This is a genomic window from Pseudokineococcus basanitobsidens (genome assembly GCF_037482545.1).
Classification (GTDB): domain Bacteria; phylum Actinomycetota; class Actinomycetes; order Actinomycetales; family Quadrisphaeraceae; genus Pseudokineococcus; species Pseudokineococcus basanitobsidens.
Genome location: NZ_JBBIAA010000017.1, coordinates 17,713 through 58,701, shown reverse-complemented (window position 1 = coordinate 58,701; position 40,989 = coordinate 17,713). Strand labels below are relative to the sequence as shown.

The 40,989-nt window shown below is 77.3% G+C and carries 33 protein-coding genes; 15 read left to right on the top strand and 18 right to left on the bottom strand.

What is annotated here, in order from left to right; all coding sequences use genetic code 11:
• Positions 1–335: 335 nt before the first annotated feature.
• From WDZ17_RS12905 to WDZ17_RS12885, 5 genes are all read left to right on the top strand, one after another.
• Positions 336–1,706, top strand: a complete 1,371-nt coding sequence (locus WDZ17_RS12905) for an AAA family ATPase (RefSeq protein ID WP_339575571.1) — start codon at positions 336–338, stop codon at positions 1,704–1,706.
• 10 nt (positions 1,707–1,716) lie between these two features.
• Positions 1,717–1,980: a hypothetical protein gene (locus WDZ17_RS12900; protein WP_339575570.1), complete on the top strand. Its 264-nt coding sequence runs from the start codon at positions 1,717–1,719 to the stop codon at positions 1,978–1,980.
• Positions 1,977–2,105, top strand: coding sequence for a hypothetical protein (locus tag WDZ17_RS12895; RefSeq protein WP_339575569.1), 129 nt, complete (start codon positions 1,977–1,979; stop codon positions 2,103–2,105). The genes WDZ17_RS12900 and WDZ17_RS12895 overlap by 4 nt, the downstream gene beginning before the upstream one ends.
• A 180-nt stretch (positions 2,106–2,285) precedes the next feature.
• Positions 2,286–2,687 (top strand): hypothetical protein, encoded by a 402-nt coding sequence (locus WDZ17_RS12890; protein ID WP_339575568.1) that lies wholly within the window; start codon positions 2,286–2,288, stop codon positions 2,685–2,687.
• Between the two features lie 46 nt (positions 2,688–2,733).
• Positions 2,734–3,543: a hypothetical protein gene (locus WDZ17_RS12885; RefSeq protein WP_339575567.1), complete on the top strand. Its 810-nt coding sequence runs from the start codon at positions 2,734–2,736 to the stop codon at positions 3,541–3,543.
• 600 nt (positions 3,544–4,143) lie between these two features.
• On the opposite strand, the gene WDZ17_RS12880 is transcribed toward WDZ17_RS12885, so the two are convergent.
• Together WDZ17_RS12880 and WDZ17_RS12875 are read right to left on the bottom strand one after the other, a co-directional pair.
• Positions 4,144–4,287, bottom strand: coding sequence for a hypothetical protein (locus tag WDZ17_RS12880; protein WP_339575566.1), 144 nt, complete (start codon positions 4,285–4,287; stop codon positions 4,144–4,146).
• Positions 4,284–4,553, bottom strand: a complete 270-nt coding sequence (locus tag WDZ17_RS12875) for a hypothetical protein (protein WP_339575565.1) — start codon at positions 4,551–4,553, stop codon at positions 4,284–4,286. Before WDZ17_RS12875 ends, WDZ17_RS12880 begins: the two co-directional genes overlap by 4 nt.
• 191 nt (positions 4,554–4,744) lie before the next feature.
• On the opposite strand from WDZ17_RS12875, the gene WDZ17_RS12870 reads away from it, so the two are divergent.
• On the top strand, positions 4,745–7,489 hold the full coding sequence (locus WDZ17_RS12870; RefSeq protein WP_339575564.1) for a peptidoglycan DD-metalloendopeptidase family protein: 2,745 nt from the start codon (positions 4,745–4,747) through the stop codon (positions 7,487–7,489).
• A gap of 61 nt (positions 7,490–7,550) precedes the next feature.
• Here the strand turns inward: WDZ17_RS12870 and WDZ17_RS12865 are convergent, their stop codons facing one another.
• From WDZ17_RS12865 to WDZ17_RS12850, 4 genes are read right to left on the bottom strand one after another with little or no spacing between them, the layout of a single operon-like run.
• On the bottom strand, positions 7,551–7,943 hold the full coding sequence (locus WDZ17_RS12865; protein ID WP_339575563.1) for a hypothetical protein: 393 nt from the start codon (positions 7,941–7,943) through the stop codon (positions 7,551–7,553).
• 23 nt (positions 7,944–7,966) lie between these two features.
• Positions 7,967–8,770: a type II secretion system F family protein gene (locus tag WDZ17_RS12860; RefSeq protein WP_339575562.1), complete on the bottom strand. Its 804-nt coding sequence runs from the start codon at positions 8,768–8,770 to the stop codon at positions 7,967–7,969.
• Positions 8,767–9,633: a type II secretion system F family protein gene (locus tag WDZ17_RS12855; protein WP_339575561.1), complete on the bottom strand. Its 867-nt coding sequence runs from the start codon at positions 9,631–9,633 to the stop codon at positions 8,767–8,769. The genes WDZ17_RS12860 and WDZ17_RS12855 overlap by 4 nt, the downstream gene beginning before the upstream one ends.
• Positions 9,633–10,859: a TadA family conjugal transfer-associated ATPase gene (locus WDZ17_RS12850; RefSeq protein WP_339575560.1), complete on the bottom strand. Its 1,227-nt coding sequence runs from the start codon at positions 10,857–10,859 to the stop codon at positions 9,633–9,635. Before WDZ17_RS12850 ends, WDZ17_RS12855 begins: the two co-directional genes overlap by 1 nt.
• A 277-nt stretch (positions 10,860–11,136) precedes the next feature.
• On the opposite strand from WDZ17_RS12850, the gene WDZ17_RS12845 reads away from it, so the two are divergent.
• The 3 genes from WDZ17_RS12845 to WDZ17_RS12835 are packed head-to-tail and all read left to right on the top strand — an operon-like array spanning position 11,137 to position 17,401.
• Positions 11,137–15,762, top strand: a complete 4,626-nt coding sequence (locus WDZ17_RS12845) for an FtsK/SpoIIIE domain-containing protein (RefSeq protein WP_339575559.1) — start codon at positions 11,137–11,139, stop codon at positions 15,760–15,762.
• A gap of 56 nt (positions 15,763–15,818) precedes the next feature.
• The gene (locus WDZ17_RS12840) at positions 15,819–16,307 is read left to right on the top strand and encodes an ATP-binding protein (RefSeq protein WP_339575558.1); all 489 of its coding nucleotides are present in this window, start codon (positions 15,819–15,821) and stop codon (positions 16,305–16,307) included.
• Positions 16,304–17,401, top strand: coding sequence for a SigB/SigF/SigG family RNA polymerase sigma factor (locus tag WDZ17_RS12835; RefSeq protein ID WP_339575557.1), 1,098 nt, complete (start codon positions 16,304–16,306; stop codon positions 17,399–17,401). The genes WDZ17_RS12840 and WDZ17_RS12835 overlap by 4 nt, the downstream gene beginning before the upstream one ends.
• Here WDZ17_RS12835 and WDZ17_RS12830 read toward each other — a convergent pair.
• Positions 17,398–17,898 carry a hypothetical protein gene (locus tag WDZ17_RS12830; RefSeq protein WP_339575556.1) on the bottom strand — a complete coding sequence of 167 codons (501 nt, stop codon included), beginning with the start codon at positions 17,896–17,898 and terminating at the stop codon, positions 17,398–17,400. The two genes, WDZ17_RS12835 and WDZ17_RS12830, sit on opposite strands and share 4 nt — an antisense overlap.
• A 383-nt stretch (positions 17,899–18,281) precedes the next feature.
• On the opposite strand from WDZ17_RS12830, the gene WDZ17_RS12825 reads away from it, so the two are divergent.
• Positions 18,282–18,530 carry a WhiB family transcriptional regulator gene (locus tag WDZ17_RS12825; RefSeq protein ID WP_339575555.1) on the top strand — a complete coding sequence of 83 codons (249 nt, stop codon included), beginning with the start codon at positions 18,282–18,284 and terminating at the stop codon, positions 18,528–18,530.
• Between the two features lie 106 nt (positions 18,531–18,636).
• Here WDZ17_RS12825 and WDZ17_RS12820 read toward each other — a convergent pair whose 3' ends face one another.
• Both WDZ17_RS12820 and WDZ17_RS12815 read right to left on the bottom strand, forming a co-directional pair.
• The gene (locus WDZ17_RS12820) at positions 18,637–20,121 is read right to left on the bottom strand and encodes a sensor histidine kinase (protein ID WP_339575579.1); all 1,485 of its coding nucleotides are present in this window, start codon (positions 20,119–20,121) and stop codon (positions 18,637–18,639) included.
• Positions 20,122–20,167: 46 nt separating this feature from the next.
• Complete coding sequence (locus tag WDZ17_RS12815) at positions 20,168–25,300, bottom strand: NAD-glutamate dehydrogenase (RefSeq protein WP_339575554.1); 5,133 nt, start codon at positions 25,298–25,300, stop codon at positions 20,168–20,170.
• Positions 25,301–25,422: 122 nt separating this feature from the next.
• Between WDZ17_RS12815 and WDZ17_RS12810 the strand changes: the two genes are divergently transcribed.
• On the top strand, positions 25,423–25,929 hold the full coding sequence (locus tag WDZ17_RS12810; protein WP_339575553.1) for a DUF2505 domain-containing protein: 507 nt from the start codon (positions 25,423–25,425) through the stop codon (positions 25,927–25,929).
• A 79-nt stretch (positions 25,930–26,008) separates the two neighbouring features.
• Here the strand turns inward: WDZ17_RS12810 and WDZ17_RS12805 are convergent, their stop codons facing one another.
• The 4 genes from WDZ17_RS12805 to WDZ17_RS12790 form a co-directional block, all read right to left on the bottom strand.
• Positions 26,009–26,515 carry a DUF6912 family protein gene (locus tag WDZ17_RS12805; RefSeq protein WP_339575552.1) on the bottom strand — a complete coding sequence of 169 codons (507 nt, stop codon included), beginning with the start codon at positions 26,513–26,515 and terminating at the stop codon, positions 26,009–26,011.
• A gap of 37 nt (positions 26,516–26,552) precedes the next feature.
• A complete protein-coding gene (locus WDZ17_RS12800) occupies positions 26,553–28,073 on the bottom strand; it encodes a wax ester/triacylglycerol synthase domain-containing protein (RefSeq protein ID WP_339575551.1) in 1,521 nt (506 codons plus the stop codon).
• A 133-nt stretch (positions 28,074–28,206) separates the two neighbouring features.
• The gene (locus WDZ17_RS12795) at positions 28,207–29,670 is read right to left on the bottom strand and encodes a CpaE/TadZ family protein (protein ID WP_339575550.1); all 1,464 of its coding nucleotides are present in this window, start codon (positions 29,668–29,670) and stop codon (positions 28,207–28,209) included.
• Positions 29,663–30,646 (bottom strand): hypothetical protein, encoded by a 984-nt coding sequence (locus tag WDZ17_RS12790; protein WP_339575549.1) that lies wholly within the window; start codon positions 30,644–30,646, stop codon positions 29,663–29,665. The genes WDZ17_RS12795 and WDZ17_RS12790 overlap by 8 nt, the downstream gene beginning before the upstream one ends.
• 293 nt (positions 30,647–30,939) lie before the next feature.
• On the opposite strand from WDZ17_RS12790, the gene WDZ17_RS12785 reads away from it, so the two are divergent.
• Positions 30,940–31,206 carry a helix-turn-helix domain-containing protein gene (locus WDZ17_RS12785; protein ID WP_339575548.1) on the top strand — a complete coding sequence of 89 codons (267 nt, stop codon included), beginning with the start codon at positions 30,940–30,942 and terminating at the stop codon, positions 31,204–31,206.
• A gap of 81 nt (positions 31,207–31,287) precedes the next feature.
• On the opposite strand, the gene WDZ17_RS12780 is transcribed toward WDZ17_RS12785, so the two are convergent.
• Positions 31,288–31,836 (bottom strand): hypothetical protein, encoded by a 549-nt coding sequence (locus WDZ17_RS12780; protein ID WP_339575547.1) that lies wholly within the window; start codon positions 31,834–31,836, stop codon positions 31,288–31,290.
• Between the two features lie 413 nt (positions 31,837–32,249).
• Here WDZ17_RS12780 and WDZ17_RS12775 point away from each other — a divergent pair, with 413 nt between their 5' ends.
• Both WDZ17_RS12775 and WDZ17_RS12770 read left to right on the top strand, forming a co-directional pair.
• Positions 32,250–33,095, top strand: coding sequence for a LysM peptidoglycan-binding domain-containing protein (locus WDZ17_RS12775; protein WP_339575546.1), 846 nt, complete (start codon positions 32,250–32,252; stop codon positions 33,093–33,095).
• Complete coding sequence (locus tag WDZ17_RS12770; protein ID WP_339575545.1) at positions 33,092–33,877, top strand: Rv3235 family protein; 786 nt, start codon at positions 33,092–33,094, stop codon at positions 33,875–33,877. The genes WDZ17_RS12775 and WDZ17_RS12770 overlap by 4 nt, the downstream gene beginning before the upstream one ends.
• A 26-nt stretch (positions 33,878–33,903) precedes the next feature.
• On the opposite strand, the gene secA is transcribed toward WDZ17_RS12770, so the two are convergent.
• Together secA and WDZ17_RS12760 are read right to left on the bottom strand one after the other, a co-directional pair.
• Positions 33,904–36,639, bottom strand: coding sequence for a preprotein translocase subunit SecA (gene secA / locus WDZ17_RS12765; RefSeq protein WP_339575578.1), 2,736 nt, complete (start codon positions 36,637–36,639; stop codon positions 33,904–33,906).
• 214 nt (positions 36,640–36,853) lie between these two features.
• Positions 36,854–37,165 (bottom strand): GNAT family N-acetyltransferase, encoded by a 312-nt coding sequence (locus WDZ17_RS12760; RefSeq protein WP_339575544.1) that lies wholly within the window; start codon positions 37,163–37,165, stop codon positions 36,854–36,856.
• Positions 37,166–37,271: 106 nt separating this feature from the next.
• On the opposite strand from WDZ17_RS12760, the gene WDZ17_RS12755 reads away from it, so the two are divergent.
• The gene (locus WDZ17_RS12755; RefSeq protein WP_339575543.1) at positions 37,272–38,435 is read left to right on the top strand and encodes a GNAT family N-acetyltransferase; all 1,164 of its coding nucleotides are present in this window, start codon (positions 37,272–37,274) and stop codon (positions 38,433–38,435) included.
• Positions 38,436–38,454: 19 nt separating this feature from the next.
• Here WDZ17_RS12755 and WDZ17_RS12750 read toward each other — a convergent pair whose 3' ends face one another.
• Together WDZ17_RS12750 and WDZ17_RS12745 are read right to left on the bottom strand one after the other, a co-directional pair.
• On the bottom strand, positions 38,455–39,726 hold the full coding sequence (locus WDZ17_RS12750) for a winged helix-turn-helix domain-containing protein (RefSeq protein ID WP_339575542.1): 1,272 nt from the start codon (positions 39,724–39,726) through the stop codon (positions 38,455–38,457).
• A gap of 245 nt (positions 39,727–39,971) precedes the next feature.
• On the bottom strand, positions 39,972–40,745 hold the full coding sequence (locus WDZ17_RS12745) for a response regulator (protein WP_339575541.1): 774 nt from the start codon (positions 40,743–40,745) through the stop codon (positions 39,972–39,974).
• Positions 40,746–40,989: the final 244 nt, after the last annotated feature.

Below are 40,989 nucleotides of genomic sequence, written 5' to 3'. Positions count from 1 at the left end.
AGCAGACGGCGCGCCACCGCCGGCCGACCTCGTGGGAAGGGGGTCGGCCGGCGCCCTCTTCCCACCGTGGGAACGCCCGTGGGAACCGCGAGACGCCAGCGCTCGCAACGCTTCTCGCCCCGAGCCACCCTCTCTCACCCTCCAGTCTGGTAGGTGGGAACCGCGTGGGTGGGAAGCCCCCTCAGACCCCCCGGCCTCGCCGGGACCTGGTGCCGTGGCGGCAGCAGATGAAGGCGCCCTCGACGCGGCACCCCAGCCGCGTCGAGGCGCCCTCGCCGCCCGCGCCCCCGTACTGCCAGCCGCCACCTGCCCCCGCACCACGAGAGGACCCCCTCGTGCCTCCCCCCGTCCCCCGCGGACGGCCGACCCTCCTCGCCCTCATCCGCGAGCACCTGCCCGACGCCGACCCCATCCCGGTCGACGACGGCTACCGGCTCGGCTGCCCCTCTTGCCGCTCCCCTCACACGATCACCCTTCGCGCAGCCCCCGGCGTCGGCGCCTACGTCATGCCCTGCCGCTGCGGAACCCCGCTCCACGAGGCCCTCGACCTCCCCGAAGAGACTCTCGACGCTCTCCTGACGTCGGTCCGCGTCCCCACTCCCGGCGATGCCGAGTCGTCCGCCTCCGCGACGTCGCTCGCCTCCGAGCTCCTCACCCTCGACGACCTGGCAGACCTGCCGGAGCCCTCGTGGGTGATTGACGGGGCGCTGCGGGCACGGTCTCTCGCCTTCATCGTCGGCCCGCCCTCGAGCGGAAAGTCCTTCCACCTCATCAACTGGCTAGCCGCGGTCGCCACCGGGACAAACTGGGCCGGCCGCGAGGTCCGCGCCGGCCGAGTCCTCTACGTCGCCGGCGAGGGCCTCGACGGCATTCACGCCCGCGTCACCGCCTGGTCGCAGCGCCACGAAGTTCCCATCCCCGGCGAGATGTTCGACGTCTTCCCACGTCCCGTCTCCCTAGCCGAGGCGAGCACCGTGGATGAGCTGGAAGAGCTCGTCAGGCAGCGTGATTACTCGCTAATCGTCTTAGATACCTGGGCGAGAATGAGCACCGGCGTGGACGAGAACAGCGCCGGCGACGTCGGTCGCATCCTCGCCGCAGCGGATCGCCTCTGGGCCGCGACAACCTCAGGAACTGTCGTTTTCGCTCATCATTCCGGCAAGGGCTCCACCGACCTCCGCGGCTCCTCTGCTCTTCGCGGCGCCGCCGAGACCGTCTTCCTCACCTCCAAGCGCGGCGACGACTACGCCCTCGAAGAGGACAAGCAGAAGAGCAAATCGTCCGACTACTTCTCCCTCTGGCGTATCGCCCTCCCCGGCGGCAACCCCGTCCTCGTCTCCAGCACCGCCGACGACCTCCTCGACGAGGTCCCTGTCCCCACCTCGGACGCACGCCTCTGGGAGGTCCTGAACGCCTCCTTCGCCCACGGCTCCCACTTCACCCGCGCCGAGGCCGTCCGTCTGACCCGCGATCCCGCCCACGGCGAGCCGCTCCCCTCGAGCACGGCCTATCGCGCCTTCGCCGTCCTCGTCGACTCCGGCGTCGTCCTCCAGGTCGCCGGCTCCCCCACCGCGTCCGACCGCTACACCCTCGACGAGCAAGCCGCCGTCTCCCGCGGCTACCGACTCACCCGCCGTGCCCCTCGTACCCGCGCTCCCGGCGAGCCCTCCCTCTACGCCGGTGAGCCCGACCTCGTCCCCTTCTAGGAGTCCCACCATGCCTGCCGCGCCCCCACTTCCCACGCCTGCCACCGCCGTCGTCAACGTCGAGCGGGTTGAGTCCCGCGCCGGGACCTGGCTCGTCACCGCACGCTGCCCGCTCTGCTCCGGGCTCGTCCGCCACGGAGGCGGCCCCGCCGACGGCCCCGTCCTCTACGGCCCGCGCGTCGCGCACCGTCGCGCCGACACCGCAGCCCGCTCCTCCCGCCGCGGCTGCGGCTGCCCTGGCGTCCTCGCCTACGTCCTCGAGCCGGCCGAGTGACCCCGCCGACCGCGACCCACCTCGCCACCGCGCCCGCCGGGCTCGACTGGCTCTCCGACGTCGCCGACCTCGAGCGCCGCGTCCGCGAGCTCCTCGACGAGGTCACCGCCCGCGCTCCCGCCTGAGGAGCTGTGCGCCCCTCTCCCGCGTCGACGACGTCGCTCGCGCTCTGACCCTCGCCGACCCCGCCGGCGGGCCTGGGGGGTGCCCCCTGGCCCGCCCTGCCGTAGGTCGGTGAGCCCTGCGCCTGTCGGTGCGGGAGGTCCCGCGCCTTCGTTTCACCATCGCCCCTGAAGGGTCCCTCAATGACCTCCCATGCTCCACCGGCCGGCCTTTGCGCCGAGGCCGAAGACCTTTGGTCCGACTACCTCGCCGAGCGCGCCGAGGCCCGCGAGGCGCCGACCGCCCGCGAGCTGACGATCCTCCGCGGCGCCGTCCGCCAGCTCACCACCGCCGAACGCCTCGAGGCCGAGCTCGCCGACCTCGAGTCCGTCCTCGTCCAGGGCAGCCGCGGGAACACCCGCGTCACCGGCCTGGTCGCCGAGGTCAACAAGGCGCGCGCCGAGGTCCGCCTCTCCATGCAGTCGCTCAAGCCGGCCTCGCCACCGCGGCGCCGGCTCGACCTCGTCCCCGCGCCCCCCGCGCCCGCGACGTCGCTCCACGAGCGCCGCTCCCGCCGCCGCGTCATCCCCGACGTCGACGACTGAGTAACGCCCCTTCCCGCCTCCCTTCCCCTCTCTCCCAGGAGTTTTGATGCCCACCATCGAAGAGCGCCAGGCCGCCCCCGCCGCAGTCGCCGCCCGCGCCGCCGCGTCCCGCCCCACCTACGGCACCCGCACCGGATACGGGCATATGCCCCCGGCCGCGCTCCAGCTCGACACCTTCGCCCGCCTCGCCGGCACCGCCGTCGACGCCGAGCACGCGACCTGGGCGCGCCTCGTCGCCGAGTACCGCTCCGCGGGCACCGCGCTGACCGCCCACGAGGCGACCGCCGAGGACGCCGAGGAGACCGACGCCCTCACCCGCCGCGACGCCGTCCTCGCCGACCCCTCGGCGTCCGTCCCAGCACCTTCCGCGGTCCCCGCCCACGAGGCCGAGGCCCGGCGCCTCACCCAGCGCCACGAGGCCGTGGGCGACGCCGTCGCCTCCGCGTTCGCCGCGCTCATCGCCGCGGTCCGCGAGCACTCCGACGAGCTCGCCGCCACCACCTCCACCGCCGAGGACGCGCGCCGCGGGCACCTCGACGACCTCCTCTCCCAGGCCGCCTCCGACGTCGCCGCGATCGACGACGCGCACGCCCTGCGAGACCTCCTCGACGACGTCCGCACCCGCGGCGTCGAGGGCCGCTACACAGCCCGCAGCGGGCGCTACACCGTTCGTCTCGTCGCTGGCCGCCAGGAGTACGCGCCCGAGCTCCTCGCCCTCCTCGAGGGCTACCGGGCGGAGCCCCCGGCGCCGTTCGACGACCCCTCCTCCCAGGTCCTGACGATCGAGGTCCCCGCCGAGCGCCGGCGCCCCTCCCGCGCCGCCCGCCTCGGCACCCTCGTGCGAGCCGCCGCGTGAGCGACGTCAACGCCGCCCTCCGCGCCGCGTTCTCCCCGACCGCCTCAGCGGACCTCGGCCTCACCCGCGGCGAGCCGATCGAGCAGCAGCCTCCGACCCCGACGGCGCCCGCCGAGCCCGAGCGCCCCTCCGTCGGCGCGGCCTTCGCCGCGTGGGCGCAGGCCGGAGGCTCCTCGACCGTCCGTACCGGAGAGCCCCGCACGGCCCCGGTCGAGCGGACGTTCTGGGACCACCTCCTAGACGACCCAAGGGTGAGGCCCCCGGCATCGGTCGCCCCGGAACCTCCCGGCCAGGCCGCGGAGCTCGCCCGGCAGGCACCGCCCCGCCGGCACTCCTCCGCGTCACGCTGGGGGTTCTGAGGTGCCGCGCCGCAACAGACGCAGGCCGACCGACGAGCCCGCCGCCACCCGCGACGGCTACGGGCGCCGGGTCGAGCCACGGCTCCACGTCGTCCCGACGCCCTCTCGCTCCTCCCGCGAGCACTCACCGGCGCCCGCGCCCCGATCGGCACCCGCGGCCCCGCGCCCGTCGTCGACGACGACCCTGACGCCGGCCGTCCTGCGAGCTCTGGCCCGCGCCGCCTGAGCCCCGACCCGCCGCTCACCTTGAGCGGCGGGCCTCCCGCAGCGCCGGGACGAGGTGCCGCTCGACCACGCGCCGCAGCTCCAGCGTGAGAGGCGGCGTCTCCCACTCCGCAGTACGAGCCCGCGCCCGCTCGAGGTCTTCGGCCGTCGGCACGCTCACGCCGCGCACCGCAGCCCCGGCGCCAGCCGGTGCCCCAGCGCCTCCCCTACGACCTTCGCCGCGACCGCTCGCGCCCGCTCGACCTCGACCCGCGCAACCGCCCTCCGCGCCGCCTCCCGAGCCTCCTCCGGCGTGCTCACGCCGCCGTCGAGCTCGTCCATGAGCTCGTCGTCCTGCTCGATGGTCAGCGCCACCCGCGCACCCCTCAGGACCTCGACCGCGGCCTCGACGACCTCGTCCCACGTCGCATCGCTGGTCTTCGTCACGTCATTCCTCCACGTTCATTGACGCCCCCGGCGGGCGCCTACCGGAACGTACTCCATAACGACGTCGAGAAACCACCGCGAGACTCCCCGTGCATCGCCACAGTGAATCTCGCGGAGGCTTCTCGCCTACGCCCCTACCGCCTCTGCGGTAGGGGGCGCTCGTCGTCCACCACACGACCTCGAGGGACTCCATGTCTACCCTCCTCGGCGACGCCCGCATTCGCATTCGCCCCGATACCGCAGGCTTTCAGCGCGAGGCAGATCGCGGCCTCGCCCCCGCCCTAAGGAAGATCGCCGCCACCGCCGGCGCCGCCGTCGCCGCGGCCGGCATCGGCACTGTCCTCAAGGACTCCATCTCCGCCGCGTCCGACCTCGGCGAATCCCTCAACGCGCTCTCCGTCACCTACGGCGACAACGCCGCCGGCGTCGAGGACCTCGGCAAGCGAGCCGCCCGCTCGCTGGGTTTGTCGAATGTTGAGTTCAACAACCTCGGCGTGCGCTTCTCCGCCTTCACAAAGACGATCGCCGGCACCGGAGGCGACGTCGTCGGCACCCTCGACGACCTCACCAAGCGCTCAGCGGATTTCGCCTCAGTAATGAATTTAGATGTCGCCGACGCCGCCGGCCTCTTCCAGTCCGGCCTAGCCGGCGAGACCGAGCCGCTGCGCGCCTACGGTCTGGACCTCTCCGCCGCCGCGGTCGAGGCCTACGCCCTCAAGGAGGGCATCTCCGCCTCCTCCAACTCCATGACCGAGGCCGAGAAGACCCAGGCCCGCTACGGCCTGCTCATGTCCCAGACGGCGAACACCGCAGGCGACTTCGCCAACACCTCGGACAGCCTCGCCAACTCTCAGCGCATCCTTGGCGCCCGCACCGACGACCTCAAGGCCCGCCTTGGCGAGGCCCTGCTCCCCGCGATGACGTCCCTCGTCAACGTCGCCGGCGACAAGCTCCTCCCCGCCGTCGAGGGCCTCATCTCCGGCTTCGAGTCCGGCACCGGCGCCGGCGGTCGCATCCGCGAGGTCCTATCTGCCGTCGGCGCCCGCGCGAGCGAGGTCGGCGCCGTCCTGCGCGACGACGTCTTCCCGGTCCTCGTCAACACCGGTCGCACCCTCTACGAAAACCGCGACACCATCCTCGCCGTCGTCGCCGGCCTTGCCGCCGCGAAGACCGCCCTCGTCGTCATCTCCGCAGCCACGAAGACATACACCGCAGTCACCGCCGCACTCACCGTCGTCCAAAAGCTTCTCAACGGCACGATGCGCGCTAACCCCATCGGCCTCATCGTTACCGCGATCGGCCTCCTCGTCGGCGCTCTTGTCCTCGCGTACCAGAAGAGCGACACCTTCCGCAAGGTCGTCGACACCGCCTGGGCCGCGATCAAGATTGCCGCGAACATCGCGTGGACGTTCCTCCGCGACAAGGTACTGATTCCGCTCGGCCTCAAGATCATCGAAGCATGGCAGAAGTTCCAGGAGTTCCGCAAAAACCTCGACGTCGTCTGGGAGGCCGTCAAGATCGCCTTCCGCGAGGGCGCGAAGTACGCGATCAACAAGTTCCTCGACCTCGTCGGAAAGATCATCCAGGGCGCCGCAGACGCCTTCGGCTGGGTCCCCGGCCTCGGCGACAAGCTCCAGGACGCCGCAGACAACTTCAACACCTTCCGCGACAACGTCAACCGCTCCCTCGACGGCGTCAAGGACAAGGACGTCAAGATTCGCGCCGAGCTCGACGCGACCGCCGCCGCCCTCGTAAAGAGCGGAGTCTCCCCGTCCGTCGCCGCTCAGCGCACCCGCGTCGCCCTCCGCGCCACCGGCGGCTCCGTGATCGGCCCCGGCACCGCGACCTCCGACTCCATCCCCGCGCTCCTGTCCAACGGCGAGCACGTCTGGACCGCGAAGGAGGTGGCCCGCGCCGGCGGCCACCACGCCGTCGAGGCGATGCGCCGCGACGTCCTCCGCCGCGCGAACGGCGGCCCCGTCGAGTGGGGAAGCGTCTCCCAGAGCAAGTGGGACGCGCTGCGAGCCGCCGGCTGGAGGGGGCGCGCAGGAGACAACGCCGAGCGCCTCTACGCCCCAGACCCCGCCGATAGAGGCCGGGGCCTGCGCGTCGTCCCGCAACTCCCCGCCACCGACAGCTTCGACGTCATCTCGACCGCCTTCACCCGCGGCGCCGACGCCCTCGAGTCCTCCATGCGCTCCCGCGTGAAGGAGCTCAGCGCCGCCGCGAATCGTGCCGCAGAGGCCTCCCAGGGCGCCGACGGCTTCACCGGCGGCTCTGGCCCCTGGCGCCGCCCCGGCCGCGGGCGCCTGTCGTCCCCGTTCGGCTACCGCACGCACCCCGTCACCGGGCGCCGCAAGCTCCACAACGGCCTCGACCTCGCCGCCGGCGCCGGCGCGCCCATCGTCGCCGCCTCCCTCGGCAAGGTCCTCTCGGCCGGCCGCTCCGGCACCTACGGAAACTTCGTCCAGATCGCCCACACCGGCGGCCTGGTCAGCGGCTACGCCCACCTCTCCAGCATCGCCGCGAAGGTCGGCCGCACCGTCCAGCCCGGCCAGCTCATCGGCCGCGAGGGCTCGACCGGCCGCGTCACCGGCCCGCACCTGCACTTCAACCTCAAGCGGAACGGCTCCTTCTTCGACCCCGCGCCGTTCCTGCGAGCCCGCGGCGCCTTCGACCTCGGCGGCATCGCCCGCGGCACCGGGATGCTCCCGAAGGCGACTCCCCGTCCCGAGCGCGTCCTCTCCCCGCGTCAGACCGACGCCTTCGAGGCCGCCATGCGCCGAGACTTCGCCACCGGCGAGCCGAAGGTCGACGTCTACGTCCAGGCCGTCCCCGACGGCGAGTACGTCCGCCAGGAAGCCCGCGTCGTGTTTAGCGAGCAAGCCGCTCGCGCGTCACGCACCCGCGCCTCCCTCATGCGCACCGGCGGCTAGCCGCCCGCACCACCGGCCCCGCCGCTCACCTCGAGCGGCGGGGCCTTTTCCGTCGCGGAATCTACAACCACAGGGACAGGGCACTTCCCGCCGTCCCGAAAGCGACCCCTACGGCCGTCAGCACAGCGGGCCCCCGCAAATCGTCTAGGGCAGCGGCGAGAATATCCGTCCTGGTGAACTCTGCTATGTAGGTCACCTCCCAAGCCTTCCGCCGCGGCTTCACGATCTCGTCCGTCTCGGCGCGATCGCGCGCGTCTTGCTTCTCATACTCGGCTGCTCCCGGCCACGGCTTGCCCAGCTTGTCGCGCGCCTGCCGCAGCTCCACCTTGCCGACGCGGGCGAGCCTGTCCCTGAGGTCGTCGTGCTCCCTCTTCGTCACTCTCCAAGCCCACGCCAGGGCGCAGAGCGGCAACAAGGCGCCGAGCAGGATGAGTGTTAGCGCGACCGCGAACATGAGCCGAGTCTGCACGCCGGCCCCTACAGCTCGTCGGCGTTGCGCACCGTCGCACCCCCGACCGCGACGGCGACTCCGTCGACGAAACGGGCCAGGCTGGGCAGGCTCGTGCGGTCGGCCAGGCCTTGCAGCGCCTGCACCAGCGACGCCCCGGCGCGGGCCTCGGCGAGCGTGCGTCGCAGCTCTCCCGACAGCTCGCCGGCGCACGTGCGCGCCACGCGCTCGAGGGCGCCGACGGCGCCCTCGCCGGCGCTCACCGACAGCGCGAGGAGCTCGGCGACGGTCGGGAACTCCGCCGTCATGCGCTCCTCGCGCTGCCGGACGGCGCGGCTGAGCGCCCAGTCGCGCAGGAGCACGCCCGCGGCGCCGCCGACGAGCACGAGCAGCACGAGCGGCGGCAGGGCCGCCCCCCGGGCACCGGCGAGCAGCACGGCAGCGCCCGTCCCGACGAGGAGGCCGCCGACGCCCCACACGACCTGCTGGGCGCGGAACTCCTCGACCGACGCCCTGTCCCCGAGCTGGTCCAGGCGCCTGCGCACGCCGCTGCGCCCGCCGAGCACCCGCTCCACCGCGGCGACCGCGTCGCCCATGACCGGCGCGAGCATCCGCTCGGCGACCGCGAGCGGGCCGGCGGGGGGCTCGCGCAGGAGCAGGCGCGACGGGGGCACGGCGTCCCGCACGTAGGGGGCCACCCGGTCCTCGACCGAGACCCGTCGCAGCGTCGGCAGCCGCACGAGCACCAGCACGAGCCCCAGGCCGGCGACGAGCCCGAGCCCGGCGCCCGCCCAGGACCAGAGGTGGCCCACCACGGGGTCCCCGGCGCTCACCGCAGCACCCGCGCCTCGTCGGGCAGCCGCCCGAGCCGCACCATCAGGCGGTAGGCGACGACGGACGCGGCACCGCCCACGGCGAGGACGAGCGCGCCGGTCGGGGTGTCGTAGGCGTCGACGGCCTCGGGGCGGCTCGCGAGCAGGGCCAGCACGAGCCAGGGGGCGGCCACGGCGAGACGGGCGCCGTTGACCGTCCAGCTCTGGCGGGCCTCGAGCTCCGAGCGCGTCCGGGCGTCCTCGCGCAGGAAGGCCGAGAGCGTCCGCAGGAGACGACCGAGGTCGCTGCCGCCCACCTCGCGGGTGAGCCGGAGCGACTCGACGATCCGGTCCGCCACCGGGTCGGCCAGGGACTCCTTCAGCCGGTCCAGGCAGTCGCCGAAGCGGCCCGTCGCCCGGTAGTCCTCCGCGAAGGCCGCGAAGGCGGGCCGCAGCTCGACCGGACCGCGGACGGAGAGCTGGGCGACGGCCTCGGGCAGCGACAGGCCGGCGCGGATCCCCGACGTCAGGTGGTCCACCGCCTCCGGCCACTGCTCCCGGGTGCTGGTCCGGCGCGCTCGTGCCCGGGCCCGCACAAGGGTCCGGGGGCCGACGGCGGCGATGACGGCGAAGGCCGCGGCCACGACGGGTGACCCGGAGACGGCCAGGACACCCAGGCCGACGAGCAGGGCGCACACCGCCGCGGCGGTGGCGAGCGCGGCCGGGGACACGCCGCGCATGTCGGCCTGGACCAGCTCGTCGCGCAGGGCCTCGCCGCGCCGCGAGCGGCGTCGGGGCGGTCGCGGGCGCTCGTCCGGCGCCCAGCACGCCCACCAGGTGCAGAAGAGCCCGGCACCGCCGACGAGGCCGACGAGGGCGCCCATCAGCCGCCGCCCCCGAGCAGCGCCCGCAGGTCGTGGCCGGCCCGCTCGAAGCGGTCCTCGTGCGGCGGGTACCCGTCGGCGCGCACGAGTGCGCCGCCGACCGTGGTGAAGAGGTCGGCGACCTCGACGACGTCGTCCTCGACGCGCCCGGGGACGGCGACGACCTCGCGGACGCAACGACGGCCGTCCCGGTCGAGCGCCAGGTGCACGACGAGGTCGACGCTGCTCGCCACCGTCGGCACGACGAAGCGGCTGCTGACGTTCTCGCCGGCGAGCAGCGGCAGCGTGCACATCTTCGCGACGGCCTCGCGCGCGCTGTTCGCGTGGACGCTCGCCATCCCCGGCAGCCCGGAGTTGAGCGCGATGAGCAGGTCGAGGCTCTCCTCCTGGCGGACCTCGCCGACCACGATGCGGTCGGGCCGCATCCGCAGCGCCTCCTTGACGAGCCGGCGCAGCGGGATCTCCCCCGTCCCCTCGAGGCTCGGCTGCCGGCACTGGAGCCCCACGCAGTCCCGCAGGGGCACCTTGAGCTCGAAGACCTCCTCGCAGGTGACGACCCGCGAACGGGGCGGGATGGCCGCGGCGAGGCAGTTCAGCATCGTCGTCTTGCCGGCCTGCGTGCCGCCGGAGACCAGGACGTTCAGGCCCGCGCCGACGGCGGCCTCGAGGAAGGCCGCGGCCCGGGGCGTGAGCGAGCCCAGGGCGACGAGGTCCTCGAGGCGGTCGGCCCGGACGACGAACTTGCGGATGTTGACGGCCCAGTGCTCCCGGGTCACGTCGGGGATGACGACGTGCAGCCGGCTGCCGTCCGGCAGGCTCGCGTCGACGAAGGGCGAGCTGAGGTCGACGCGGCGGCCGGACCACTTGAGCATCCGCTCGACGAGGTCGGCGACCTTCTCCGCCGACAGGATCGTCGTCGTCAGCTCCGGGCGGCCGCCGCGGGCGACGAAGACCTTCCCGGGCTCGTTGATCCAGATCTCCTCCACCTCGGGGTCGTCGAGGTGGTCCTGGAGCGGCCCCAGCCCGGCCACCGCGTCGAGGACCCGCTTCACGACGCCGGCCGGCTCGGGCAGACGGGGCAGGACGCCGACGAGCGAGCGCTCGTCGTAGTCGGCGACGACGTCCTCGACCAACGAGCGGAGCGCTCCCGGCTCCCGCGACGGGTCGACCCCGCGGCGGCGCACGAGCTCGCGCACCTCGTCCTCGACGATGGCGACCGCGTCCACGAGCCACCCCCTCCGTGCGGCTCCCGCCGCCTCGTCCTGCTGCTCGGACGGCCCGTGCCGTCCTCCGCCCCCGGCCCTCACGCGCCCCGGTCCCCGCACGCCCCGGTCCGCACGCGCCCCGCTGCGCCGTGGAGGCTGCCCGTCACGCTAGGTGGGCCGGGCGTGCCCGGACGGGCGGTCCACAGGCCCGAACGGATGACGCACCGCGACCGGACCCGGTGGGCGGGCCCTGTGGACGACGCCTGCGGGCACGGACCGGCACCTCCATGCTCCGGACGTGGACCCGGGGACGGACCAGAGCACGGACGAGGGCCTGCTCGCGCTCACGCTCGTCGACGGGGACCTCGGAGCCGCGTCCGTCGACGTCCTCGTCGAGCTCGTCGGGGGCCCGGACGGCGCGGTCCCCTCGCTCGCGGACGTGCTCGAGGACCTGGGCGGCGCCCTGGGGGGCCGGGGCGGTCAGCCCCGGGCGTGGTCGTGCGCCGGCGCGCCGCTGCACGGCGGGGAGCCGCTCGGCTCCCCCCCGCTCGTCCAGGGTGCCGTCCTCGTGCGCCGGGCGGTCGGCCGCGGCGGACCCGCCGTGCTCGCCGGGGTCCCGGCCCCGGCGTCCGGGTCGTCCGGGAGCGGCTGCCCGCTCTGGCTGCACGTCGTCGCGGGTCCGGACGCCGGGGCGGTCGTCCCGCTGCCCCCGGGGTCCCACGTCGTCGGCCGCGGCGCCGCCGCGGACGTGCGGGTCCACGACCCGAGGCTGTCCCGGGCGCACGTGCGGCTCGACGTCGAGCGCGGCGGCGCCCTCGCCACCGACCTCGGCACGACGAACGGGACGGCGCTCGACGGCTCCCCGCTCACCCACGCCCGCACGGCCGTGCGGGCGGGGGCCCGGCTGGCCGCGGGGGCGAGCGTCCTCGAGGTGCGCCTCGGTGCGGGCGCGCACCGACCGGCGACCTGGGACGGGCGCGGGCACCGCGTGGTCGTGCGGGCCTCCCCGTCCGCACCGGCGCGCGCCGGCGTCCGCCTGGTCCGGGAGCGCCCGCCCCCGCCCCCCGAGCGTCCCCGGGTCGCCTGGGCCGCCTCGCTCGTGCCCCTGCTGGTCGCGGTGCCCATGGCGCTGCTCTGGAGCCCGTGGGCGCTGCTCATGGGCCTCGCGTCGCCCCTGGTCGCCGTCGTCACCACGCTCGGGGACCGCCGCGCCTGGCGACGCCGCCTCGTCCGCCTCCGGGCGGACGCGGCACGGCGGGAGGACGCGCTGGACCGGGAGGTCCGCCGCGCGGTCTCCGCCGAGGAGGTCCTGCTCCGCCACCGCTGCCCCGGCGCGGGCGACGTGCTCCGGTCGCTCGCGCACGCGGGACCACGGCTGTGGGAGCGGCCCGCCGACGCCCCCGTGCTCGTCGCCGTCGGCACCGGCGTGCTCCCGTCCAGCACGCACGTCGACCCCGACGACGGCGGTCCCGCGCACGTGCCGGTGCTGACCGACGTGCCGGTCGCCGTGGACCTCGCCGGCGGGCTCGGGCTGCGGGGCGACCGCGAGGCCGCCGCCGGCGTCGCCCGGTGGCTCGTCCTCCAGGCGTGCGCCCTGCACGCCCCGTCGTCGCTGCGCCTCGTCGTCCTCACCGACGACGGCGCCGCGTGGGCGTGGGTCCGGTGGCTGCCCCACGGGGGCCGTGGCGCCGTGGGGGGCGACCCGACCTCCTGGGCCCGGCAGGTGGCGGACCTTCTCCCGCCGGACGACGGGGCGGGCACCCGACCGCCGCGGGACGCCGGGGCCGTGCGCACGCTGCTCGTCGTCGACGGCGGCGCCGCGCTGCACGCCACCCCCGGCATCACCCGCCTGCTCGCCGGGGCACGGGGCGTGTGCCTCCTCGTCCTCTCCCGGGCCGAGGACCTGCCCGGCGGCTGCGGCGCCGTGGCCGAGCTCGGCGGCGAGGACGGCCTCGACCTCCTCGTGACCACGGCCCCGGCTCCTGCCCGCGGACCGGTGGCACGGGAGCCCACCCCCTCGGCCCCCCGGCCGGTCGGCCCCCTGCGGGGCACCGCCACGGCGGTCGGGGCCGGTGCGGCCCTGCGGACCGCGCGCGCCGCCGCCCCCCTGCGCGAGGCCGACGGCGGGGGCCGCGCCACGACGGTGCCGCGGCGCCTCGCCCTGCCCGACCTCCTGCCGGGGGGGCGCTGGCCGGAGGCCGCCGACCTCGTGCGCCGCTGGGAGCTCGCGTCCACGAGCGGGGGCGCGGTGCCCGCGCCGGTGGGCGCCGGCGCCCGCGGCACCCGGCTGCTCGACCTCGACGCCGACGGGCCGCACGCGCTCGTGGCCGGGACGACCGGCTCGGGCAAGAGCGAGCTGCTGCGCACGCTGGTGCTGTCGCTCGCCCTGCACCACGCGCCGGAGGACCTGTCCTTCGTGCTCGTCGACTACAAGGGCGGCGCCGCCTTCGCCGGCGTCGCCGCGCTGCCGCACGTCGCCGGTCTCGTCACCGACCTCGACCACCGCCTCACCGCCCGGGCGCTGCGCTCGCTGGGCGCGGAGGTGGCGCGGCGCGAGCGCCTCCTGCGGCGTGCGGGTGCCTCCGACCTCGCGGACTACCGGCGCCGACGCCGGGCGGACGACCCCGTCCTCGGGCGGCTCGTCCTCGTCGTGGACGAGTTCCGCGTCCTCGTCGAGGAGCTGCCGGGCTTCGTCGACGGCCTCGTCCGTCTCGCGGCCGTCGGCCGGTCCCTGGGCCTGCACCTCGTGCTCGCCACCCAGCGACCGGCAGGGGTGGTGGGGGCGGACGTCGCGGCCAACGTCAACCTGCGGGTGGCGCTGCGCGTGCGCGACGAGCACGACTCGCTCGACGTCGTCGAGGCGCGCGACGCCGCGCGCCTGCCCGCGGACGTCCCCGGGCGCTCGCTCTGGCGCACGGGTGGTGGCGCGCTCGAGGAGGTGCAGGTCGCCTCGACCGGTGCGCCGACGACCAGGACGGCCCGGCCGCGCGTCCTGGTCGTCCCCGGGGCCCGCCCGCCGGCCGGCCCGGGGACGGCGCCCACGGGCACGGCGCACCCGGGCACGGCGCACCCGGGCACGGCGCACCCGGGCACGGCGCACGCGGGGACGGCGGCGGGCTCGTCCGCCGCCCCCTCCGACGACGCGATCGCCCCGGCGCTGGCCGCCGTCGCACGGGCGTGGGCCTCGCTCGGCTCGACGGCACCCCCGTCGCCGTGGCTGCCGCCCCTCCCGCACCACGTGGGGCTGCCGCCCCCCGCCGACGAGCGCCCCGCGACCACCGGCACCGACACGGCGGGGACCGCCGGGGCCGTGCTGCGCCTCGGCCTGGTGGACGAGCCCGAGAACCAGTCGCGCTCCGTCCTGGCGTGGGACCTGTCCCGACGCAGCCACCTGCTCGTCGTCGGGGCACCGCGCTCCGGCCGCACCGGCGCCGCGCTCGCCGTGCTGGCGGCGGCGGCCACCCAGACGTCGGCCGAGCAGCTGGTCGTGCACGTGGTGGACCCCTCCGGCGCGCTCGCCGGCGCCGCCGCCCTGCCGGCGGTGGCCTCCGTCGTGGCCGGCGACGACGTGGAGCACGCCGGCCGGGTGCTGCAGCACCTGGTCGACGTCGTCGCGGCGCGGCGGGCCGCGCTCCGCGACGGGTCGGGCGCGCACGGGGCGACGCCGGGCGACCCGGCGCGACCGGGCCCGGACGTCCTGCTCGTCGTGGACGGCTGGGAGGCCGTGCAGGTCGTCTGGGAGGAGGACGGCGGGGGCTGCGCGGACCTGCTGCAGGTCCTCCTGCGCGACGGTCCCGCGGCGGGTGTGCTCGTGCTGCTGACGGGCGACCCGCGGCTGCTGGGCAGCCGCGTCGGCGGGGCCTTCGGCACCCGGCTCGTGCTGCGGGTCGGCGACCCCGTCGACGCCGTCCTCGCCGGCGTCCCGGCCCGGGACGCCCCCGTGGACGTGCCCGCCGGGCGCGGCCTGCTGCTCGCCGACCGCGGCGGCGGCGACGCGGCCGAGGACCTCGACCGGGGTGGTCCGGGCGGCGCGGGACCCCTCGAGGTGCAGGTCGCCCTCGTCGACCGGCCGCTGGCCGACCTCGTCGCCCCGGGCCGCCCGGCGTCGTGCCGCAGCACGCCGCGCCGCCCCACCCCGGACGCCTGCGCCCGCGGGGACGCCCGGCGCCGCGTCCCGGCCCTGCCGGGCCGCGTGCGGACGGACGCCCTCGAGGTGCCCGCCGAGGGCCTGCTGCTGGGCGTCGGCGGCACCGACGTCGCACCGCTCGCCCTGCGGGCGGACCTCGACGGCCCCGTGTGCCTGCTGCTCGGCGCCCCGGGGTCCGGTCGTACGACGGCGCTCGCGACGCTCGAGCGGTCCGGGTGCGACCGCGGCTGGACGACCGTGCTGGTGAGGGGGCTCGGCGGCGGCGGTCCGGCGGGCGGCCCGGCGCTGCGGGTCGACCCGGCGGCCCCCGACGCCGGCGACGTCCTGCGCCGTGCCGTCACGCCCGCGGCCGGGCGGCCGCTCGTCCTGCTCGTCGACGACGCGGACCTGCTCGAGGGCACGTCCACGGGGCGCGCCGTGGCCGAGGTCGTCGCCGAGCACGCGCTCGCGGGCGCAGACCACGGCGGGCGGGAGGTCCTCGTCGTGGTCGCCGCGACCACGGCCGGTGCGCTCGCCCGCGGCTCCGGCCTCCTGGCCGCCGGGCGGCGCACCCGCAGCGGCGTCCTGCTGGCCCCGGGGGGGCCGATGGACGGCGAGGCCCTGGGCCTGCGCGCGACGCGGTGGGGCCGGGCCGTGCTCCCCGGACGCGGCGTGCTCGTCCGGCGGGGCGTGGCGACCGTCCTGCAGGTGGCCGAGCCCGCCCCCGCGGGGGCGACGGGACCACGAGTGGTCCCGGACCCGGGAGGCCCTGGTCCACGAGCACCCGGACGTGGATGATGGCCGCCCGAGGGCAGGTCGCACGAGACGCCCCCGGGCGAGCGCAGGGAGGGGCCGTGGCACGAGCCGAGCACGGCGCAGGGCACCTGCGCGGCCTCGCGCCGTCGGTGGACCTCGCACCGGCCGCGTCGACGGGGCGGACGGTCGCGGCCACCGGTCCGGCGACGGAGGCCGACGAGGTCGTCCTGCGGCTGCCGGCCGACCCCGCCTACCTGTCCGTCCTGCGGACGACCGCGGCCGCGCTCGGCGCTCGGCTGGACCTCACGCTGGAGGAGGTCGAGGACGTGCGCATCGCCGTCGACGAGGCGGCCGCGCTCGTGCTCGGCTCGCCGCCGATCGGGCAGACCGGTGTCCTCGAGGCGGTGTTCGAGGCCTCCCCGAGGCGGCTCGCCGTCCTCGTCCACGGCCCCGCGGGCTCGCTCCCCGGCCGGGGAGAGGTCGCCTGGGCCGTGCTGGAGGCCCTCGCCGGCGACGTCCGCGCGGTCGAGGTCCCGCACGGCTCGGCGGTCCGCCTCGTGCACGAGCTGGGCGGGGCCGCGCCGTGAGCGCGCTCCACCGGGCCGGGCCGGGCCGGGCGCCGGAGCCCCGCACCGACGACGAGCGGCAGGCCGCTCCCGTCGCCGGGGCCGGCTCGCCCGCCCGCCGACCCGCGGACGGGCGAGCCGTCCCCGCGGCGAGGGAGCCCCTGCGTCGCCCCGCCGCGGCCGACCCCGACGGCGGGGCCGCCGCGGGCGTCCCGACGGCGCGGCGGGGACCGGCGCGCGGCGTCCCCTCCCCCGCACCCCCGCCGGACATCGAGGCGTCGGGAGGCGTCCCGCCCGCCGAGTCCGCCGTCCGGGCCCTCGTCGCGCTGGGTCCGGACGCCGCCGGGCGCGCTGCCGCCCGGGACCGCGTGGTCGCGGCCCACCTCCCGCTCGTCGTGGCCCTCGCCCGTCGCTACACCGGACGTGGGGAGCCTCTCGACGACCTCGTCCAGGTGGGGACCATCGGGCTGATCACCGCGGTCGACCGCTACGACCCCGCCCGCGGGGTGCCCCTCGGGGCGTTCGCCGTGCCCCACGTCCTGGGCGAGATCCGCCGGCACTTCCGCGACCGCGGGTGGGCGGTGCGGGTGCCCCGTCGGCTCCAGGAGCACGGGCGGTCCGTCGCGCAGGCCCGGGCCGCCCTCTCGCAGTCCCTGGGGCGCTCGCCGACGGTCACGGAGGTCGCACGGGCCTGCGACCTGGACACGGACCTCGTCGTCGCGGCGCTGGAGTCCGCGTCGGCCTACGCGACCGTCCCGCTCGAGGACGACGGGCAGTCCGGCGCCGGCAGCCTGGTGGCCGAGGACGCCGGGCTGTCGGACGTCGAGGACCGGCTGCTCCTGCGGCCGCTGCTCGAGGCGCTGCCCGCCCGCGAGCGCCGGATCATCGCGCTGAGGTTCGTCCGCGGGATGTCGCAGGCCCAGATCGCCGCGGAGGTGGGCATCTCCCAGATGCACGTCTCCCGGCTGCTCGGCCGCACCCTCGCCGCGCTGCGCGACCAGCTCTCGGACCGGGACGACGAGCAGCGGCAGGTGCGCCCTCCGACCGCCGTCGACGTCCCGGCGACCGCGCACCAGCGGTCCGGCTGCCGCCCAGGTCGGGCGCCGGGGCGCTAGAGGAGCCGCTGGTCCTCGCCCGGCGCCACGGGCAGGGCCCGCGTCGTCGCACCGGTGAGCAGCGCTCCGCCCACGACGGCGCCGACCACGGCGACGACCACGGCCGCCCACCACGTCGTCGTGCCCGTCGTCTCGGCTAGGACGACCTGGACGGCGACCAGCAGCTGGAGGACCTGCCACACGAGCGCCGGCACCCGCCCCCGCCGACGGCCGCGGGCCATCCCGGCCCCGCACCCGGCGAGGAGCGCGCCCAGGGCGAGGGCCAGCACGGCCGTGCCGACCGCGAGCCCGGACGAGGCCGCCTCCCCCTGACCCGTCCCGAGCAGGTAGAGGACGGCGGTCGCGACGAGGAGGAGCACCTCCACGGCGAGGCCGGCGAGGACCACGCGGACCACCGGCGCGGCCGCACCGACCGCGCCACCCGACGGGCCCGCGACGGACGGCTCGCCGTCGCCCCCGTGACCGTCGCCCCCGTGACCTTCGTCTCCGGCGTGCACCGTCCCACGCTAGCCACCGGGCCGCCGACCGCCGCCGGGGCCCGGCCGGGCCACCGGGGACGGGGAACACCGCCCGGGTCGCCGAGGTTGTGCCCCGCAGCCATGCTGGCGGCGGCGTGCTGACCGCGTGCACCTCACCCGGTGCGCCTGGTGCGCCTCCCCGGGGACGCCCGACCAGGGCGTCGACGGGCGACACGCAGGAAGTTCTCAGTGCGTGAACCCTTGATGACAGCCCCTCGCTCTGTGATCCTCGTCTCAGGACGAGGGGCCCGCCGCCGCGGAGCCCCCTCTCGCGGGACGGGCTCGCGCGGCGTCTCACCACGCTGCTGGACGACCGTCGTCCCGCCGAGACCACTGACGCACGACCGACCTGGAGGACCACCATGGACTGGCGCGACCGCTCCGCCTGCCTCGACGAGGACCCCGAGCTCTTCTTCCCCATCGGGAACACCGGCCCGGCCCTCCTGCAGATCGAGGAGGCCAAGGCGATCTGCAAGCGCTGCCCCGTCGTCGAGACCTGCCTGCAGTGGGCCCTGGACAACGGGCAGGACGCCGGCGTGTGGGGCGGCATGTCCGAGGACGAGCGCCGCGCGCTCAAGCGCCGCGTCGCCCGCGCCCGCCGCGCCGGCTGACCTGCCCGGGCGGGCGTGACCGTCCCCGCCCGCCCGACGAGGACCCCCCGGCCGCGGCCGGGGGGTCCTCGTCGTCCGGGGGCGGCCGCACCGGTACGACGCGTCCTCACCGCGACGGTGCGACGTCACCCAGGCGGGCGTGCACGTCCACCACCGTCCCCGGCCCGGGCTCGCGCCGACGCCACCCGATGTCGCCGCGGAGCTCCCCCCGGACGAGCGTCTGGACGATGCGGGTCCCGAGGCCGCCGCCGCCGGGGGCACGGCTGCCGGCCTCGAAGTCGTCGGGCAGGCCCCGGCCGTCGTCCAGCACGGACAGCCGCAGCACCGCGCCGTCCCGCTCCGCGCGCACCTCGACGGTGCCGTCGGCGTCGCGGAGGCCGTGCTCGACGGCGTTCGTCACGAGCTCGGTGATCACCAGCGCCAGCGGGGTCGCGTCGTGCGGCGCGACGAGCCCGAAGGACCCCGTCCGTCGGGCCCGCGCACGGGTGGACGAGGTCGCCACCTCGGCGGCGAGCAGGAGCCCCGTGTCGACCAGCGCGTCGAAGTCGACGGACGCGTCGTAGGTCTGCGACAGCGTGTCGTGGACCAGCGCGATGGTGGACACCCGCCGCATCGCCTCCCCCAGGGCGGCCTTCGCGTCGGGTGACTCGATGCGGCGGGACTGCAGCCGCAGGAGCGCGGACACCGTCTGCAGGTTGTTCTTCACCCGGTGGTGGATCTCCCGGATGGTGGCGTCCTTGGAGATCAGCTCGAGCTCGCGGCCCCGCAGCTCGGTGACGTCGCGGCACAGCACCAGCCCGCCCGTGCGGACGCCGTCCTCGACGAGCGGCACGGCGCGCAGCGACAGCGCCGCGCCGCGCGTCTCGACGTCCGCGCGCCACGGCGCCTTGCCGAGCAGGACGATGGGCAACGACTCGTCGACGGGCCCGCTCGTGTCGACCAGCTCGCTCGTCACCTCCGGCAGCGAGCGTCCGGCGAGCTGGCCGATCAGGCCGAGACGGTGGAAGACCGCCTGCGCGTTGGGGCTGGCGTAGAGCACGGTGCCGTCGGCGTCCAGCCGGACGAGGCCGTCGCCCACCCGGGGCGATCCCCGCCGGTGGGTGCTCGGCGTGTCCTGGGAGGGGAAGCGGCCCTCGGCGACCATGCCCATGAGCACGTCGGCGCACGCCATGTACGTCAGCTCGAGCCGGCTCGGCATCCGCAGCGAGACGGCCGTGGTGTGCCGCGAGAGCACCGCCACCCGGTGGCCGGCCCGCATCACCGGCGCCGTCGTGGTCCGGACGGCGGAGTCCTCGTCGTGCTCGGGGTCTCCCTCCGTGCACACCCGGCGCGTGGCCCACGCCTCGTCGACGAGCGGCCGGCGCCCCCGCGGCACGCGACGACCGACCTGGTCGTCGTAGTACGCCGTCGGGCCCGTCGAGGGGCGGCAGTGGCCCACGGCGACCCAGTCCTCGCCCCCCGCCGCCGGGACCCACAGGACCAGGTCGGCGAAGGCGAGGTCCGAGACCATCTGCCAGTCGCCGACGAGCAGCCGCAGCCACTCCGCGTCCGCCGGCCCGAGCTCCGTGGAGGTGCGCAGGAGGTCGCTCATGGTCGGCACGCGGCGACCCTACGGCGGCGCCGCCCCGCCGCCCGCGTCAGGCGGCGCTGGAGCGCACCGCCCCCCGGAGCAGCCGCAGGGCCACGGACAGGGGGGCCAGGTCGCCGCGCTCGAGGCGGCGGACCTCGTCCAGGACCCGGCGCGCCCGGTCGAGGGGCCCCTCGTGCGCCTGCTCCCACGCGGCGACGGCGGCGTCGGCCCGCTCGTGGGGCGCCTGCTCCGCGTCCCCCGCACCGGCACGGAGCTCCTGCGACTCGTGCGCCAGCACGGCCCGCACGAGGGTGTCGAGGGCGGCGTACAGGTCGTCGCGCAGCGCCCCCCGCGCCAGCGTCTGCCACCGGTCGTCGCGCGGCAGCCCGGCGATGAGGCCCAGGAGGTCGTCGACGCCGTAGCGCTCCGACAGGGCGAAGTGCACCTCGGCGACGTGCCGGACCGGCGCCCCCGTGTCCGCGGCCGTCTGCGCGACGTCGAGGAGGTCGAACTCGTCGAGCAGCCCGGCGACGTGGCGGGCCAGCGGCTCGGGGAAGCCGTCCTCGACGAAGGCGGCCGCCTGACGGTCGAGGCGGGCGCGCTCACGACCCCGCAGCAGGTCCGCCACGACGCCCCGGTACGGGGCGACGACCGGCCCGGCGGCGGCGACCTCCGCCGCGACGTCGAGGGTCCCGCTGCGGTTGTGGACGTACCAGCGCACCGCCCGGTCCAGCAGGCGACGCAGCTCCTGGGTGGCCCGGGACTGGGCGCGGGTCGGCACCGTGCCGTCCAGCGCCCGGACGGCGGCGTGCACACCGGTGGCGTCGAAGACCTCGCGGGCCACCGCGTAGGCGCGGACCACGGCCGCGGGTGCCGCACCGGTCTCCTCGCTCGAGCGGAAGGCGAAGGTGATGCCGCCGCGGTTGACCAGGTCGTTGACCAGGCAGGTCGTCACCACCTGGCGGCGCAGCGGGTGGTCCTCGAGCCGGTCCGCGAAACGCTCGACGAGCGCGGCCGGGAAGTAGTCGCGCAGCATCTCCTGCGCCCACGGCTCGTCCGGCACCGCGGAGGCGAGCACGTCGGCCGACAGCGTCGTCTTGGCGAGCGCGAGCAGGACGCTCGCCTCCGGGGTCGTCAGCCCCAGCCCGTCCTCCGCCCGGGCGGCGAAGCCTGCGTCGTCGGGCAGCGCCTCCAGCGCACGGTCGAGGTGGCCGTCGCGCTCCAGGGCCTGGACGAAGCGGTGGTGGACGGGCAGCAGCCCGCTCGCGAGCGTGCGGACGTCCCCGAGCAGCCCGTTCTGCTCGTCGTTGTCCGTGAGGACCAGGCGCCCGACGTCCTCGGTCATCGACAGGAGCAGCGCGTCCCGCTCGTCGTGCCCGAGGTCCCCGGCCGCCACGACCTGGTCCAGCAGGACCTTGATGTTCACCTCGTGGTCGGAGCAGTCCACCCCGGCGGAGTTGTCGATCGCGTCGGTGTTGAGGGCGACGCCGTGCAGGGCGGCCTCCACGCGGCCGCGCTGGGTGAGGCCGAGGTTGCCGCCCTCCCCGACGACGAGGCAGCGCAGGTCCGCCCCGTTGACGCGGACGGCGTCGTTCGCCTTGTCGCCCGCGTCGGCGTCCGTCTCGGTCGAGGCCTTGACGTAGGTCCCGATGCCGCCGTTCCACAGCAGGTCGACCGGGGCGGCGAGCACCGCGCGGACCAGCTCGGGCGGGGTGAGCGACGTCGTCGACCCCGCCAGGCCGAGGGCTTCGCGCACCTGCGGGCTGAGCGGCACGGACTTCGCCGTCCGGGGCACGACGGCGCCGCCCGGGGACAGCAGGGACCGGTCGTAGTCGTCCCACGAGGAGCGCGGCAGGGCGAAGATCCGGGCCCGTTCGGCCCACGACGTCTCCGGGTCCGGGTCGGGGTCGAGGAAGACGTGCCGGTGGTCGAAGGCGGCGACGAGCCGGGTCTGCGAGGACAGCAGCATGCCGTTGCCGAAGACGTCGCCGCTCATGTCGCCGACGCCGACGCACGTGAAGGGCTGGGACTGGACGTCGCGGCCGAGCTCGGCGAAGTGGCGCCGGACGCTGACCCACGCGCCGCGGGCGGTGATGCCCATGGCCTTGTGGTCGTAGCCCACCGAGCCCCCGGAGGCGAAGGCGTCCCCGAGCCAGAACCCGTGCTCGGCGGCGACGGCGTTGGCGAGGTCGGAGAACGTCGCCGTGCCCTTGTCCGCGGCCACCACGAGGTAGGGGTCGTCGCCGTCGTGGCGCACCACGCGCGCCGGCGGGCGCACGGCCCGCTGGCCGTCCGCCCCCGGCGCGAGGTCGTCGGTCACGTCGAGCATGCCGTGGACGAAGGCCGCGTAGCACTCGCGCCCCTCGGCCGCCCGCTCCTCGCGGGAGACCGTCGGCGCCGGCGCCCCGGTCGTGGACGAGGCCAGCAGCCGCTTGGCGACGAAGCCGCCCTTCGCCCCCGTGGGCACGATGACGGCGTTCTTCACCACCTGGGCCCGCACGAGGCCGAGGACCTCGGTGCGGAAGTCCTCGCGGCGGTCGCTCCAGCGCAGACCCCCGCGGGCGACGTCGCCGAAGCGCAGGTGGACGCCCTCGACCTGCGGCGAGCAGACCCAGATCTCGTGCAGCGGGCGCGGCTGCGGCAGCTCGGCCACCCGTCGGGGGTCGAGCTTGAAGGCCAGGACGTCGCCGCGGCTGCGCTGCTGCGCAGTCACGTCGGCGCCGTCGCCGCGCGCCGCCACGGGGGCCGCGGGGGCGGCGTCGTCGGGGTCGTGCTGGTAGGCGTTGGTCCGGGTCGTCGCCACCACGAGCGAGAGCAGGGCGCGCAGGGTGCGGTCGGCGTCCAGGCCCTCGACCTCGCCGAGGTCGGCCCGGACCCGGGCCTCCAGCCGGGCCGCGCGCGCCGCCCGGGCCGGGCTGACGTCGCCCGGCAGCGACGCCGGGTCGACGCCGAGCTCCTCGAGCTCCTCGGCGCCGGGCTCGTCCGCCCCGGGGCCGACGTCGAGGTCCGGGTCGAAGCGCGCGGCGAACAGCCGCAGCAGGTCGCCGACGAGGCCCGTGTGCGCCAGCAGGGTGCGCTCGACGTACGTCTGGCTGAAGGGCAGCCCCGCCTGGCGCAGGTACTTCACGTAGGAGCGCAGCACGCTGACCTCGCGCCACGTCAGCCCGGCGGCGAGCACGAGCCGGTCGAGCCCGTCGGACTCCGTCCGGCCGCGCCACGCCTGCCAGAAGGCGTCCTCGAGCAGGCGCCCGGGGGCGCCCTCGTCGGCGGCGTCCGCCCACGGCCCGGCGGTGTAGCGCAGCCCGAAGTCGAGCAGGTAGGCGTGCTCGAGCGGTCCCGCGACCGCGGCCGTGCCCTCGTCCCCGCGGGGGCCCCCGCCGCCTCCCGGACCCTGCGCGGCCGGGCGCCCTCCCGGCTCGAGGCGGTAGGGCCGCTCGTCCACGACCTCGACGCCGAGGTTGGCCAGCACCGGCAGCACGCTCGTCAGGGGCAGCGCCGAGCGGCGCAGCAGCGACAGGCGGTGCTCGTCCGGGGCCGCGTCCGGCGGGGTGCGCAGGTGCAGGACGGTGTCGGCCTCGCCGGCCTCGACCCGGCCGAGCCGCTCGAGGTCGGCCACCGCGTCCGCGGCGGTGAAGTCCTCCTTGTAGGCCTCGGGGAACGCCGCCCCCCACCGGCGCAGGCGGCGCGCCGCCTCCTGCTGCCCCAGCCGGGCCGCGAGCGCGACCCCGAGGTCGTCCTCCCAGGTGCGCACGACCCGCGCCAGCTCGTCGACGAGCTGCCGCTCGTCCACGACGGCCAGCCCGCCGCGACCCTCGGGGGCACGCACGACGAAGTGGATCCGCGACAGCGCGGAGCCCGCCACCCAGACGTTGTACTCGACCGTCTCGGCCGAGAAGGCCGTCCGGAGCAGGTCGGACACGCGCAGCCGGACCGCGGTCGTGTAGCGGTCGCGCGGCATGTAGACCAGCACCGAGACGTAGCGCCCCCACGGGTCCGCGCGCAGGAAGGCGCTCGGCCCCCGGCGCCCCTGCAGGCCGAGCACGGCGATCGTCGTCGCCGCGATGTCCTCGGTGCCGGCGAGGCGCATCTCCTCGCGGGGGAACGTCTCGAGCAGCGCCAGCAGGTCGCGTCCGGTGTGGCTGTCGACGGGCGCGTCCGCCAGCCGCAGCACCTCGCGGGCCTTGCGCGCGAGCACCGGCACCGCGAGCACGGACTCGCTCGCGGACCCGGCGGCGTAGACGCCGACGACGCGCAGCTCCCCGACCCGGGAGCCCTCCTCGTCGTGCAGCGCCGCGACGACGTGGTCGACGTAGGCGCGGCGCGCCACCCGGGAGCGAACGTCGCCCAGCGCGAGCCGCAGCAGCTCGCCGTCAGCGAGCGGCGCGGCGAGGTCGGCGGGCAGGGCGTCCACCGGCTGGGCCGGGCCGTCCTGGTCGTCGGGACCGCCGGGGCCCCCGGCGGGGGCCGCCCCCGGGCCGGCGGGGTCCGCGAGCAGCCCCAGCCCACCGGCGGGGAAGCGCGGCGACGCGACGTCGCCGGTGACGACCCGGGCGCCGAGCAGCACGAGGTTGTCGGCGGCGGCCCAGCGCAGGTACGCCGCGGCCTCCTGCCCCCGGCCGTCCTGGGACGCGGGCATGGCGTCGGCCGCGAGGGCGAGCAGCTCCCGCACCCGCGGGGCCGCCGCGGCGGCCGCGTGCACGTCGGCCACCACGCCCCGGACGCCGCGGGCGACCTCGTCGACCTCGGCGGCGTCGACCCCCTCGACCTCCACGTGGATCCAGGAGGCGGGGGCGCCGCCGCCCTCCGGGCGCACGACGGGGTGCACGACGGTCGAGCCCGTCCTGCCCTGCCGGTCCAGCTCGGCGAGGACGGAGTCCACGAGGTGCGGCACGTCGTCGCTGACGACCTCGACGACGGCGTGCAGGCCTCGCCAGCCCTGCCCGGCGGGCAGCACGCGGACGGCCGTGCCCGCGGGGGGACGGGAGGCGGCCAAGGACGCGTGGCTCTCGGCGGCGCCGACGAGCTGGTCGGACGAGCGGTCGACCAGCTCGGCGAGCGGGGCCCGGCCCCAGTACTCCCGCAGGAGCTCGCGCAGCGGTCGGCTCGTCCCGCCGCCGACGTCCACGGAGCGCTCGCCCGCCTCGGCAGCCACCCGGTCGAGGAGCTCCTCGACCCGTCCGTCCACCCCGCCGCGCCGCATGCTCGCGACCCTACCGACGCGGTCCGACGGGGGCTCCCGGGCCGAGCTCCGGCCCGGGCCCGGCGGGCGGCCGCCACGGCGACGTCCCCGACCGGGTGCGCCGCCCCGGTACGGTCCGCGGCATGCGCCTGACCGCCGAGATCAGCTACCCCGCCGGCGCCGCCGCGGTCGGCCGGATGCTCGCCGAGACCTCCTTCGTCGACGCCCGGGACGCGGCGACCCACCCGGTGTCCCACCGCAGCGAGGTCGAGGGCTCGGCCGACGGCGCCTTCACGGTGCGCAGCACGCGGACGATGCCGACGGACGACGTCCCCTCGGCCGCGCGGCGCTTCGTGGGCGAGACCCTCGAGCTGCGGCAGACCGACACCTGGTCGGCCCCGGCCGCCGACGGCGCCCGCGACGGCACCATGACCATCGAGGTCGGCGGGGCCCCCGTCGTCCTGCGCGCCGAGCTGCGGCTGCGCCCCGACGGCGAGGGCGCCTGCACCGAGACGATGGACGGCGACCTGCGCGCCTCCGTGCCGCTCGTCGGCGGGGCGCTCGAGCGGGCGGCCGAGCCGGCGGTGCGCGCCGCCATCCGCAGCGAGGAGCGCGTCGGCCGCGCCTGGCTGGCCGACCGGCGGCCCTGACCCGGCTCCGCACGTCCCCCGTCCCGACCACCGGGCCACCCGACCACCCGACCCCCGCCCGGGGGGAGGGGCCGGGTCGTCAGCCCTGCCGGCGGGCGAGGTCCTCGAGCTCGGTGGCGTCGTACCAGAGGAGGTCGGCCTCCTCCGCGTCGTCGACGACGAGGCGCGCGTCCTCGTCGCCGGAGCGGGCCGCCGGCAGGGCGCGCACCGCCGCCGCGACCGCCGGGGCGGCACCCTCCTCGTCGCAGTGGGCGCTGACGAGGGCGTCCAGCGGCACCGGGGCGTGCAGGACGACGCGGGACGGCGGCTCGTCGTCCAGCGCACCGCCGGTCGGGCGGGCCGCCGCCTCGGGGACGTCGGCCGCCAGGACGAGTCGGCGGCGCGGCGCCGCGTCGTCGTCGGCCAGCAGCGCCAGGGCGTCGGTCGCGGCCTCGAGGAGGGCGGAGAACTCCAGCTCCTCGTCGTCCCCGCCCGCGTACCACTCGCGCAGCGCCGGGGTCACCGCGCGCCCCTCGCCCGCCCGCACCTGCCCGGCGGACAGCCAGTCGGCGAGCAGCGGCAGGGTGGCCGGGAGGTAGACGCGCACGCAGGCATCCTGCCCGCCCGCCGGTCGGCGGCGCCCGTCAGCGCGGCCGACCTCCCGGCGGCCCCGCCGTGACGTCGACGAGCTCGGCCAGGGCGTCGGTGACGCACTCGGCGAGGACGTCGAGGTCCGGCAGGCCGTCGCGGTCGGCGTTGAGGCCGTAGGACACCGCCCCGTCGTAGCTGGTGACCCCCACGGCGAGGCCCTGGCCGGCGGCGAGGGGGATGACGGGGTACGAGGCGGCCAGCCGCACGGGCCCCACGTAGAGCGGGTGCTGGGGCCCCGGGACGTTCGTCACGACGAGGTTGAAGACCCGGTGGCTCAGCGAGCCGGCGACGCGTACGCCGAGGGAGTGCAGCGTGGGGGGTGCGAAGCCGGCGAGGCCGGCCAGCTCCCGCGCGCCGACCCGGCGCCCCTCCCCCGGGGCACGCATGCCGAAGGAGACCCGCTGGAGCCGGACGACGGGGTCGGGCTCCCCCACCGGCAGGTCGACGAGGTGCCCGACGACCTCCGTGGCCGGCGGCGGCCCGCCCCGCCCGCCGGCACCACGGTCCGGCGCGGAGCCGTCGTCGAGGTCACCCGCCGTGACGCTCAGCGGGACGAGCGTGCGGACGACGGCCGACGGCGCGAGGACCAGGCCGCGCGAGAGCATCCAGCCGCGCAGGGCCCCGGCGAGGACGGCGAGCACCACGTCGTGCAGGTCCGTGCGCGCGACGAGGGGGACGGGCTCGTCCCGGGCCGCCGCGCCGCGCCCGGCCCGCCGACGGGGGGCACCCGACACGGCGCGGCGCACCGCCCGGTAGTCCTCCAGCGCGGTGTCGACGACGGCGAAGCGGCGCTGCTCCCCGACGACGACGTCGAGCGGGCCGCCCTGCGGCCCCGCGGCGCTGGACGCGGCGCGCAGGAGCCCCGTCGCGGTGCTCGAGGCCCGGCGGACCGCGGTCCGGACGTCGCCCGCCCCGGCGCGCACGGTCTCCAGGACCTGCGGCGGCCGGCGGACGGCGTCCACGAGGGCCCCGGTGACCAGCTCGACGAGCGAGGGCTCCGGCGCGGGGCGCCACGTCGTCCCCGGGGGCGCGCCGGAGGACGGGGCGTCGTCCAGGAGCACCTGGCCGAGGTCGACGGCGGCCACGCCGTCGACCATGGCCTGGTGGGTCTTGGTGATGACGGCCAGGCCGCCGCCGGCCAGGCCCTCGACGAGGTAGACCTCCCACAGCGGCCGGGTGCGGTCCAGGCGCCGTGGCTGCACGCGCGCGACGAGCTCGGTCAGCTGCTCGCGCGTGCCCGGGCGGGGCAGCGCGGTGCGACGGACGTGGAAGTCGAGGTCGAAGCGCTCGTCGTCCACCCACACCGGGTTGGCGAGGTGGCCGGGCACGGTGCGCACCCGCTGCCGGTAGCGCGGGACGTAGGCGGTGCGGGCCCCGACGGAGCGCGCGAGGGCCTCGACGTCGAAGCCCTCGGGCGGCGGCTCGAGCACCATGACCGAGCCGATGTGCATGACGGTGGCGCTCTCCTCCAGGTAGAGGAAGGACGCGTCCAGGGCGCTCAGCCGGTCCGGCACCGCCCACCTCCTCCGCCTGCCCCCGGCGCCGAGCCGCCCCGGGGAGCACCCAGCCTGCCCGACGGCGGGGCACCCACGGCGCGCGGACCCCGACGCGGACGCGCGTCCGGTCCGCGTCGGGCCCGTGCCGTCCTCAGCCGGCCCGTCGGCGCGGGCGGCGCAGCCGTGGGCGCCGCCGCGGGACGGCCGCCGTGCCGCGAGAGCCGGTGCCGGAGCCGGTGCCGGAGCCGGTGCCGGTGCCTGAGTCGGTGCCGGAGTCGGCGTCGAGCGAGGCGGCCAGGGCGGCCAGGGCGGTGCGGGCCGGGGAGCGCGGTGCGCTCTCGACGAGCGTGCGGCCGGCGAGCAGCGCCGCGTCCAGGGCCGGCCGGTCGTCCGGCACGACGTCCACCTCCCGCACGCCGGCGAAGCGCAGCACGGCGTCCCGGACGCGGCGCTCGGGCGGGGTCCCGACGGTCGAGGCCCGGGCCCGGGTGACGACGACGCGCGGGGCGGGCGTCCCCGGGACGGCCTCGCCGAGCTCGGCCAGGCCGCGCACCAGCCGCTGCAGCCCCACCGCGTCGGCCGCGCCGACGACGAGGACGACGTCCGCGGCCGCCAGCGTGGTCAGCGCGGCGCCGTTCCTGCGCGGCGCCGCGGTGTCGTAGCTGAGCTCCTCGTCGGACTCCAGCGGGGCGGCGAGGTCGACGACCACCCAGTCGGCGTCACCGCGGGCGACCTCCCACACGCGGTCCAGGGCCGACGGCGACAGCTCGGGCCACCGGCTGCTGCGCGAGACGCCCGAGAGCAGCCTCAGCCGCGGGCAGACCTCCACGGCGAGGCGGCGCAGGGCGGCGACGTCGAGGGAGCCGGCGCCGGCGGCCCGGCAGGCGGCGGCCAGCCCCGGGGCCTCGTCGAGCACGCCGAGGACCTGCGCGAGGCTCGCGGCGTGGGTGTCCGCGTCCGCGAGCACGACGCGCCGGCCGGCGGCCGCCAGCTCCGCGGCGACGCCGGAGGCGACCGTCGTGCGGCCCGGCGCCCCCGCGGGCCCCCAGACGGCGACGAGGCGGCCGGGAGGGCCGGCGGGGGCCCCGTCCGGCGTGAGGAGCAGCTCCTCCTCGCCGCTCGCGACCCGGTCGTCGCCCCCGGACGCCGCCGCACGCGCGACCGCGTCGAGGGCGGCGGCGGGGTCCGCGACCTCGGGCACCCGCGCCCGGGGGCGCTCCGGCGGTCCGGCCGCCGCCGCCCGGGCGGCCCCGGCGGCCGCGAGGGCCCCGGCGACGACGCGCTCGAGCTCGACCGCCGGCGCGTCGACGGCGGCGACCGCCGCCACCCCCAGGGCCCGCAGGCGCGGCTCCTGCTCGCGCAGGGCAGCAGGGGCGGCCAGGCCCACGACGACGACGCCGGCCGCCTCGAGGCGGGCGACGCAGGAGCGGTCCAGGCGGTGCAGGTCCGCCGAGACCAGGGCGGCCGCGACGCGTCCCGTCGACGCGGCGGCGAGCAGGTCGGCGACGTCGGCGCACCGACGCAGGACCACCAGCTCGCGCGAGCGCCCGAGCGCGCCGACGAGCGGTGCCTCCCAGGCGCCCGTCACCGCGACGACCACCCCGGTCTCAGCCATCGGCGCCCGCTCCCGCCGGGGCCGCCGAGGTCTCGGACGCCGCAGCCGCCGCGGGAGGGGGCGCCGCCGCGGTGGGCGCCGCAGCGGCCGTCCCCTCCGGTGCCGGTGCGCCTCCTGCGGCGGACGTCGGGGCGTCCCCGCCCGCGTCGTCCCCGCCCGCGTCGGCGCCGGCCTGCTCGTCGCCGGCCTCGTCCGCTCCCGCTCCTGCTGCCTGCTCCTCGGTCTCGTCCGCCGCCGCCTCCCGCGGCTCCTGCGCCGTCTGCTGCCCGGCCGGGGCCCCGGACCCGCCGCCGGGCGAGAGGACCAGCGCGACCCGGGAGTCGGCGGCCAGGGCGGCGAGGACGTCGGGGAGCTCGGAGGGGCCCACCAGCACCTGCACGGTCGTCGCCGCCGCGGTCCCCAGACCGCCGGCGTCGTCGTCGACCTCGGCCACGGGCGCCGACGCGACGACCCGCCGGGGGTCCAGGCGGGCCCCGGGCGTCGTCGGGTCGACCGCGGTCACCCAGACGTCCACGAGGGCGCCGGGGACGAGCCCGTCGGGCAGGGCGCCGGTCACGGGCACGCCGACGGGGCGGACCTCGACGGAGCCGGCGGCCCCGAGGGCCGCCGCCGGCACGAGCTCCCCGGCGCCGACGCCGCGCAGCGCCACGAGGCCCTCCGGCGCCCCGCCTCCCGACGACTCGTCGGCGGCGACGTAGGCCCCGGCCCCGGCCCCGCCGTCCACGCGCACGCGGACGACGTCGAGGTCGTCGGCCCCGACGGGCTCCCCGGGGGTCAGCACCTGCGCCGCGGCGTACACCGGGACGGTCCGGTCGGCCGCCGCCACGACGCGGGACCCCGCCACGACGGCGGCGAGCACCAGCAGGACGCCGACCGCCAGCCGCGGGTCGCGCCACGAGGGCACCGCCACGCGCCGGGCCGGCGCCCCCGCCCGCGGCACCGCCGACGGGGCTCCCGAGCGATCCGGCACGGCCACGGGCGACCTCCAGCCTGGGACCGGCCGGCAGCCGGTCGGTCGGTGCCGCCGACGCAGGACCACCTGCGGCCCCGGCGGCCCACCGCCCGGTCGGGCGGCTCGCGGGGATGCTGCCAGCGGTCCGGCCGTCGGCCGCGCCGTCGTCCACAGGACCACCCGACCGTGCCGGCGTCGTCCACCGGACGTGCCAGACTCGCCGCTCCGCCGGTCCGGGCGCCGTGGTCGCGGCTCCCGCCCGGTCGCGCCGGTCGGTCCCGCCCCCGTGGCGGTCGTCGTCGAAGCGAGGAGTGGACGTGCCCGCTCGGTTCCTGCCCCTGGCGGACGTCGCGGAGATCCTGAGCATCTCCTCGGCGCAGGCCTACGCCCTCGTCCGTTCCGGGGACCTGCCCGCCATCAAGGTGGGCGGGCGGGGGCAGTGGCGCGTCGAGACGACCGAGCTGGAGGAGTACATCCGGCGGATGTACTCCCAGACCCGCGCGCTGGTGGACCGCGGCGGCCTCGACGCCGCGGACGGACCGTCCGCGGACGTCCCCGGGGGCGGGTCCTCCGCCACGGCCTGACCGCCACGGCCTGACCGCCCCGGCCTGACCGCCCCGGCCTGACCGCCCCGGTCTGACCGCCCGGGCCGCCGCGGGACCGGCTCACGTGCTCCGGACGACGCGGAGGGCGGCGAGCGGGACGGCGCGGACCTCGAGGACGGCACCCGCCCGACGCGGCTCGCCCGGCGGGTGCAGCGCGAGATCGACGTGGTCGGCCGCCACCCGGTCCAGCGTCCCGGTGAGCTCGGAGCCGGGCACGTCCAGGCGCACGGGTGAGCGGTCCCGGGCGAGGGCGCGCAGGGCCGTGCGCAGGGAGAGCCGGCGCAGCACCTCCCCCGCCGGTACGGCGACCCGTCGCGAGAGACCGGCGACGGAGGCCACCGAGGCCAGCGGGACGAGCGCCTGCCCCCGGGCGGACGGCTCCGCGAGGACGGCCCAGTCCGGGCCGACGTCCTCCACGCGGCCCTCCACCACGGCGGCACCGAGCAGGTGGACGACCAGCCGCTGCCCCACGTGCGCGCGCAGCCGCTCGGCGAGCCACACGTCCGCCTGCTCCGCCCTGGTCCGGTCGGCGACCTCGGCGCGCAGCGCCGCGGCGTCCTCCTGCTCGAGCTGGCCCTCCAGGTCGGCGAAGAGCCGCTCCCACCGCATCGCGGCACCGTAGCCCTCACCCGGCAGACGCGTACCCGTCGACACCGACGGGTGGTGATGACCACCAAACAGCGCCAAACGTTGCCGTGCGCACCCCTCGTGCTCTACACAGGCCTCGTCGCCACCGGACCGCCGCGAGGCGCCGACCGAGGAGAACCGCCGTGCAGCACCCGCGCGCATCGCAGCCCGACCACCGCGACCGCCACCGCCCCGGGACGGGCCCCGCCGGCACCGCACGGTGCCGACGGACGTCCCGTCCCGTCGCGCACCAGGGCCCGGCCGGTCCCGCCGACGGTGGTGGCGGCCGCGCCCCGCGACCGCGCCGGTCGCCCGTCTGCTCCTCGCCGCGGCAGCGGGACGTCCCCGGGCCCCGGGCCCGGCCGCCCGCGTCGCGCCCGGGCCCGCGGGCGGCGGTGGACCGTCGCCCCCCGACGACCGGCGAGCGGCTCGCGGGCACGACGGCGCCCTCCCCGGCGGCAGGCGGAGGCGACGGCCCGCGACGGGGCCGCGCCGCCGCGGTGCTGGTCGCGGCCCTCGGCCTCGCGGCTCTCGCCGCGGCGCTCCTGCACGTGGCGTCCTCGTCGCTGGCGTCGGCGCTCGGCCCGGCGGGTCAGGTCGACGACGCCGTCGCGGGGCTCGCCGCGGGGGCCGGCGGGCTGCTGGCCGGCGCCTGGGCCCTCGGCGGCCTGCTGGTCGTCGCGGCCCGGACGGCACCCCAGGCCTCTCGGGCGGCGGGCGTCCTGCACCGCGCCGGTGGGCGCCTGCTGCCGGCGGTCCTGCGCGGCGCCCTGGTCGCCGCCCTCGGGGTCGGTCCGCTGGCGGCCGCCGCGCCCGCGCTCGCCGCCCCGGCCGCGTCGGGCGTCGTGCTCGACGTGACGAGCGGCACGGCCCTCACGGTGCCCGTCGACAGCGCCGCGACCGACGGCGCGCGGGCCCCGGACGCCGTCGGGGCGGCTCCCGACGTGACCTGGCGCCCCACGGCGCCCGTGCGGCCGAAGGAGGAGGCGACGACGGCGGCCGAGGCGCTCGTCGTCCCCGCGCCCCGCCCGCAGGTGGGCGCCGGGGAGGTCGTCGTCGTGCGCGGGGACACGCTGTGGGGCATCGCGGCCCGGTCGCTCCCGGCCGGCGCGGACGACGCCGAGGTGGCCGCCACGTGGCCCGCCTGGTACGCGGCGAACCGTCACGTCGTCGGGGACGACCCGGACCTCCTCCGGCCCGGCCAGGTCCTGCGCGCCCCCGTCGAGGAGACGACCCGATGACCACCCAGGAGCTCACGACCGCGGCCACGGCGGCACGGGGACGACGCTGCGACCGCGGGCCGGCGGGGGTGTCCCGCGGTGCACGCCCCGGGTGCCCGGCGGGGGCGTCCCCGCGCCGCCGCGCTCCCGAGGACCAGGAGGGCCCGACCGGGGGCGCAGCCGACGCACCGACGGCGGTGCGCCCGACGACGCCGGGCTCGCGCGTCCGCCTCCTGCCCGTGCCCGTGAGCGCGCCGCCGGCCGTGCTGCCGGACCACCCGGGCGTCGCCCGGGGCGACCGGTACCCCCACCAGCACGCCGGTCAGCACCCGGGTCAGCAGGTCCTCGTCCTCCCCGGGGCGCCGGGTCACCGGCCGCCGTGGTCCGACGCCGACCCGCTCGTCGCCGCCCGGGCCAGCACGCACGCCCAGCTCCCGGACCCGGCGGGCACGTGCGGCGCCCTCGCCGGAGCCGTCGTCGAGGTCCTCTCCGGCCATCGCCCCGCGGCCCAGCTCGTCCGGTGGACGACGCTCGAGGTGCACGCGGAGCTGCAGCGCCGTGCGGCGCTGGCCGCGCGGCTGCGGCCGGCCCGGCCGTCCCGACGCCCCTCGTCGCCCTCCGGGGCGGGTGCGTCGCGGGCGGGCCGGCCGGCCGTCGTCCGCCGGGTGCACGTGTGCCGGCCGTCGGAGGGGGTCGTCGAGGCCTCGGCGGTCGTCGTGGACGGCGACCGGGTCCGCGCGGTCGCCCTGCGCCTCGAGGGCTGGGACCGCCGCTGGCGCGCGACCGCGGTCGAGGTGGGGTAGCCGCGGGGACGCCGTCGGCGCCCTCCTCAGGCCTGGCGGCGGGCCTGCCGGCGCTGGGCGCGGTTGCCGTCGCCCGAGGTGCTGGTGCCGTCGGCGTTCTCCACCCGCCGCTCGACGCCGTCCTCGGAGTCCACCGACCCGGCGCTGTAGGCCAGGCGCTGGGGCGTCGTCGGCTCGTCGAGCCCGCGGGCCCGCAGCTGCGGGGCCGCGGCCGCCACGCCCAGGCCGAGCGCGGGGTCCGCCGTCGGGGACGGGGCCGCGGGCTGGGGCGGCTGCACCTGCACCTCGAGGTTGTAGAGGTAGCCGACCGACTCCTCCTTGATGGCGTCCATCATCGCGGTGAAGAGCTGGTAGCCCTCGCGCTGGTACTCCACCAGCGGGTCGCGCTGGGCCATCGAGCGCAGCGAGATGCCCTCTTGGAGGTAGTCCATCTCGTAGAGGTGCTCGCGCCACTTGCGGTCGAGCACCGACAGCACGACGCGCCGCTCCAGCTGGCGGGTCGCCTCCTCGCCGAGCTGCTCCTCGCGACGCCCGTAGGCGAGCCTCGCGTCCGAGAGCACCTCCTCCAGGAGGCTCTCCCGGGTGATCTGCTGGCGGCCGCCGGCCTCCTCCTCGAGGTCCTCCACCGACAGGCTGATCGGGTAGAGCGTCCCCAGCGCCGTGACGAGCTGCTCCAGGTCCCAGTCCTCGGCGAAGCCCTCGGCCGTCGCGGCGGTGATGTAGCCGGTGATGACGTCGTCGCGGAAGTGCGTCACCTGCTCGGCGAGGTCCTCGCCCTCCAGCACGCGGCGACGCTCGTCGTAGATGACCTGGCGCTGGCGGTTGAGGACGTCGTCGTACTTCAGGACGTTCTTGCGGATCTCGAAGTTGCGGGCCTCCACCTGGCCCTGCGCGCTCTGGATCGCGCGGGTCACGACCTTCGACTCCAGCGGCTGGTCCTCGGGGAAGCCGGTGCGCGCCATGAGCGCCTCGGCCGCACCGGAGTTGAACAGCCGCATGAGGTCGTCGCGCAGCGAGAGGTAGAAGCGGGACTCGCCGGGGTCGCCCTGGCGGCCGGAGCGCCCGCGCAGCTGGTTGTCGATCCGGCGGGACTCGTGCCGCTCGGTGCCGAGCACGTACAGGCCGCCGAGCTCGACGACCTCGTCGTGCCCCGAGCGCACGGCCTCCTCCGCCTCGGCGAGCACCTGGGGCCACAGCGCCTCGTACTCCTCGGGCTTCTCCGCCGGGTCCAGGCCCTCCGCGTGCATCCGCTGCACGGCGAGGAACTCCGCGTTGCCGCCGAGCATGATGTCCGTGCCGCGGCCGGCCATGTTCGTCGCCACCGTCACGGCGCCCTTGCGCCCGGCCATCGCGACGATCGCCGCCTCCCGGGCGTGCTGCTTGGCGTTGAGGACCTCGTGCCGCACGCCCTTCTTGGCCAGCTGCGCCGACAGCCGCTCGCTCTTGCTCACGCTCGTCGTGCCGACGAGGACGGGCTGGCCCTTCTCGTGCCGCTCGGCGATGTCCTCCACGACGGCGTCCAGCTTGCCCTCCTCGCTCTTGAAGACGAGGTCGGAGGCGTCGATGCGCTGCATCGAGCGGTTGGTCGGGATGGGGATGACGCCGAGGGAGTAGGTGCCCTGGAACTCGGCGGCCTCGGTGGTGGCGGTGCCGGTCATCCCGGAGAGCTTGTCGTACATCCGGAAGTAGTTCTGCAGCGTGATGGTGGCGAGCGTCTGGTTCTCGGCCTTGACCTCGACGCCCTCCTTGGCCTCGATGGCCTGGTGCATGCCCTCGTTGTAGCGGCGGCCCGCGAGGATGCGGCCGGTGTGCTCGTCGACGATGAGGACCTCGCCGTCGGTGACGACGTAGTCCTTGTCGCGGCGGAACAGCTCCTTGGCCTTCACGGCGTTGTTGAGGTAGCCGACGTAGGGGGTGTTGACCGAGTCGTAGAGGTTGGCGATGCCGAGCCGGTCCTCGACCTTCTCGATGCCGCTCTCCAGGACGCCGACCGTGCGCTTCTTCTCGTCCACCTCGTAGTCGACGTCGACCTTCAGCGTGCGGGCGACCTTTGCGAACTCGCCGTACCAGCGCGTCGCGTCGCCCTGCGCCGGGCCGGAGATGATGAGTGGCGTGCGGGCCTCGTCGATGAGGATCGAGTCCACCTCGTCGACGATCGCGAAGGCGTGCCCGCGCTGGACCATCTCGGCGGTCTGCCACGCCATGTTGTCGCGCAGGTAGTCGAAGCCGAACTGGGTGTTCGTGCCGTAGGTGATGTCGAGCGCGTACTGCTCGCGCCGCGCTTCCGGCCGCATCCCGTCGGTGATGCAGCCGGAGCTGACGCCGAGGAAGCGGAAGACGCGGCCCATGAGCTCGCTCTGGTAGGACGCGAGGTAGTCGTTCACCGTGATGACGTGCACGCCGCGCCCGGTGAGGGCGTTGAGGTAGGCCGGCAGCGTCGCGACGAGCGTCTTGCCCTCGCCCGTCTTCATCTCGGCGATGTTGCCCAGGTGCAGGGCCGCCCCACCCATCACCTGGACGTCGAAGTGGCGCTGGCCGAGGCTGCGGCGCGCGGCCTCGCGGCAGTTCGCGAAGGCCTCGGGCAGCAGGTGGTCGATGTCCTCGCCGTCCGCCAGGCGCTCGCGGAACTTGTCCGTCTCCTCGCGCATCTCGGCGTCGGAGAGCGCCTCGTAGTCCTCCTCGAGCGCGCCCACCTGCTCGGCCAGGCCCTGCAGGCGGCGCAGCGCGCGGCCCTCGCCGGCCCTCAGCAGCTTCTCGAGCATCCCCACGGCGCGCGCTCCCCATGTCGTCGGCGGGCGCGGTGGCGCGCCCGCCCTCTGCGTCGCCCCCGGGGTCGTGCGTCCCGGGAGGTGGTGCGTCCCGGGCGGGAGACGGCGCGGCTGGTCAGGTCGGCCGTCATGCTACGCACGCGGCGGTCACCCTCCGGCATCCCACGGCCGTGACGCGGGACCCGTCGGGCGGGGCGTCCCGGTCGGCTCAGGAGGCCACGAGGTCCTTCTCGTCCGGGTGGTCCTCGAGCCAGGAGGCCACGTAGGGGCAGTCCGGGCGCACGCGCAGGTCGTCGGCCCGCAGGTCTGCCAGCGCCCCCGCGACGAGCAAGCCGGCGAGGCCCTCGCCGCGACGGTCGGGGTCCGTGCTCGTGTGGGTGAGGGCCACGACGCCGTCGCCCGCGGGCTCGGCGGCGACACGGGCCACCTCGACGCCGTCCTCGACGAGCACCCACCCGTCGTCGCGCCGCTGCACGTCCTGCCTCTGCTGCTCCTGCTGCTCCTGCTGCTCCTGGGCCATGGCGCCAGCCTGCGCCGCCGCCGCGCCGGTCGCACGACGGCGACGGCAGGGAGATGTCAGGGAGATGTCCGTTGCGCCGCCGGGTCGGGCCCGGGAGGGTCCGGGGATGGAGCTGCCCGGCCCGGACCTGCCCGACACCCCGCCCGACATCCCCGTCCGCGAGGGCGCGCGGCTGCGCGGCTACCGCACCGCCGACCCGGCTGACCACCGGGACGACGTCGACGCGGTGCTCGCGATGGCCTCCGAGGAGGTCTTCGCCCGGTGGACGACCGTCCCGGTCCCCTACCGCCGCGAGCACGCCGAGCGGTTCGTCCGGGAGGTGGTGCCGGCCGGCTGGGCGAGCGGGAGGGACCTCACCTGGGCCCTCGAGGTCGACGGCGAGCACGCCGGCACCGTCAGCCTGCGCCCGGCGGACGACGGCGGGGCGGAGGTCGGCTACGGCCTCGACGTGCGCCACCGCGGCCGCGGCCACCTCGCCGCCGCACTGCGCGCCCTGCTCCCGTGGGCCGCGGCCCGTGGCGTCGCCGTCGTGCGCTGGCAGGCGCACGTCGGCAACTGGCCCAGCCGGCGCTGCGCGTGGGCCGCGGGGATCCGGGTCGAGGGCGTGGTGCGCCGGCGGAGCGCGCAGCGCGGCGAGCTGCACGACGCCTGGGTGGGGACCTGGTGCGCCGGCGACCCGACGGAGCCGGCGACGCCGTGGCTCGAGGTCCCCCGCGTGGAGCTGCCGTCGGCCGGGGCCGTCCTGCGGCCCTGGGCGGACGACGACGTCCCCCGCGTCGTGCAGGCGTGCACCGACCCGACGACGCGGCGGTGGCTGACCCAGCTGCCGGAGCCCTACGGCCCCGAGCAGGCGCGCGCCTTCGTCGAGGGCCTGCGCGCCGACGCCGCGCAGGGGCACGCGGTCGGCTGGTGCGTCGCCGACGCCGCCTCCGGCACCGCCCTCGCCTCCACGACGCTGTTCGGCCTCGGGCAGGGCGGGCGCCCCGCCGAGGTCGGCTACTGGGCGCACCCGGACGCGCGGGGACGCGGTGTCGTCACCGCGGCGCTGCGGGCCGCGGCCCGGCACGCGCTGCTGCCCGCCGACGTCGGCGGGCTCGGGCTGCCAGCGGTGCTCGTGCGCGCCGAGCCGGGCAACGCCGCGAGCGTCGCCGTGGCGCGGCGGGCCCGCATGCACCCCGCCGGGTGGGACCTGGCCCCCGACGGCGAGGGCCGCCCACCGGTGCGGCTGGACCGCTTCCTCCTCACGGCGTCGGACCTCGACGGCGCGTGAGCGCGGCCGCCCCGGGGCGTCAGCCCCGGCGGAGCTCGTCCGCCAGCCGGGGGGCGAGGTCGCCGGGGCCGACCACGAGGACGTCGTCGAGGCCGAGCCAGCCGGCCATCAGCCGCAGCTCGTCGGCCAGCTCGGCCGGCGCGTGCTCCGGCGCGCCCGCCTCGCCCCACGCGGCCTGGACCCGCAGCAGGCGGGCGCCGCGGTCGGCCTTGAGGTCGACGCGCGCGACCAGCGCGTCGCCGAGCAGGAACGGCAGGACGTAGTACCCGTGCACCCGCCGCGCCGCGGGCACGTAGATCTCCAGGCGCAGCCGGACGCCGAAGAGCTCCTCGGCCCGCGAGCGCTCGAAGACGAGGGAGTCGAACGGCGACAGCAGGGCCCGGCCGGTCGCGCGGCGGGGGAAAGTCGCCCCGGCGTGCAGCAGCGCCGGGCGGCGCCAGCCCCGCACCCGCACCGGCGCGAGGACGCCGTCCTCGACGAGCGCCGCCACGGCGGCCCGCGACTGCTCGGGGCGCAGCCGGAAGTAGTCCCGCAGCTGCGGCTCGGTCGCGACGCCGAGGGCCCGGCCGGCGATCTCGACCAGCCCGCGCACGGCCTCGTCCTCGGACGGCGTCGGCGCGCCCGCCACCTCGGGCGGCAGCACCCGGGCGCTGAGGTCGTAGACCCGCTCGAACTGGGCGGTCCTCCCGGCGGCGGAGAGCTCGCCCGACCAGAAGAGCTGCTCGGCCGCGGCCTTGACGTCGCGGGCCGGGCCGGCCAGCACCGCCTCGGTGGGCGCGACCATCCACGAGCCCGCCGAGCTGCGGGGCGCGCCGGGGTGCAGCCGCGCGGTGAGCTGGGCCGCCGTCCCGGGGCCGCCCTCGGCCACGGCGGCGAGGAGGTCGTCGAGCAGGCGCGGGCGCTCGGACAGGATCCGGCGGTAGCGGCCCCACGCCTCGTCGGCGGCCCGGGCCATCCGCCACCTCAGCAGCCGGTGCGTCGAAGGCGGCACGAGGCTGGCCTCGTGCGCCCAGTACTCGACCAGCCGGCGCGGCGACCGCTCGCCGGCCCGGCGCAGCAGCTCGTCGTCGTAGGGGCCCAGGCGGCTGAAGAAGGGGAGCCGGTGGCTGCGGGCGAGGACGTTCACCGAGTCGAGCTGGACGACGCCGACACGGTCGACGACCCGCTGGAGGTGCCGCGGCGTCGGCCGCCCCTCGGGACGGGGACGGGCGAGGCCCTGGGCCGCCAGCGCCGTCCGCCGCGCCTGCGCGGCCGTGAGCACCTCGCGTGCCGCTGCGCCTGGTCCCGCCACGGGCGCGGATGCTGCCACGCCCGTCGCGGGACGGGCACGGCCACCACGGTCCGCCCCGGGGTCCGGACGACCCCCACCGGCGGACGCCCGGCTACTCCTCCGGGTCTACTCCTCCGGGTCTACTCCTCCGGGGCTACTCCTCCGGGTCTACTTCTCCGGGTCTACTCCTCCGGGGCTACTCCTCCGGGTCTACTTCTCCGGGTCTACTCCTCCGGGGCTACTCCTCCGGGTCTACTCCTCCGGGTCTACTCCTCCGGGTCCAGCAGCCTCGCCCGGACCGCGTACATGGCGGCCTCCATGCGCGAGTGCAGCTGCAGCTTCTCGAGGAGGTTGCGGACGTGGTTCTTCACGGTGTTCTCGGAGATCCACAGCTGCCCGGCGATGTCCCGGTTCGTGAGCCCCCGCGCGACCAGGCGCAGCACCTCGAGCTCGCGCGCCGTCAGGCGCGGCGCCGGCACGGCCGGCACGTCGGCCTCGGCGGCGCCCCGGCGGCTCAGCGCGGCGAACTCGGCGAGCAGGTGGCTGGCCATCGACGGGCTGATGAGCGACTGGCCCCCGTGCACGGCCCGCAGGCCCGCGGCGACCTCCTCGCCCGGCACGTCCTTCAGGAGGTAGCCGACGGCGCCCGCGCGGACGGCGCTGAAGAGGTCCTCCTCCTCGTCGCTCATGGTCAGCATGACGATGCGGGCGCTCGGGGCGACCTCGCGGATGGCCGCGCAGGCCTCGATGCCGCTGCGCCGGGGCATCCGCACGTCCATGAGGACGACGTCGGGCAGCAGCTCCTCCGCCCGGGCGATCGCCTCGCTGCCGTCGCCGGCCTCCCCGACGATGACGACGTCGTCCTCGAGCTCCAGGACCCGTTCCAAGCCCCGGCGGTACAGGACGTGGTCGTCGACCACGAGGACCCGGATGGGCTCGGCCGCGGCGTCGGCCACGGCCGGCTCGTCCGCCTGCTCGGCGACCGCGAGGGGCGTTCCGCCCGTGGGGCTCCCCGCCCCGTCGGCAGCACTGGGCACCACGTCGACCCCCTCCTGGACGGGGGCACCGCCCCGACCGCCAGCGCGAGCGTGCCCGCTCCGGGGACCGGCTGTCCCTGCGTGACGCATCACGATCTCGCCACGACCCCGTCCCCGGCCGCCGGTCGTCGACCCGCGGCGAGGCGCGGTCCCGAGCACCTCTCCTGCCCCTGCGTTCGGTGCGGCCCGCGCACCGGTTGGGTCGGCTCGTCCGGCTCGTCCCCCGTCGGGCCGGCCACGGCCCGAC

What these genes read in the sequence shown, in the direction of transcription:
- WDZ17_RS12815 (WP_339575554.1), bottom strand. Translation starts at nt 25,300, where the DNA reads ATGCGGCGCGGCGGGGTGGACGGACGGGTCGAGGAGCTCCTCGACCGG.
- WDZ17_RS12870 (WP_339575564.1), top strand. Translation starts at nt 4,745, where the DNA reads ATGTCTACCCTCCTCGGCGACGCCCGCATTCGCATTCGCCCCGATACC.
- WDZ17_RS12825 (WP_339575555.1), top strand. Translation starts at nt 18,282, where the DNA reads ATGGACTGGCGCGACCGCTCCGCCTGCCTCGACGAGGACCCCGAGCTC.
- WDZ17_RS12780 (WP_339575547.1), bottom strand. Translation starts at nt 31,836, where the DNA reads ATGCGGTGGGAGCGGCTCTTCGCCGACCTGGAGGGCCAGCTCGAGCAG.
- WDZ17_RS12770 (WP_339575545.1), top strand. Translation starts at nt 33,092, where the DNA reads ATGACCACCCAGGAGCTCACGACCGCGGCCACGGCGGCACGGGGACGA.
- WDZ17_RS12810 (WP_339575553.1), top strand. Translation starts at nt 25,423, where the DNA reads ATGCGCCTGACCGCCGAGATCAGCTACCCCGCCGGCGCCGCCGCGGTC.
- WDZ17_RS12820 (WP_339575579.1), bottom strand. Translation starts at nt 20,121, where the DNA reads ATGAGCGACCTCCTGCGCACCTCCACGGAGCTCGGGCCGGCGGACGCG.
- WDZ17_RS12755 (WP_339575543.1), top strand. Translation starts at nt 37,272, where the DNA reads ATGGAGCTGCCCGGCCCGGACCTGCCCGACACCCCGCCCGACATCCCC.
- WDZ17_RS12760 (WP_339575544.1), bottom strand. Translation starts at nt 37,165, where the DNA reads ATGGCCCAGGAGCAGCAGGAGCAGCAGGAGCAGCAGAGGCAGGACGTG.
- WDZ17_RS12890 (WP_339575568.1), top strand. Translation starts at nt 2,286, where the DNA reads ATGACCTCCCATGCTCCACCGGCCGGCCTTTGCGCCGAGGCCGAAGAC.
- WDZ17_RS12855 (WP_339575561.1), bottom strand. Translation starts at nt 9,633, where the DNA reads ATGGGCGCCCTCGTCGGCCTCGTCGGCGGTGCCGGGCTCTTCTGCACC.
- WDZ17_RS12795 (WP_339575550.1), bottom strand. Translation starts at nt 29,670, where the DNA reads ATGGCTGAGACCGGGGTGGTCGTCGCGGTGACGGGCGCCTGGGAGGCA.
- secA (WP_339575578.1), bottom strand. Translation starts at nt 36,639, where the DNA reads ATGCTCGAGAAGCTGCTGAGGGCCGGCGAGGGCCGCGCGCTGCGCCGC.
- WDZ17_RS12865 (WP_339575563.1), bottom strand. Translation starts at nt 7,943, where the DNA reads ATGTTCGCGGTCGCGCTAACACTCATCCTGCTCGGCGCCTTGTTGCCG.
- WDZ17_RS12885 (WP_339575567.1), top strand. Translation starts at nt 2,734, where the DNA reads ATGCCCACCATCGAAGAGCGCCAGGCCGCCCCCGCCGCAGTCGCCGCC.
- WDZ17_RS12900 (WP_339575570.1), top strand. Translation starts at nt 1,717, where the DNA reads ATGCCTGCCGCGCCCCCACTTCCCACGCCTGCCACCGCCGTCGTCAAC.